The 54,693-nt window shown below is 59.1% G+C and carries 59 protein-coding genes, 1 tRNA gene, 2 pseudogenes and 1 riboswitch (2 of these 63 cut by a window edge); of the genes and pseudogenes, 37 read left to right on the top strand and 25 right to left on the bottom strand.

The features are described from left to right. Positions 1-460, bottom strand: the 5' end (the start) of a protein-coding gene (gene mgrA / locus AC5I5B_RS07675) for an L-glyceraldehyde 3-phosphate reductase (RefSeq protein ID WP_111834415.1). Its footprint begins 572 nt before the window's first position; 460 of the gene's 1,032 nt are visible here — the first part of the coding sequence; its start codon is at positions 458-460; its stop codon lies off the left edge, out of view. Between the two features lie 125 nt (positions 461-585). Continuing rightward, positions 586-3,051: a beta-mannosidase gene (locus tag AC5I5B_RS07670; RefSeq protein ID WP_111834414.1), complete on the bottom strand. Its 2,466-nt coding sequence runs from the start codon at positions 3,049-3,051 to the stop codon at positions 586-588. A gap of 488 nt (positions 3,052-3,539) precedes the next feature. On the opposite strand from AC5I5B_RS07670, the gene AC5I5B_RS07665 reads away from it, so the two are divergent. Beyond that, positions 3,540-4,592: a LacI family transcriptional regulator gene (locus AC5I5B_RS07665; RefSeq protein WP_087744034.1), complete on the top strand. Its 1,053-nt coding sequence runs from the start codon at positions 3,540-3,542 to the stop codon at positions 4,590-4,592. Between the two features lie 182 nt (positions 4,593-4,774). Here the strand turns inward: AC5I5B_RS07665 and znuA are convergent, their stop codons facing one another. Continuing rightward, complete coding sequence (znuA, locus tag AC5I5B_RS07660) at positions 4,775-5,767, bottom strand: zinc ABC transporter substrate-binding protein ZnuA (RefSeq protein WP_111794615.1); 993 nt, start codon at positions 5,765-5,767, stop codon at positions 4,775-4,777. Positions 5,768-5,871: 104 nt separating this feature from the next. Here znuA and znuC point away from each other — a divergent pair, with 104 nt between their 5' ends. From znuC to zur, 3 genes are read left to right on the top strand one after another with little or no spacing between them, the layout of a single operon-like run. Beyond that, positions 5,872-6,798: a zinc ABC transporter ATP-binding protein ZnuC gene (gene znuC / locus AC5I5B_RS07655; RefSeq protein ID WP_111834413.1), complete on the top strand. Its 927-nt coding sequence runs from the start codon at positions 5,872-5,874 to the stop codon at positions 6,796-6,798. Continuing rightward, complete coding sequence (gene znuB / locus AC5I5B_RS07650) at positions 6,791-7,609, top strand: zinc ABC transporter permease subunit ZnuB (protein ID WP_111834412.1); 819 nt, start codon at positions 6,791-6,793, stop codon at positions 7,607-7,609. The genes znuC and znuB overlap by 8 nt, the downstream gene beginning before the upstream one ends. Next, positions 7,606-8,019 carry a zinc uptake transcriptional repressor Zur gene (gene zur, locus AC5I5B_RS07645; RefSeq protein ID WP_003502775.1) on the top strand — a complete coding sequence of 138 codons (414 nt, stop codon included), beginning with the start codon at positions 7,606-7,608 and terminating at the stop codon, positions 8,017-8,019. Before znuB ends, zur begins: the two co-directional genes overlap by 4 nt. A gap of 36 nt (positions 8,020-8,055) precedes the next feature. On the opposite strand, the gene AC5I5B_RS07640 is transcribed toward zur, so the two are convergent. Both AC5I5B_RS07640 and AC5I5B_RS07635 read right to left on the bottom strand, forming a co-directional pair. Continuing rightward, positions 8,056-8,589 carry a gamma carbonic anhydrase family protein gene (locus tag AC5I5B_RS07640; protein WP_111834411.1) on the bottom strand — a complete coding sequence of 178 codons (534 nt, stop codon included), beginning with the start codon at positions 8,587-8,589 and terminating at the stop codon, positions 8,056-8,058. A 36-nt stretch (positions 8,590-8,625) separates the two neighbouring features. After that, positions 8,626-9,315, bottom strand: coding sequence for a fumarylacetoacetate hydrolase family protein (locus AC5I5B_RS07635; RefSeq protein ID WP_111834410.1), 690 nt, complete (start codon positions 9,313-9,315; stop codon positions 8,626-8,628). 137 nt (positions 9,316-9,452) lie between these two features. Between AC5I5B_RS07635 and dusA the strand changes: the two genes are divergently transcribed. Next, positions 9,453-10,463, top strand: coding sequence for a tRNA dihydrouridine(20/20a) synthase DusA (gene dusA / locus AC5I5B_RS07630; protein WP_112958565.1), 1,011 nt, complete (start codon positions 9,453-9,455; stop codon positions 10,461-10,463). A 6-nt stretch (positions 10,464-10,469) separates the two neighbouring features. On the opposite strand, the gene AC5I5B_RS07625 is transcribed toward dusA, so the two are convergent. Continuing rightward, positions 10,470-11,270: a DUF72 domain-containing protein gene (locus tag AC5I5B_RS07625; RefSeq protein ID WP_060726210.1), complete on the bottom strand. Its 801-nt coding sequence runs from the start codon at positions 11,268-11,270 to the stop codon at positions 10,470-10,472. A gap of 56 nt (positions 11,271-11,326) precedes the next feature. Further along, positions 11,327-14,248, bottom strand: a complete 2,922-nt coding sequence (gene uvrA / locus AC5I5B_RS07620; protein ID WP_111834361.1) for an excinuclease ABC subunit UvrA — start codon at positions 14,246-14,248, stop codon at positions 11,327-11,329. Positions 14,249-14,512: 264 nt separating this feature from the next. On the opposite strand from uvrA, the gene AC5I5B_RS07615 reads away from it, so the two are divergent. Together AC5I5B_RS07615 and AC5I5B_RS07610 are read left to right on the top strand one after the other, a co-directional pair. Then, the gene (locus AC5I5B_RS07615; RefSeq protein ID WP_161974070.1) at positions 14,513-15,097 is read left to right on the top strand and encodes a single-stranded DNA-binding protein; all 585 of its coding nucleotides are present in this window, start codon (positions 14,513-14,515) and stop codon (positions 15,095-15,097) included. Between the two features lie 33 nt (positions 15,098-15,130). After that, a complete protein-coding gene (locus AC5I5B_RS07610) occupies positions 15,131-15,394 on the top strand; it encodes a hypothetical protein (protein WP_223564850.1) in 264 nt (87 codons plus the stop codon). A 54-nt stretch (positions 15,395-15,448) separates the two neighbouring features. Here the strand turns inward: AC5I5B_RS07610 and AC5I5B_RS07605 are convergent, their stop codons facing one another. Together AC5I5B_RS07605 and AC5I5B_RS07600 are read right to left on the bottom strand one after the other, a co-directional pair. Then, a complete protein-coding gene (locus AC5I5B_RS07605) occupies positions 15,449-16,597 on the bottom strand; it encodes a CBS domain-containing protein (RefSeq protein ID WP_003502756.1) in 1,149 nt (382 codons plus the stop codon). Between the two features lie 126 nt (positions 16,598-16,723). Further along, a complete protein-coding gene (locus AC5I5B_RS07600; RefSeq protein ID WP_003502754.1) occupies positions 16,724-17,353 on the bottom strand; it encodes a MarC family protein in 630 nt (209 codons plus the stop codon). Positions 17,354-17,570: 217 nt separating this feature from the next. Between AC5I5B_RS07600 and gyrA the strand changes: the two genes are divergently transcribed. Continuing rightward, positions 17,571-20,363 carry a DNA gyrase subunit A gene (gene gyrA / locus AC5I5B_RS07595; RefSeq protein WP_060724999.1) on the top strand — a complete coding sequence of 931 codons (2,793 nt, stop codon included), beginning with the start codon at positions 17,571-17,573 and terminating at the stop codon, positions 20,361-20,363. A gap of 95 nt (positions 20,364-20,458) precedes the next feature. Here the strand turns inward: gyrA and AC5I5B_RS07590 are convergent, their stop codons facing one another. The 3 genes from AC5I5B_RS07590 to AC5I5B_RS07580 all read right to left on the bottom strand — a co-directional run bounded on the left by AC5I5B_RS07590 (position 20,459) and on the right by AC5I5B_RS07580 (position 23,142). Then, complete coding sequence (locus tag AC5I5B_RS07590) at positions 20,459-20,719, bottom strand: hypothetical protein (protein ID WP_003502750.1); 261 nt, start codon at positions 20,717-20,719, stop codon at positions 20,459-20,461. Positions 20,720-20,802: 83 nt separating this feature from the next. Next, positions 20,803-22,284: a D-alanyl-D-alanine carboxypeptidase family protein gene (locus AC5I5B_RS07585; RefSeq protein ID WP_080570138.1), complete on the bottom strand. Its 1,482-nt coding sequence runs from the start codon at positions 22,282-22,284 to the stop codon at positions 20,803-20,805. Between the two features lie 138 nt (positions 22,285-22,422). Next, a complete protein-coding gene (locus AC5I5B_RS07580; RefSeq protein ID WP_060725001.1) occupies positions 22,423-23,142 on the bottom strand; it encodes a hypothetical protein in 720 nt (239 codons plus the stop codon). A 137-nt stretch (positions 23,143-23,279) separates the two neighbouring features. Between AC5I5B_RS07580 and AC5I5B_RS07575 the strand changes: the two genes are divergently transcribed. The 4 genes from AC5I5B_RS07575 to AC5I5B_RS07560 all read left to right on the top strand — a co-directional run bounded on the left by AC5I5B_RS07575 (position 23,280) and on the right by AC5I5B_RS07560 (position 24,458). After that, positions 23,280-23,543, top strand: coding sequence for a hypothetical protein (locus tag AC5I5B_RS07575; RefSeq protein WP_003502742.1), 264 nt, complete (start codon positions 23,280-23,282; stop codon positions 23,541-23,543). Positions 23,544-23,558: 15 nt separating this feature from the next. After that, complete coding sequence (locus tag AC5I5B_RS07570) at positions 23,559-23,786, top strand: hypothetical protein (protein ID WP_111834360.1); 228 nt, start codon at positions 23,559-23,561, stop codon at positions 23,784-23,786. 341 nt (positions 23,787-24,127) lie between these two features. Then, positions 24,128-24,280 carry a hypothetical protein gene (locus tag AC5I5B_RS07565; protein ID WP_003502736.1) on the top strand — a complete coding sequence of 51 codons (153 nt, stop codon included), beginning with the start codon at positions 24,128-24,130 and terminating at the stop codon, positions 24,278-24,280. Between the two features lie 88 nt (positions 24,281-24,368). Then, positions 24,369-24,458, top strand: a tRNA-Ser gene (locus tag AC5I5B_RS07560). Between the two features lie 131 nt (positions 24,459-24,589). Here the strand turns inward: AC5I5B_RS07560 and AC5I5B_RS07555 are convergent. Beyond that, the gene (locus AC5I5B_RS07555) at positions 24,590-24,928 is read right to left on the bottom strand and encodes a hypothetical protein (RefSeq protein ID WP_003502734.1); all 339 of its coding nucleotides are present in this window, start codon (positions 24,926-24,928) and stop codon (positions 24,590-24,592) included. A 315-nt stretch (positions 24,929-25,243) separates the two neighbouring features. On the opposite strand from AC5I5B_RS07555, the gene AC5I5B_RS07550 reads away from it, so the two are divergent. The 16 genes and pseudogenes from AC5I5B_RS07550 (at position 25,244) to AC5I5B_RS07475 (ending at position 39,506) form a co-directional block, all read left to right on the top strand. Beyond that, positions 25,244-26,332 (top strand): septal ring lytic transglycosylase RlpA family protein, encoded by a 1,089-nt coding sequence (locus tag AC5I5B_RS07550; RefSeq protein WP_003502732.1) that lies wholly within the window; start codon positions 25,244-25,246, stop codon positions 26,330-26,332. A gap of 75 nt (positions 26,333-26,407) precedes the next feature. Beyond that, positions 26,408-27,580 (top strand): D-alanyl-D-alanine carboxypeptidase family protein, encoded by a 1,173-nt coding sequence (locus tag AC5I5B_RS07545; RefSeq protein ID WP_111834359.1) that lies wholly within the window; start codon positions 26,408-26,410, stop codon positions 27,578-27,580. Between the two features lie 135 nt (positions 27,581-27,715). Next, entirely contained in the window at positions 27,716-28,390 is a 675-nt protein-coding gene (tmk, locus tag AC5I5B_RS07540; RefSeq protein WP_495752342.1) for a dTMP kinase, read from the top strand. Then, entirely contained in the window at positions 28,383-29,408 is a 1,026-nt protein-coding gene (locus tag AC5I5B_RS07535; protein ID WP_495752608.1) for a DNA polymerase III subunit delta', read from the top strand. Before tmk ends, AC5I5B_RS07535 begins: the two co-directional genes overlap by 8 nt. 112 nt (positions 29,409-29,520) lie before the next feature. Beyond that, positions 29,521-31,071: a methionine--tRNA ligase gene (metG, locus tag AC5I5B_RS07530; protein ID WP_495752607.1), complete on the top strand. Its 1,551-nt coding sequence runs from the start codon at positions 29,521-29,523 to the stop codon at positions 31,069-31,071. Positions 31,072-31,082: 11 nt separating this feature from the next. Beyond that, positions 31,083-31,865, top strand: coding sequence for a TatD family hydrolase (locus tag AC5I5B_RS07525; protein ID WP_099086116.1), 783 nt, complete (start codon positions 31,083-31,085; stop codon positions 31,863-31,865). A gap of 2 nt (positions 31,866-31,867) precedes the next feature. Next, a complete protein-coding gene (locus AC5I5B_RS07520) occupies positions 31,868-32,692 on the top strand; it encodes an MBL fold metallo-hydrolase (RefSeq protein WP_060726205.1) in 825 nt (274 codons plus the stop codon). 21 nt (positions 32,693-32,713) lie between these two features. Further along, positions 32,714-34,495 (top strand): chloride channel protein, encoded by a 1,782-nt coding sequence (locus AC5I5B_RS07515; protein ID WP_111834357.1) that lies wholly within the window; start codon positions 32,714-32,716, stop codon positions 34,493-34,495. Between the two features lie 109 nt (positions 34,496-34,604). Then, a complete protein-coding gene (locus AC5I5B_RS07510) occupies positions 34,605-34,967 on the top strand; it encodes an ArsR/SmtB family transcription factor (RefSeq protein ID WP_035212424.1) in 363 nt (120 codons plus the stop codon). A 29-nt stretch (positions 34,968-34,996) separates the two neighbouring features. Next, positions 34,997-35,524 carry an arsenate reductase ArsC gene (locus tag AC5I5B_RS07505; protein WP_060726204.1) on the top strand — a complete coding sequence of 176 codons (528 nt, stop codon included), beginning with the start codon at positions 34,997-34,999 and terminating at the stop codon, positions 35,522-35,524. Further along, positions 35,524-36,582, top strand: a complete 1,059-nt coding sequence (gene arsB / locus AC5I5B_RS07500; protein WP_111834356.1) for an ACR3 family arsenite efflux transporter — start codon at positions 35,524-35,526, stop codon at positions 36,580-36,582. The genes AC5I5B_RS07505 and arsB overlap by 1 nt, the downstream gene beginning before the upstream one ends. Before the next feature lie 2 nt (positions 36,583-36,584). Further along, positions 36,585-37,007: an arsenate reductase (glutaredoxin) gene (arsC, locus tag AC5I5B_RS07495; protein ID WP_111817287.1), complete on the top strand. Its 423-nt coding sequence runs from the start codon at positions 36,585-36,587 to the stop codon at positions 37,005-37,007. Then, on the top strand, positions 36,985-37,710 hold the full coding sequence (gene arsH / locus AC5I5B_RS07490) for an arsenical resistance protein ArsH (protein ID WP_162690821.1): 726 nt from the start codon (positions 36,985-36,987) through the stop codon (positions 37,708-37,710). Before arsC ends, arsH begins: the two co-directional genes overlap by 23 nt. A 227-nt stretch (positions 37,711-37,937) precedes the next feature. Continuing rightward, positions 37,938-38,075: pseudogene (locus AC5I5B_RS07485) on the top strand (ISNCY family transposase); the annotation flags it as partial. Then, a pseudogene (locus tag AC5I5B_RS07480) lies at positions 38,076-38,471 on the top strand (cytochrome b); the annotation flags it as partial. Positions 38,472-38,885: 414 nt separating this feature from the next. Further along, entirely contained in the window at positions 38,886-39,506 is a 621-nt protein-coding gene (locus tag AC5I5B_RS07475; RefSeq protein WP_035212419.1) for a DUF1062 domain-containing protein, read from the top strand. A gap of 80 nt (positions 39,507-39,586) precedes the next feature. Here the strand turns inward: AC5I5B_RS07475 and AC5I5B_RS07470 are convergent, their stop codons facing one another. Together AC5I5B_RS07470 and AC5I5B_RS07465 are read right to left on the bottom strand one after the other, a co-directional pair. After that, on the bottom strand, positions 39,587-40,237 hold the full coding sequence (locus tag AC5I5B_RS07470; protein WP_060724176.1) for a glutathione S-transferase family protein: 651 nt from the start codon (positions 40,235-40,237) through the stop codon (positions 39,587-39,589). Beyond that, positions 40,234-40,422 (bottom strand): hypothetical protein, encoded by a 189-nt coding sequence (locus AC5I5B_RS07465; RefSeq protein ID WP_129565088.1) that lies wholly within the window; start codon positions 40,420-40,422, stop codon positions 40,234-40,236. The genes AC5I5B_RS07470 and AC5I5B_RS07465 overlap by 4 nt, the downstream gene beginning before the upstream one ends. A gap of 147 nt (positions 40,423-40,569) precedes the next feature. Between AC5I5B_RS07465 and AC5I5B_RS07460 the strand changes: the two genes are divergently transcribed. After that, on the top strand, positions 40,570-41,226 hold the full coding sequence (locus tag AC5I5B_RS07460) for a peroxiredoxin (protein WP_035217366.1): 657 nt from the start codon (positions 40,570-40,572) through the stop codon (positions 41,224-41,226). Between the two features lie 67 nt (positions 41,227-41,293). Here AC5I5B_RS07460 and AC5I5B_RS07455 read toward each other — a convergent pair whose 3' ends face one another. Together AC5I5B_RS07455 and AC5I5B_RS07450 are read right to left on the bottom strand one after the other, a co-directional pair. Then, a complete protein-coding gene (locus AC5I5B_RS07455) occupies positions 41,294-42,097 on the bottom strand; it encodes a hypothetical protein (RefSeq protein WP_111834354.1) in 804 nt (267 codons plus the stop codon). A gap of 31 nt (positions 42,098-42,128) precedes the next feature. Next, the gene (locus AC5I5B_RS07450) at positions 42,129-42,581 is read right to left on the bottom strand and encodes a DUF5680 domain-containing protein (RefSeq protein WP_035212514.1); all 453 of its coding nucleotides are present in this window, start codon (positions 42,579-42,581) and stop codon (positions 42,129-42,131) included. Between the two features lie 165 nt (positions 42,582-42,746). Between AC5I5B_RS07450 and AC5I5B_RS07445 the strand changes: the two genes are divergently transcribed. The 3 genes from AC5I5B_RS07445 to fghA are packed head-to-tail and all read left to right on the top strand — an operon-like array spanning position 42,747 to position 44,749. Next, a complete protein-coding gene (locus tag AC5I5B_RS07445) occupies positions 42,747-43,202 on the top strand; it encodes a YaiI/YqxD family protein (RefSeq protein ID WP_111834353.1) in 456 nt (151 codons plus the stop codon). Positions 43,203-43,227: 25 nt separating this feature from the next. Beyond that, the gene (locus tag AC5I5B_RS07440; RefSeq protein ID WP_060724173.1) at positions 43,228-43,887 is read left to right on the top strand and encodes a DUF1345 domain-containing protein; all 660 of its coding nucleotides are present in this window, start codon (positions 43,228-43,230) and stop codon (positions 43,885-43,887) included. 28 nt (positions 43,888-43,915) lie between these two features. Beyond that, positions 43,916-44,749, top strand: coding sequence for an S-formylglutathione hydrolase (gene fghA / locus AC5I5B_RS07435; RefSeq protein ID WP_099085427.1), 834 nt, complete (start codon positions 43,916-43,918; stop codon positions 44,747-44,749). Between the two features lie 60 nt (positions 44,750-44,809). Here fghA and AC5I5B_RS07430 read toward each other — a convergent pair whose 3' ends face one another. The 6 genes from AC5I5B_RS07430 to crcB all read right to left on the bottom strand — a co-directional run bounded on the left by AC5I5B_RS07430 (position 44,810) and on the right by crcB (position 48,878). Then, positions 44,810-45,199 (bottom strand): RidA family protein, encoded by a 390-nt coding sequence (locus AC5I5B_RS07430; RefSeq protein WP_003502695.1) that lies wholly within the window; start codon positions 45,197-45,199, stop codon positions 44,810-44,812. 202 nt (positions 45,200-45,401) lie between these two features. Next, positions 45,402-45,890 (bottom strand): hypothetical protein, encoded by a 489-nt coding sequence (locus tag AC5I5B_RS07425; RefSeq protein WP_003502694.1) that lies wholly within the window; start codon positions 45,888-45,890, stop codon positions 45,402-45,404. Positions 45,891-45,950: 60 nt separating this feature from the next. Then, entirely contained in the window at positions 45,951-46,745 is a 795-nt protein-coding gene (locus AC5I5B_RS07420) for an ATP12 family chaperone protein (RefSeq protein WP_111784479.1), read from the bottom strand. Between the two features lie 29 nt (positions 46,746-46,774). Then, entirely contained in the window at positions 46,775-47,440 is a 666-nt protein-coding gene (locus AC5I5B_RS07415) for an HAD family hydrolase (RefSeq protein WP_111820793.1), read from the bottom strand. A gap of 5 nt (positions 47,441-47,445) precedes the next feature. Next, entirely contained in the window at positions 47,446-48,435 is a 990-nt protein-coding gene (locus AC5I5B_RS07410) for an RluA family pseudouridine synthase (RefSeq protein ID WP_003502691.1), read from the bottom strand. A gap of 65 nt (positions 48,436-48,500) precedes the next feature. Then, on the bottom strand, positions 48,501-48,878 hold the full coding sequence (gene crcB / locus AC5I5B_RS07405; RefSeq protein ID WP_003502690.1) for a fluoride efflux transporter CrcB: 378 nt from the start codon (positions 48,876-48,878) through the stop codon (positions 48,501-48,503). Positions 48,879-49,079: 201 nt separating this feature from the next. On the opposite strand from crcB, the gene AC5I5B_RS07400 reads away from it, so the two are divergent. Next, positions 49,080-49,400, top strand: a complete 321-nt coding sequence (locus AC5I5B_RS07400; RefSeq protein ID WP_060724170.1) for a hypothetical protein — start codon at positions 49,080-49,082, stop codon at positions 49,398-49,400. 223 nt (positions 49,401-49,623) lie between these two features. Here the strand turns inward: AC5I5B_RS07400 and AC5I5B_RS07395 are convergent, their stop codons facing one another. Together AC5I5B_RS07395 and AC5I5B_RS07390 are read right to left on the bottom strand one after the other, a co-directional pair. Beyond that, the gene (locus AC5I5B_RS07395) at positions 49,624-50,598 is read right to left on the bottom strand and encodes a copper chaperone PCu(A)C domain-containing protein (protein WP_003502686.1); all 975 of its coding nucleotides are present in this window, start codon (positions 50,596-50,598) and stop codon (positions 49,624-49,626) included. An 87-nt stretch (positions 50,599-50,685) separates the two neighbouring features. Continuing rightward, positions 50,686-51,075 carry a hypothetical protein gene (locus AC5I5B_RS07390; protein WP_035212415.1) on the bottom strand — a complete coding sequence of 130 codons (390 nt, stop codon included), beginning with the start codon at positions 51,073-51,075 and terminating at the stop codon, positions 50,686-50,688. A gap of 165 nt (positions 51,076-51,240) precedes the next feature. Here AC5I5B_RS07390 and AC5I5B_RS07385 point away from each other — a divergent pair, with 165 nt between their 5' ends. The 4 genes from AC5I5B_RS07385 to gcvP form a co-directional block, all read left to right on the top strand. Continuing rightward, the gene (locus tag AC5I5B_RS07385) at positions 51,241-51,426 is read left to right on the top strand and encodes a DUF3008 family protein (protein ID WP_020012481.1); all 186 of its coding nucleotides are present in this window, start codon (positions 51,241-51,243) and stop codon (positions 51,424-51,426) included. A 217-nt stretch (positions 51,427-51,643) separates the two neighbouring features. Continuing rightward, positions 51,644-51,731: riboswitch (glycine riboswitch) on the top strand. Between the two features lie 149 nt (positions 51,732-51,880). Then, entirely contained in the window at positions 51,881-53,020 is a 1,140-nt protein-coding gene (gene gcvT, locus AC5I5B_RS07380; RefSeq protein ID WP_060726191.1) for a glycine cleavage system aminomethyltransferase GcvT, read from the top strand. Positions 53,021-53,048: 28 nt separating this feature from the next. Beyond that, a complete protein-coding gene (gene gcvH, locus AC5I5B_RS07375; RefSeq protein WP_111834351.1) occupies positions 53,049-53,411 on the top strand; it encodes a glycine cleavage system protein GcvH in 363 nt (120 codons plus the stop codon). Next, positions 53,411-54,693, top strand: partial view of an aminomethyl-transferring glycine dehydrogenase gene (gcvP, locus tag AC5I5B_RS07370; protein WP_111834350.1) — the 5' end (the start) only. The gene runs 1,582 nt beyond the window's last position; only the first 1,283 of its 2,865 coding nucleotides appear in the window; the start codon lies at positions 53,411-53,413; its stop codon lies beyond the right edge, outside the window. The genes gcvH and gcvP overlap by 1 nt, the downstream gene beginning before the upstream one ends.

Raw genomic sequence — 54,693 nt, 5'->3', positions numbered from 1 at the left:
CCAGCGCGCCACAGGTTTCCTCAAGCGGCGTGTTGGGGTCGAAACGGTGGGAATAGAAGATATCGACGTAATCCAGACCCATGCGCTTCAGGCTCTGGTCGCAGGAGGCGATTACGTATTTGCGGCTGCCCCATTCGCCATAGGGGCCGGGCCACATGTTGTAACCAGCCTTGGAGGAGATGATCATCTCGTCGCGATAACCTCTGAAATCCGTCTTCAGGATTTCACCGAAGGCGGTTTCGGCGCTGCCGGGCGGCGGGCCGTAATTATTGGCGAGATCGAAATGGGTGATGCCGAGATCGAAGGCGCGGCGGCAGATGGCCTGTTTGGTCTGGTGCGGCGTGTCGTTGCCGAAATTGTGCCAGAGGCCGAGCGAAATCGCCGGCAGTTTCAGGCCGGTCTTGCCGCAATGATTATATTTCATGGACGCGTATCGGTTTTCGGCCGGTTGCCAAACCATGGGTCTTCCTCCACTTGCTGATGACTGGCTGCCGGAGAACCCGGCAACTTTTTGAAGCGATGAAAACAGGCGCAGGTTCACCTGTCATTCCCGAGAGGGATGGTTATGCCTTTCTCCGCATGGTTTCAATGCGAGGATTGGCAGGTATGAAGATCGAAGATGCGGAAATGCGGCTGGGGGCCGCCCGCCTTCGGCGTGAAGATGATACGGCGCGTTTCGCCGGCGGCCAGATCGAAGAGATTGTCGGAATAACGGCCGGGCTGATCTGCCTCCAGCATGACGAAGAGCGCGAGACCTGCAGCGGCGACATCGATTTCGTACTGGCCGTTTTTCAACGGGCCGACGGAAAATTCGAGCCCTGCAGGCTGAAGCTCCAGCGCCTTGTAGGTGTCGCGCACATGGTGGCCTTCGCCGGTCATACCGTTGGAAGCGATGAAGCTCCAGGCGAGGATGGCGCCGTCGGGCAGGCTATCCATGTCTATCTCGGTCAGCGTTGCGGCCCTGTCCGTTGCGCAGGTGCCGTTGGCGGATTTCAGCGGCACGCGGTTGCCGTCCATGGTCAGCGCAACGATGTTCATGTCGATTTCGACGTCTTCCGCCGTGTCGTTGACCATGGAGAAGCTCACCCGGCGCCCATCCTCGGAGGGAATGGCCGAGACGGTCACCGCCTGGAAGAAGCGGCGGGCGGCATAATGCAGCGCTTTCCAGCCGCCGCCATAATCGAGGCTGGACCATGAGGCTACCGGCCAGGTGTCGTTGAGCTGCCAATAAAGCGTGCCCATGCAATGGGGCTTCAGCGAACGCCAGTAGTCCACAGCCGTGCGGATGGCGAGCGCCTGCTGGACCTGGCTCAGATAAACGAAATTCTCGAAATCCTTCGGGAAACGGAAATAGCGGAACATGGTGCCGGCGATCCGCTCATTGCCGCCGACATTCTTCTGGTGCAGCTCAATGACCGGGGAGGCGATGTTCATGTCCTTTTCTTCCGCATAGGTGCGGATGACGGGCATGGATGTGTAGGACTGGAAACCGAATTCGGAGCAGAAACGCGGCTTGACCGAGCGGTAATTGTCGAACGACTTGTTTTCGTGCCAGACGGACCAGTAGTGCATGTCACCGGAACCATCCGCGTGCCAGGCGTCACCATAATCGAGATAACCGGAGGCCGGGCTGGAGGGCCACCAGAGCGCTTCCGGTGCTGCTTTTTTCAGGGCTCTTTCGATCGTGCGGTTCAGGCGGTCGTAAGCCACGAGATAACGGTCGCGATTGTTGCGGGATTCATCGAACCAGGTCAGCGCACCCACCAGCTCGTTGTCGCCGCACCAGAGCGCGATGGACGGATGCGAGGAGAGGCGTTTCACCTGGTAGTCGACCTCATGTTCGACATTGTCGAGAAAGTCCTCGCTGCAGGGATAGAGATTGCAGGCAAACATGAAGTCCTGCCAGACCAGCAGGCCGAGCCGGTCGCAGAGATCGTAGAACCAGTCCTCCTCATAAAAACCGCCGCCCCAGACGCGGATCATGTTCATATTGGCCTCCACCGCAGAGCAGAGGAGATCTTCGGTCTTTTCCCGGCTGGCGAGCGAATAAAGTGCATCTGCGGGGATCCAGTTGGCGCCGCGGCAGAAGATCTCGCGGCCGTTGATGCGGAAGGCGAAGCGGCTTCCGGCTTCGTCCTTGTCCGTCAGAAGCTCGATCGTCCTCAAGCCGATCTGGCGGGTGACGGTCTCATCAGGCAGTTCCACCGTCAGCTTGTAGAGCGTCTGTTCGCCACTGCCGGCCGGCCACCAGAGCTCCGGATTCTCCACAAAGAAGACGTGGCGCACCACCGTTTCGCCGGTACCGACGCCGCAATCGAGTCTCAGCCTTTCATCGTTGAGGGACAGGTAGACCGGCAGGCTCGCCGGTCCCTCGGCAAACAGCGTGACAGCCACATGCAGCTCGACGCCGCCTTCGACATGGTGCTGTGAGGTGACGACATGTTCAATGCGGGCCGTATCGAGCCGCTTCAGCAGGATTTTGCCGTAGAGGCCGAGCGGCGCAATTGCGATGTTCCAGTCCCAACCGAAATGGCATTGCGGCTTGCGCAGCATGTTGCCGTTGGCAATGGGTGAATTGCCGGGGTGATAGGGGATGTAAAAAGGCTGCCGCGCCTGCCGTTCTGCGCCGGCCGCGATGTTAGAATGGAAATGGATGCGGATGGTGTTTTCACCCGGCCGCACCGCGCGTGAGATATCCGGGCGGTAGCGGCGGAAGCAATTGTCGGCGGTCAAGACCGGGACGTCGTTGACGAAGACGATGGCGACGGTGTCGAGGTAGTCGATATCGAGATACCAGCTGGAATCCGCCTCATCGAGAATGAATGTGCGCTCGATGAGCCAGTCGCGCTCAGCCACCCATTGCACCACCTTTTCATTGGCGCCGTGATAGGGATCGGGAATGATGCCCGCATTTTTGAGCGCGCTGTGAATATCGCCCGGTACGGAAAGCTGGGTGGTATGGTCTCCTTCCACCGAGGTCAGGCGCCAGGGCCCAGCCAGATCAATGACAGTTTCGGGCGAGGAAGAAGAAATCATAATCGGACCCTGCATAGTATGAATTCGAAGAAGACTGGCCGGCATTATGGTGCAGGCTTGTGTCAGAATCTGGGGGAATGGATGCCCGCAAAGCGGCTGCGACACGCTTATCCGGCTTTGCTATTTCCTCCCTCCGGCAACGTTACCGTAAAACAATCGTTCCGTCATTCCTTTGAGTGACAACGAGCGACATGAATAATGACGGGCACATCTGCGTCGGGATGACCAGGTCAAATCCCAAGAAAAATTATAAACTTTATATTTTTATATCAGTGATTTGCATCAAGATATTAATCTTGTCAGTTAAGATGTGTATCCGTGGATTTCTGGAAATTCTGTGCCGGAAGAAGGGGGAAGTACCGTGAAATATTTTCCGGACCTATATCGTTTTAGCTGAATTGGCGGATAGTCGGACAAGACCGGCCGTTGACCGCGGACCTTTGCCTTTGCAACAGAGAAAAAGCTATCTATGATTATCGTTCGGTAAAGCGTGGCGAAATGACATGAACGATACTGGCAAATCCGGCGGGGGCGAAACTCCTGCAACGACGGGCGAGCGTCCGACCTTGAAGACGATCGCCTATATGACGGGTCTTGGCATCACCACCGTCTCGCGCGCGCTGAAGGATGCGCCAGACATCGGCGCTGAAACCAAGGAGCGTGTGCGGCTGATCGCCCGGCAGATCGGCTACCAGCCAAACCGCGCCGGCGTGCGCCTTCGCACCGGCAAGACCAATGTGATTGCCCTTGTTCTGAGCGTCGATGAAGAGCTGATGGGTTTCACCAGCCAGATGGTATTTGGCATCACCGAGGTTCTTTCCACGACACAATATCATCTGGTCGTGACGCCCCATATCCACGCCAAGGATTCGATGGTGCCGATCCGCTATATTCTCGATACCGGTTCGGCGGATGGGGTCATTATTTCGAAGATCGAGCCCAACGATCAGCGCGTCCGTTTCATGACTGAGCGTAACATGCCCTTCGTCACCCATGGGCGTTCGGATATGGGTATCGAACACGCCTTTCATGATTTCGACAATGAGGCCTATGCCTATGAGGCGGTCGAGCGGCTGGCGCAATGCGGACGCAAAAGGATCGCGGTCATCGTGCCACCATCGCGGTTTTCGTTCCACGATCACGCCCGCAAGGGGTTCAACAGGGGGATCAGGGATTTTGGTCTTACCGAATTCCCGCTGGACACCATCACCATCGAAACGCCGCTTGAGAAAATCCGCGATTTCGGTCAGCGGCTGATGCAGTCGGATGACCGCCCCGACGGTATCGTTTCGATCAGCGGTAGCAGCACCATCGCGCTGGTGGCCGGTTTCGAGGCGGCGGGTGTGAGGATCGGTGAGGATATCGATATCGTTTCGAAACAGTCCGCGGAGTTCCTGAACTGGATCAAACCGCAGATCCACACCGTCAATGAGGATATCAAACTGGCGGGCAGGGAGCTTGCAAAGGCCCTTCTGGCGCGCATCAACGGCGCGCCGCCGGAAACCTTGCAGAGCATCAGCAGCCCGGTCTGGTCTTCGATGGCGCCGAAGCCGTAGATGGCTCGCTTCGCAATAGGTGCTGCAAGTCTTGACCCCGTTGCGTTCGCGGCTTTTTTAAAGTTTGACTTTAATATGTTGGCGTAAGATGTTGGTATAAATGATATTTTTATCGTGCGCTGACTGGCTTTCGGCTGAATGCCCGGAATGACAGCCGGGGCGTCAGCGCACGACAATACGCATCAGGACAGGCAATCCTTCAGAGAGCCCGCAATGCCGCGCATCAGCTTGAAATAGAGATCGGGACCGGGCTCCAGCGTCGCTGCCTCCGGGTCGAGCGTCGCCGATTTTGCTGCAGTACCCTCAGTGATGACCGAAATCAGCTTCGGCTCGAATTGCGGTTCAGCGAAGACGCAGGTTGCGCCGAGCTGACGGACCTTTTCCTGCATCTGTTTGACACGGTCAGCACCTGGAAGGGTTTCGGGGCTGACGGTGATCGATCCCGCCGTCTTCACACCGTAACGGTGCTCGAAATACTGATAGGCATCGTGGAAGACGATGAAGGGCTTGTCCTTCACCGGCTCGACCGTTTCCTTGAGTTCGGCATCGAGCGCATTGAGATCGTCGATCAGTTTTTTGGTGTTGGCCTGATAGGTCGCGGCATTGCCGGCATCGGTTGCAATCAGCGCGGTTTCTATCGTCTGCGCCATGGCCTTGGCATTGGCGGGATCGAGCCAGAGATGGGTGTCGTATGCGCCATGGTCATGGTCCTCGTGACCCTCCGCATGGTCGTGTCCATGATCGTGTGCGCCTTCCTCTTCGGCGTGACCGTCATGCGCATCATGGCCTTCGTCGCCATGGTCATGTGCTTCAAAGGGGCCGCCTTCGCGGAAGGGCAGCTTCTCCAGCCCCTTGGCGTCCTCCAGTTCCACCACGGTTGCCTTGCTGGCAAGCGCTTCCAGCGGCTTTTCCAGGAACGCTTCAAGGCCCGGCCCAACCCAGAAGACCACATCCGCCTTTTCCAGCTTGCGCGCATTGGACGGTCTGAGATTATAGGTGTGCGGAGAGGCCGCGCCGTCGACGATGAGCTGGGGTTCGCCGACGCCCCGCATGATTGCGGCGACGAGGGAATGGATGGGCTTGATCGAGACCACGACATCGGGCGCGGCGGTGGCGCCGGAAGCGGCGGCCGCTATTGCCACCGATGCCATGAGCGGGATCAGGAACGATTTCATGAAATGCACTCCACTTGAAGAAGTATAGTTATGTTATTACATTTATTGCGTTACTCTATAACGTATGCAATAGCGGTAAGCAACATCGCCGAACGGACAATCCCATGCTTCATTCCGCCCATCGGGGCAACGAGATACTGGTTTCCCTTGCCAATGCCGGCGTGCAGCGCAACGGCCGCTGGCTGGTGCGCGGCGTGGAGTTTTCCGTCAGCAAAGGCGAGATCGTCACGCTGATCGGGCCGAACGGTTCCGGCAAATCAACGAGCGCAAAAATGGCGATCGGTGTGGTGAAGCCGACCGAGGGCGAGGTCTCGCGCATTGTCGGTCTGAGGGTTGGTTATGTGCCGCAGAAGCTCTCCGTTGATTGGACCATGCCGCTTTCGGTGCGCCGGCTGATGACGCTGACCGGGCCGCTGCCAGCCCGTGAAATCGACGCGGCGCTGAATGCGACTGGCATTGCGCATCTCGCCAACGCCGAGGTCCAGCACCTTTCTGGCGGCGAGTTCCAGCGCGCGCTCCTGGCCCGCGCCATCGCCCGCAAGCCCGATCTGCTGGTTCTTGACGAGCCCGTGCAGGGCGTCGATTTCTCCGGCGAGATAGCTCTCTATGATCTGATAAAAAATATCAGAAATTCAAATAATTGCGGAATTCTGTTAATCTCGCATGATCTGCATGTGGTGATGGCGGAAACCGACACCGTCATATGCCTGAACGGCCATGTCTGCTGCCGGGGCACGCCACAGGCGGTGAGCCAGAGCCCGGAATATATGCGGCTGTTCGGCGGCTCGGCAGCCAAGGCGCTTGCCGTCTATAGCCACCATCACGATCATACCCATTTGCCCGATGGCCGGGTGCAGCATGCGGATGGTTCCGTAACCGATCATTGCCACCCCGAGGATGGCCACCACCATATGCATGACCATGGCCGCCATCATGACGACCATGGCGAATGCGGCTGCGGCCACCAGCATGAGCATGAGCATGAGGATCATATTTCCTCCAGCCAGCGGCAGGGAGAGCGCCATGTTTGACGATTTCTTCATTCGCGCCATGGTCGCCGGTATCGGCGTCGCGCTCACTGCCGGTCCTCTCGGCTGTTTCGTCGTCTGGCGGCGCATGGCCTACTTCGGTGATACGATGGCCCATTCGGCGCTGCTCGGCGTCGCGCTGTCGCTGCTGTTGCAACTCAACCTCATCGTCAGCGTTTTTCTGGTGGCATCGGCCGTTTCGATCCTTTTGATTTTCCTGCAACGCCGGCAGGCTCTCTCCTCCGATGCACTACTTGGCATATTGTCCCATTCGGCGCTGGCGATCGGTCTTGTCATCGTCGCTTTCATGAGCTGGGTGCGTATCGACCTCGTCTCCTTCCTGTTCGGCGATATTCTCGCCGTCACCCGCAGCGATATCGCCCTGATCTGGGGCGGTGGACTGGTGGTCATCGTTTCCATGGTCTTCCTGTGGCGGTCGCTGCTCGCCTCCACCGTCAATACAGAATTGGCTGAGGCCGAGGGGTTGAACCCGGAGCGCGCGAAGCTGATCTTTACGCTCTTGATGGCGCTGGTGATCGCCATTGCCATGAAGGTGGTCGGCATCATGCTCATTACCTCGCTGCTCATCATACCGGCGGCGACCGCCAGACGTTTTTCCGCGACGCCTGAGGTGATGGCGGTGGTGGCTTCGCTGATCGGTGCTGTTGCCGTTGTCGGCGGCCTGTTCGGCTCGCTCACCTACGATACGCCGTCCGGCCCTTCCATCGTGGTTGCCGCGGTGATCCTCTTCGTTATAAGCCTGTTGCCGGCGCCGGGTTTTTCCCGCGCCGCGGATGAAGGAGGCAAGTCATGAATGTGCAGACCCAGCAGAACCTCACCAAGAACCAGTCGCTGGTCATGAATGCTCTCTCAAACGCGCATCAGCCGCTCAGCGCCTATATGATTCTCGACAAGCTGCGCGACGATGGTTTTCGCGCGCCGCTGCAGGTTTACCGGGCGCTGGAAAAGCTGGTGGAATTTGGTCTCGTGCACCGGCTTGAGAGCCTCAACGCCTTTGTTGCCTGCACCCATACGCAGGCGGAGTGCTGCTCGCACCACCATGGGACTGTCGCTTTCGCCATCTGCGAATCCTGCGGGCAGGTGACGGAGTTTCACGATCATGAGATCGACCACCGCCTTGAGCGCTGGGTAAAGGACAGCAAGTTCAAGGCGGAAAAGACAACCATTGAAATTCGCGGTCTCTGCGCCGCCTGCTCGGCTTAGTCTCGAGGCGGGGCGGGCGTGGATGCCCGCCGTTTCCTATCCCTCGACGATCGCCAGATCCTTCGAAAAACGCTTCCAGTTTTCGATGTATTTTTCCGCCGAGCGGCGGAGCCCTGCGACGGCTTCATCGTCCAGCGTCCGGATGGCGCGCGCCGGCGAGCCGACAATCAGGGAATTGTCCGGGAATTCCTTGCCCTCCGTCACCAGCGCATTGGCGCCAACGAGGCAGTTGCGGCCGATCTTTGCGCCGTTCAGGATCGTCGCCCCCATGCCGATGAGCGAATTATCGCCGATGGTGCAGCCATGTACGATGGCGTGGTGGCCGATGGTGCACATTTCGCCGATGACAGCGGCAAAGCCGGGATCACTGTGCACCATCACGCCTTCCTGAATATTGGTGCCGCGCCCGACGCTGATCGGCTCGTTATCGCCGCGCAGCGTTGCGCCGAACCAGATGCCGACATCATCGCCGAGCGTGACCGAGCCGATGACATTGGCGTCGGGCGCTACCCAGTAGCTATCCGGGGCAGGGGTCTGCGGCACCCGGTCGGCAAGGCGGTAAAGCGGCATGGTGGTGTCCTCCCTTTTGGTTTTTTCTGACTGCGGTCAGGCAACCGTCACGGCAAGTGTGCCGACACCCTCGACGCCGCATTCGATCCGGTCGCCGCGCACGATGGGGCCGACGCCGGCCGGCGTGCCGGTCATGATGACGTCACCGGCGGCAAGCGTGAACAGCTTGGAAAGCTCGGCAATCACTTCCGGCACTTTCCAGATCATCTGGGCGAGGTCGCCCGTCTGCTTGCGTTCGCCATTGACGTCGAGCCAGATCGCACCGGTAGCGGGATAGCCGATCTTGTCTGCGGGGACGATGGCCGAAATCGGCGCGGAATATTCGAAAGCCTTCGCGCCTTCCCAGGAACGCCCCATCTTCTTAAGACCGTCCTGAAGATCCCGACGGGTCATGTCTATGCCGACGGCGTAACCCCAGACATGGTTCAGCGCCTCGTCCGCCGGAATATCAGCGCCGCCGCTTTTCAGCACCACGACGCATTCGACTTCGTAATGTACGTTGGATGACAGCGGCGGATAGGGGAAATCCCGTCCTGATGGCAGCAGATTGTCCGGGTTTTTCTGGAAATAAAAGGGCGGCTCGCGCGAAGGATCGTGGCCCATCTCTATGGCGTGATCGGCATAATTGCGGCCGACACAATAGACCCGCCGTACGGGGAACAGGGCGTCCGTGCCTTCAACGGGCAGGAGAACGGGTTTCGGAGCGGGGATGACGGTGGCGGCCATGTGGATTTCCTGTCGTCTTTTTGGGTGCAATTCTTGTCCCGCAATTCCGGGGCGATTTCCAGTTCAAAATGACCCTGCCTGCAAAACTGGCTTTTTACGGTCCTTTGCTGTAGAAGCCGCCGCAAAGAGGTTAATCCATGTACAGACAAGCGCTTGCAAGCGGCGAAAAAATCTTCGCCGTTGCCCCCATGATCGACTGGACCGACACGAGGTGCAGATTTCTGCACCGGCAATTGTCGAAGCGTGCGCTGCTTTATACCGAAATGATCGTCGCCGACGCCATTATCCATGGTCAGCGTGACAGGCTGCTCGGCTATCACCCTCAGGAACATCCCGTCGCGCTGCAGCTTGGTGGGTCTGATCCGGCCAAGCTTGCCGAGGCGGTGAGGATCGCCGGGGACTACGCCTATGATGAGATCAATCTCAATGTCGGCTGTCCCTCGGATCGGGTGCAATCTGGTACCTTTGGTGCATGCCTGATGCGCGAGCCTGATGTGGTGGCGCAATGTGTCTCGGCAATGAAGGCTGTCGCCCGCGTGCCGGTTACGGTGAAATGCCGGATCGGCGTGGATGATCAGCAGCCGGAAGCGGTTCTGCCGGATTTTCTGAAGCGGGTTGTTGCGGCAGGCGCGGACGCCGTCTGGGTTCATGCGCGAAAAGCCTGGCTGCAAGGGCTTTCGCCGAAGGAAAACCGCGAAGTGCCGCCGCTAGATTATGATCTCGTCTATCGCATGAAGCGGGAAAACCCTGACGTCTTTATCGGCATCAATGGCGGTATCGCCGATCTCGATCAGGCGAGCGGGCACCTCCAACATATGGATGGTGTGATGCTCGGCCGGGCGGCCTATCATAACACGTCCATCCTTGCCGATGTCGACCATCGCATCTATGGCGAAGAGGCCCGGCAGCCGGACTGGATGGCGCTGCGTGACGCCATGATGGCCTATGCCGCCGACTATATCGCCGCGGGTGGACGTCTCAACCACGTCACTCGCCATATGGTCGGACTGTTTCAGGGCATGCCCGGCGCGCGCCGTTTCCGGCAAATCCTCTCCAGCGATGCCACCCGGCCGGGGGCTGGCCCGGAGGTGATCGAGGCCGCTTTCGCGGCCATAGATTTCAGCCCGACGAAAGAAATGGCGGGCTGAAAGCGCTCAGACCGCCTTTTGCAGTTCCTGCGCACCATTGGGCGCATTGACCTTGCCGCCGGTGATGAAGAAGGCGAAGACGTCGCGCGGTGTCTTTTCGACTTTTCGCTCGGCGGCGATCAGCGGTAGATCGTCCGGCATGCCGCCCTTGGCATAGGTCTTTACCCGCTCGGCCCAGTGGTCGATTTCTTTTTTCGGATAACAGGTCTTGATGTCGTCCTCGCCCTTCTGCAGGCGGCAATAGACGAAATCGGCCGTCACGTCAGGCAGCATCGGATAGTCATGATGGTCGGCGCAGACGACGGCGACCTTGTGCTTGGCGAGAAGATCGATGAATTCCGGAACCTGAAATGTCGGGTTGCGCACCTCGACGACATGGCGAAGACGAATACCGTCCTGCTTCTCAGGTAACAGGGACAAAAATGCGCCGAAATCCTCCGCGTCGAATTTTTTCGTCGGTGCGAATTGCCAGAGGATGGGACCGAGATGGGATCCGAGTTCGGTCAGCCCCTGCGTCAGGAACTTCGTCATCGATTCACCGGCTTCGGCCAGAACCCTGCGGTTGGTGACAAAGCGGCTTGCCTTTAGCGAGAAGACGAAATCCTCGGGCACTTCGGAAGCCCATTTGGCGAAGGTCTCCGGTTTCTGGCTGCTGTAATAGGTGCCGTTCACCTCAATGGCCGTGAGCTGCCGGCTGGCGTGCTCCAATTGGCGCTTCTTCGGCAATTTTTCGGGGTAAAACGTGCCTTCCCAGGGCTCGAAGGTCCAGCCGCCGATACCGGTGCGGATCGTGCCTGATGTCGACATATGCTGTTCCTCCTCCGGCCTTCGGCCTTTCGAACCTTTGCGACGAAAGCTGCGGATTACTCCGCAGCCTCCCGTTTTCCGGCCGGCCGGCGCTCCAGAAGCTCCTTCAGGAAGTGACCGGTATAGGAACGCTCGACTTTCACGATGTCTTCCGGCGTACCGGTCGCCACCACTTCGCCGCCGCCCGTGCCGCCCTCAGGCCCGATATCGATGATCCAGTCCGCCGTCTTGATGACTTCGAGATTGTGCTCGATCACCACGACGGAATTACCCTGTTCCACCAGCGCATGCAGCATTTCGAGCAGCTTGTTGACATCGTGGAAATGCAGGCCGGTCGTCGGCTCGTCGAGAATGTAGAGCGTGCGACCGGTGGAGCGCTTGGACAGTTCCTTGGCGAGCTTGACGCGCTGCGCTTCGCCACCGGAGAGGGTATTGGCCTGCTGGCCGACCTTGATATAACCGAGGCCGACATCGAAGAGCGATTGCAGCTTGTCGCGCACAGCCGGCACGGCGGCGAAGAATTCCACACCTTCCTCCACCGTCATATCCAGCACATCGGCGATGGATTTGCCCTTGAAGGTAACGTCCAGCGTTTCGCGATTATAACGCTTGCCGTGGCAGACATCGCAGGTGACGTAAACGTCAGGCAGGAAGTGCATCTCGATCTTGATGACGCCGTCACCCTGGCAGGCCTCGCAGCGGCCGCCCTTGACGTTGAAGGAGAAACGGCCCGGCGCGTAACCGCGCGCCTTGGCTTCCGGCAGACCGGCGAACCAGTCGCGGATCGGCGTGAACGCACCGGTATAGGTGGCCGGGTTGGAACGCGGCGTGCGGCCAATCGGCGACTGGTCGATATCGATCACCTTGTCGATGAATTCGAAACCATCGATGCGGTCGTGCTCGGCCGGGATTTCGCGCGCACCCATCACCCGGCGCGCCGCCGATTTATAAAGCGTCTCGATCAGGAATGTGGATTTGCCGCCGCCCGAAACGCCGGTTACGGCAGTGAAAACACCGAGCGGCACAGCTGCCGTGACATTCTTCAGGTTGTTGCCGCGCGCGCCAAACACCTTGATTTCGCGGCCCTTCTTGGGCTTGCGACGCTCAGCCGGCACGGCGACGCCGAGTTCGCCCGAAAGATATTTGCCGGTCAGCGATTTCGGATTGGCCATCACCTCCTGCGGTGATCCTTCGGCAATCACCTGACCGCCATGAATGCCGGCGGCCGGGCCGATATCGACCACGTAATCCGCCGTCAGAATGGCGTCCTCATCATGTTCGACCACGATGACCGTATTGCCGATATCGCGCAGATGTTTCAGCGTATCGAGTAGACGGGCATTATCGCGCTGATGCAGGCCGATCGAGGGCTCGTCGAGAACATAGAGAACGCCCGTGAGGCCCGAGCCGATCTGCGAGGCCAGACGGATACGCTGGCTTTCACCGCCGGAAAGCGTGCCGGAATTGCGCGACAGGCTGAGATAATCCAGCCCGACATCGTTGAGGAAGCGCAGGCGCTCACGGATTTCCTTGAGGATTCGGACCGCGATTTCGTTCTGCTTGGCGTTGAGGCTTTCCGGCAGCACTTCAAACCAGTCGCGCGCCATGCGGATCGACATTTCGGTGACTTCACCAATATGCAGCTTGTTGATCTTGACGGCGAGCGCTTCCGGCTTCAGGCGATAACCGGCGCAGGCCGGGCAGGGGGCCGCCGACATGTAGCGTTCGATTTCCTCACGCGCCCAGGCGCTGTCGGTCTCTTTCCAGCGACGCTCGAGATTGGGCACGATGCCTTCGAAATTCTTCACCGTCTTGTAGGAGCGGGCGCCGTCCTGGTAGTTGAATTCGATCTTTTCCTCGGTGCCCTGCAGGATGGCGTTCTGTGCGTCCTTCGAAAGATCGGACCATTTGCTGGAGAGCTTGAAGCCGAAGGCCTTGCCGAGCGCTTCCAGCGTCTGGTTATAATAGGGCGAGGAGGATTTGGCCCAGGGCGCAATCGCGCCGTCGCGCAGCGTGCGGGCGGGCTCCGGCACGATGAGGTTTTCATCCACCTTCTGCTGCGAGCCGAGACCGTCACAGCTCGGGCAGGCGCCGAAGGGGTTGTTGAAGGAGAAAAGCCGCGGCTCGATTTCCGGAATGGTGAAGCCGGAAACGGGGCAGGCGAATTTTTCCGAAAACAGCACCCGCTCATGGGTCTCGTTGAGCGATTTGTTGGCGGAACCGCCGGCGGCGGTTTCTTCCGGCGGCAGGGGCTTGTCAGCAAATTCCGCAATCGCCAGCCCGTCGGCGAGCTTGAGGCAGGTCTCGAGACTATCGGCAAGGCGTGCTGCCATGTCCGGGCGCACGACGGCGCGATCGACCACCACGTCGATGTCGTGCTTGTATTTCTTGTCGAGAGCAGGAACGTCGGCGATTTCGTAGAACTGGCCATCCACCTTGACGCGCTGGAAGCCCTTCTTCATCAGATCGGCGAGTTCCTTCTTATATTCGCCTTTGCGGCCGCGGACTATCGGCGCAAGAATATAAAGACGCGTACCTTCCTCGAAAGCGAGAATGCGATCGACCATCTGGCTGACCGTCTGGCTTTCGATCGGCAGGCCGGTGGCTGGCGAATAGGGGACACCGACACGCGCGAAGAGAAGGCGCATATAATCGTAGATCTCGGTGACCGTGCCGACCGTGGAGCGCGGGTTGCGCGAGGTGGTCTTCTGCTCGATGGAGATTGCCGGCGACAGGCCGTCGATCTGGTCGACATCCGGCTTCTGCATCATCTCCAAGAACTGGCGCGCATAGGCCGAGAGGCTTTCGACATAACGGCGCTGGCCTTCGGCATAGATCGTATCGAAGGCAAGCGAAGACTTGCCCGAGCCGGAAAGGCCGGTCATGACGATCAGCTTGTTGCGCGGCAAATCCAGATCGATGCCCTTGAGGTTATGCTCGCGGGCGCCACGGATGGAAATCGTCTTCAGTTCACTCATGACAAGGCTCGGACAAAAATAACAGGCTTGATGGCAGCGCGTCCTTATGTAGTGACGCAGCCGGGTGTGTCGAGGTCTATTCCCTCTCGGTCGCAGCTTTTCGGAAAGCTTGACTCGAAATCTGCGATTTAATAGAACAAAAAAGGAACGAAATGCAAGCGCGAATGTCCGCTCCCGCAGCTTAAGATTATTCTTTGTGGATAGTTCCATGCTTGCGGTGCCCTTTGCGGGCGGCGGCAGCTATTGTGTGGCAAATTTTTTGAAATGCAATTGCCGGTCATGATGGCCGGCGGACAGGATGACGAGATGGCTGGTAGCGTAAACAAGGTAATTCTGATCGGGAACGTGGGCGCTGATCCCGAAATCCGCCGGACGCAGGATGGCCGCCCCATCGCCAACCTGCGCATCGCCACCTCGGAGACCTGGCGTGACCGCAACAGCGGCGAGCGCAAGGAAAAGACCGAATGGCACACCGTCGTGGTTTTCAACGAAGGCCTGTGCAAGGTCGTCGAGCAATATGTCAAGAAGGGCGCCAAGCTCTATATCGAAGGCCAGCTGCAGACCCGCAAATGGCAGGACCAGACCGGTAACGACCGTTACTCCACCGAAATCGTGCTGCAGGGCTTCAACTCCACGCTGACCATGCTTGACGGTCGCGGCGAGGGCGGCGGTGCTGCCCGCAGCGGCGGTGGCGATTTCGGCGGCGGCAACGATTATGGCAGCGGCGGCGGCTCCAGCTATGGCGGCGGTTACGACCAGCAGCCCTCGTCGCGCGGCGGCTCTGCCCGTGGCGGCAGCCAGCCCTCCGGCGGCTTCTCCAATGACATGGACGACGACATCCCGTTCTGATCGGACGGTGGATCCAGAAACGCGTGACAGGAGGTGAGCTTGACTGACGAAACCGTGCAGCCGAAACAGCCCGCCACCTGGCGCATCATTCTCGCTTTTTTCCTCGATTTCTGGACGGCGTTTTTCGCCGCCGGATTTCTGGTCGCGACGGTCGCGGGTGGGCGAACGCCTGAAGGTTTTGCCCTCAACGGCGCGCCCGCCTTTATCGCCTTCGCGCTGATCATCGCCTATTTTGTCGTGCTCGGTCGGTTCTTCGGCGGCACGCTGTGGCAGCGCCTGCTGAAGGCGAGACGCTGACTTCAGGCTTTGCCGGTTCCTCCTGAGAGGAGGATACTTCCACGTCGCGGCAAGCTATGCCGCGACTTTGTCCGCCAGCATCGCGACCATGACATCGGATTGCGACACGATGCCCACCATCTTGCCCCTGGCATCGATCACCGGCAGATAATGCAACCCTTCCTCCGCAAAGCGGATGATGGCTTCCTCGATGGAGGTTTCCGGTCGCACGGTTTTCACCGGTGATGTCATGATGTCCTTGACCGTATCATTGGGTGCGCTTGCGCCGGACAGGATGAGGCGCAGCCGCTGCAGGAAACCGATGGAGGGACGACCGTTTCTCCAGCTCGCCTTTTCCAGAAAGTCCGTCTGGGTGACGATGCCGACGATTTCGGCCCTGTCATTGGTGACGGGCAGCGCCTTGAAATGATGGCTGTGCATCAGCGCATGGGCGTGGCGCAGGCTGTCGTCAGGAGCAACGCCGACCACGTCCCGCGACATGACGCTTTCGCAATCGAGATGCAGCGCGCGACGCCGGTAGGAACGCAACTCGGTCCTGCGCAGGATGGTTTCCAGCGCATCGCGGTCGATATCGATGAACTCGTCATATTCCTTCAGCACTTCGTCGAGATCGGTGGAGGAAAAGCCGATTTTCTGGATGGGTGTCGGATCCGTGGTGCCGTGGGCGGCCTTGCCGAGCTTCAGGCCGTGCGGATAGGCGCGACCGGTGGCATTGTTATAGGCGAGGGCCAAAGCAAGAAGGATCAGCGAGTTTCCGGCGACCGGCCACAGCAGGAAACCATAGCCGAGGCTGTGCACGGCAGGGCCGCCGAGGACGGCAGTCAGTGCGACAGCACCGCTTGGCGGGTGCAGGCAGCGCAGCGCCATCATGGCGGCGATGGCGAGGCTGATGGCGAGCGCGCTGGCAAGAAACAAATCCGGAACCAACAGCGCCACGGTCACACCAACGAAAGCCGAAACGAGGTTGCCGCAGAGGATCGACCATGGCTGCGCCAGCGGGCTGGAGGGCACGGCAAACAAAAGCACGGCCGAAGCGCCCATCGGCGCGATCATGGCTGGCAGGGTGGGATCGAAACGGAGAGCGAGACTTCCCAAAAGGCCGGTCAGCAGGATGCCGACAAAGGCGCCGGTTGCGGAGCGCAGCCTTTCCCTGTTGCTGACGGGTGCGGCATCCGGGATGAGGCGACGCAGCGTGGAACGCATGGAGATAACTTTCGAATCCGAAAAAACATGCGTCTTTTAGCCGAAGCAGAGGGCGGATTTAAAGGGAGGATTTTCCGGCATTTCAGCGGTTGGCGGGAATTTATTGCGCTGGTGTCGCGAAACGCCTCAGAAAGCGAAGGCTGATTTTATGCCATCGACCACGAATTGCACGGAAAGCGCCGCAAGCAGAACGCCGAGTAGTCGGGTAAGGATCGCGCGGCCGGTATTGCCGAGAAAGCGGTCCATCCGCTCCGAAACGATGAGCGCGGCATAAACAAGGGCCATGGCGAAAGCGAGGATCAGGATGAGCACCACCATCTCGACGGTGGTCTTCATTGAGCCGGCAAGCAGCACGGTGGCGGAAATGGCGCCTGGTCCGGCGATCAGGGGCAACGCCAGCGGAAAGACCGCCAGATTGTGGAGGTGGTCCTTGGTGATGGCGATTTCGGAGGTCTTTTCCTTCCGTTCCTGGCGCTTCTCGAAAATCATCTCGAAGGAGATCCAGAACAGCAGAAGGCCGCCGGCGATGCGGAAGGCGCCGAGCGAAATGCCGAGCAGGTTGAGGATCGCAAGGCCGAAGAGCGCGAAGACGGCGAGAATGCCGAAGGCGATGATGGAACCGCGCAGCGCCACCTGGCTGCGCTGGTCGCGGTTCATGCCGGCGGTGAGCGCCAGGAAGACGGGGGCGAGACCCGGCGGATCGAGTGTGACCAGAAGTGTGGTAAGCGCGTTGATGAGCGTTTCGCTGCTGGCCATTTTTTCCCCGCTTATTGCCTTTTTGCGCGTGAGACTACGCAAGTCGCAATCGCTTTAAAAGGGAGTGGCGACGCTTTTGCTGACCTAAATGGCGAAAAGCGGTGTATGTCTTGCAAATGACGCAAAAGACTGTTCAAAACTCGCCGGGAAATTGGCTTAACGTGGCTGTTTCCGCTATAAAAATCCATCCGATTCTTAACAGAGAATGTGATCCGTTTTGACTGACCAGAGCCCCCCCGGCGGCGGAAAACTTCCGCCAGGCATTGAACCGATTTCCATCATGGAGGAAATGCAGCGGTCGTATCTCGATTACGCCATGAGCGTTATCGTTTCCCGCGCGCTTCCCGATGTGCGAGACGGCCTGAAGCCGGTTCATCGCCGTATTCTTTACGGCATGTCCGAACTCGGCATCGACTGGAACAAGAAATACGTCAAATGCGCCCGCGTTACCGGTGACGTGATGGGTAAATTCCATCCGCACGGCAATTCGGCGATTTATGACGCGCTGGCGCGTATGGCGCAGGACTGGTCGCTCCGCCTGCCACTGATTGACGGGCAGGGTAACTTCGGCTCCATCGACGGGGATCCGCCGGCGGCCGAACGTTATACCGAATGCCGTCTGGAAAAGGCCGCCCATTCGCTGCTCGACGATCTCGACAAGGAAACGGTCGATTTCCGCGACAACTATGACGGCACCTTGCAGGAACCGGTCGTCATTCCGGCCAAGTTCCCGAACCTCCTGGTCAACGGGGCAGGCGGCATCGCCGTCGGCATGGCTACCAATATTCCGCCGCACAATCTGTCCGAAGTCATCGACGGCTGTATCGCGCTGATCGAAAATCCGGCGATCGAGCTGCCCGAACTGATGCAGATCATTCCCGGCCCGGATTTCCCGACCGGTGCTCTGATCATGGGCCGCTCCGGCATCCGCTCGGCTTACGAGACGGGCCGCGGTTCGGTCATCATGCGCGGCCGCGCGACCATCGAACCGATGCGTGGCGACCGCGAGCAGATCATCATCACCGAAGTTCCCTATCAGGTGAACAAGTCGTCGATGATCGAGAAGATGGCTGAACTGGTCAAGGAAAAGCGCATCGAGGGCATTTCCGACCTGCGCGACGAATCCGACCGCCAGGGTTATCGCGTCGTCATCGAGCTGAAGCGCGACGCCAATGCCGATGTCATCCTGAACCAGCTTTATCGCTACACACCGCTGCAGACCTCCTTCGGCTGCAACATGGTGGCGCTGAACGGCGGCAAGCCGGAACAGATGACGCTGCTCGACATGCTGCGCGCTTTCGTCTCCTTCCGCGAGGATGTCGTCAGCCGCCGCACGAAGTACCTGCTGCGCAAGGCGCGCGAGCGTGCGCATGTGTTGGTCGGTCTGGCGATTTCCGTCGCCAATATCGATGAGGTCATCCGCGTTATCCGTCACGCTCCCGATCCGGCTTCGGCCCGCGAGGAGTTGATGACCCGGCGCTGGCCGGCGCAGGAAGTGGAAAGCCTGATCCGCCTGATCGACGATCCGCGTCACCGCATCAATGAAGACGGCACCTACAATCTCTCCGAAGAGCAGGCGCGCGCCATTCTCGAATTGCGCCTTGCCCGCCTCACCGCACTTGGTCGCGATGAAATCGGCGACGAGCTGAACAAGATCGGCGCGGAAATCAGCGAATATCTTGAGATCCTGTCGTCACGCCTGCGCATCATGCAGATCGTCACGGAAGAGCTCATCGCGATCCGCAACGAGTTCGGCACGCCGCGTCGTTCCGAGATTGTCGAGGGCGGCCCCGACATGGACGATGAAGACCTCATCGCCCGCGAAGACATGGTCGTCACCGTTTCGCATCTCGGCTACATCAAGCGTGTGCCGCTGACCACCTACCGGGCGCAGCGTCGCGGCGGCAAGGGCCGTTCTGGCATGGCGACGCGCGACGAGGATTTCGTCAATCGCCTCTTCGTTGCCAATACCCATACGCCGGTACTGTTCTTCTCCTCGCGTGGCATCGTCTACAAGGAAAAGGTCTGGCGTCTGCCGATCGGCACGCCGCAGTCCAAGGGCAAGGCCCTGATCAACATGTTGCCGCTGGAGCCCGGCGAGCGCATCACCACCATCATGCCGTTGCCCGAGGATGAGACCACCTGGGAAACGCTTGACGTGATGTTCTCGACGACACGCGGCACGGTTCGCCGCAACAAGCTCGGCGATTTCGTGCAGGTCAACCGCAATGGCAAGATCGCCATGAAGCTGGACGAGGAGGGCGATGAAATCCTCTCCGTCGAAACCTGTACGGACCGCGATGACGTGCTGCTGACGACCGCGCTCGGCCAGTGCATCCGCTTCCCCGTGGACGATGTGCGCGTCTTTGCCGGCCGCAACTCCGTCGGTGTGCGCGGCATCAACATGGCCGAAGGCGACCGCATCATCTCCATGACCATTGTCGGGCATGTGGAAGCGGAGCCGTGGGAGCGTGCAGCCTATCTGAAGCGCTCGGCTGCTGAGCGGCGTGCCGCAGGCGTCGATGAGGACGATATCGCACTCGTTGGCGAGGAAGTGACGGAAGAGGGTGAACTGAGCGAAGAGCGTTATCAGGAACTGAAGGCACGTGAAGAATTCGTGCTGACGGTTTCCGTGAAGGGCTTCGGCAAGCGCTCCTCCTCTTACGACTTCCGCACCTCGGGCCGCGGCGGCAAGGGTATCCGCGCCACTGACACCTCGAAGACCAACGAGATCGGCGAACTGGTTGCGGCCTTCCCCGTGGACGAAGGCGACCAGATCATGCTGGTGTCCGATGGCGGGCAGCTCATCCGCGTGCCGGTCAACGGCATCCGCATCGCCAGCCGCGCCACCAAGGGTGTGACGATCTTCTCTACCGCGAAGGATGAGAAGGTGGTTTCCGTGGAGCGCATCAACGAGCCGGAAGGCGACGACGAAGCAGAGAACGGTAATGGCGAAGATGCCGCCGACGATCTGCCGGATACGCCGGAGGCACCGGAGAACGAGGCGTAAGCCGCCTCGTCATCTTCGGGTACCAATCAAGAAAAACCCCGCGGTGCTCAGGCTCCGCGGGGTTTTTCTTTTGTCGTATCAGCTACGTTTGATTTTCAGCGAATCCGAATATGGACCGGAGCGCGACCCGAACGGCTCGCGACATGAAGGTGGATGTTTGCTTCCGGCTGATTGGAGCGCCAGGCGCGGGCGCCATGCGACAGAAGCAGCGCCACGAGATCGCGTGTTTTTGCCTTGGAACGGTTGAGACCGAGATCGGCGATACGCATTGCCGCCTCGTGAATGGGATGCAGAACCGACAGGCTGCCATGCCCATTGCCAGACGCAATGTCCGAATAATTCTCGTTGACTGCCATCTTGGAAAGCCTCGCTACTCATTACACAATTCGAGGAGACAGGCGATGTTTCGACAATGAAGCACCGCCTGCGGAAACATCAGTTACTGGAGTGACGCCCAGCAGCTGACGCCTTTCTTTTTCAGTACATTACATGCATTCACCGCAGCGTTCTGGCCATCAAAGCCGCCGAAACGGGCGCGGTAGATCTGGGAGCCGTCCTTGCTGAAGGCGACCGTGAAGGGTTTTGCGGAGCGCAATGCCGCGCCGCCTTTTTCCTGCGCGTTCTGCAACAGGCCGCGGGCGGAATTTTCGTCCGGTGATGCGCCGATCTGGATTACCCAGCCGCCTTGCGGAGCCTCGGATCGAGCCGAAACAGAAGGGGCGGAGGCGACAGACGCCGTGGTAATATTGTCCACCTTGGTTGAGTTGGTGATCAACTTGCGGTCCGGTGCAGCGGGTGCCTGAGCAATCGGATCCTTGCCCTTCTGCCAGGTGGCGGCTTCCATGGCCTTGACGGCTGCATTGGAAGAGGAGCCCGCAAAGGCGGTGACCGGCGCTTCCTCGTAACGGGTTTGCGGAACGGGACCTGCATGCGGAAGACCGGAATCGGTCGCTGCGACGGCCACGGAAGGCACAGCTGCAGCCACGGCAACGGGTTCTTCGACCGGAGCAGAACGCGTCTGCGCGATCAGGTTGCTGTTGCCGCCGCGCGATGCCTGCGGCAGGTAAGTAGCAACAAGCTTGCGCATGGTCGCGTCACGGGCAGCACTCGAACGGCCGCCGAGAACGACAGCGACGATCGAGCGACCGTCGATCTGCGCCGACGTGGCAAGGTTGCTGCCGGCTGCGCGGGTGTAGCCCGTCTTGATGCCATCCACGCCCTTCACGGTTCCGACGAGGCGGTTATGGTTGCCGATAACCTGCTTGCCGAAGTTGAAGGTGCGGGTGGAGAAATAGCCGTAATATTGCGGAAAATGCTGGCGAAGGGCGACGCCGAGGCGGGCCTGGTCGCGTGCCGTCGTCATCTGCGCCGTGTTGGGCAGGCCGTTGGCGTTGCGATAGGTCGTGCGGGTCATGCCGAGTGCACGGGCTTTGGCGGTCATCATTCTGGCAAAGCGGTCTTCCGAGCCGCCGATATATTCGCCGAGCGCGGTTGCCATGTCATTTGCAGAACGGGTGACGAGCGCAAGGATAGCCTGTTCCACGGTGATGCTGCCGCCGGCGCGCACGCCGAGCTTGGATGGCGGCTCCTTGGCGGCATTGGCGGAAACCGGCACCTTGGAATCAAGCGAGATGCGTCCGGTATTGAGTGCTTCGAACGTCAGGTAAAGCGTCATCATCTTCGTCAGCGAGGCTGGATAACGCAGGCCGTCAGGATCCTCACCATAGAGGACCTTGCCGGTCTTGGCGTCGATGACGATACCCGCATATTTCGGGTCGGCCTTTGCGGTCTGAACGGATGTTGCGGTTATGAACGCCGCAGCAAGGGTTAACGCAATAAACCTCACGAAAGACGTTGCACCCGCTTTGCGCGAATGTGCTCCAGATAGACTTTTCAACACTGCTGAACTCTTCAATCGCATATTTATGTTCCGCTCGGACACGCCCCGCCCGATGCTCCGAGACGAAACTTTATCGGGATGGCGTTACCAAGTGGTTTATGAAAGGTGTCTGCCTTCCATAAAATGCGACTTTTCGCACACAATCTGTGCCGTGCCGTGTCACGGATTTCCGTCTTTTACGAGGCGTCGCTCGATATAGTTTTTCACATCCGCATCCAGCTTTTGCCATTGTGGCAGCAGGGCGGAGGAGAAACGGTAGAACAGGCTGAGATCCTGTCCTGTGTGAATATCCCTCTGGCAATCGCTGCCAGTGGCCTCCTGCGGCGGTTGCGGCAGGAGGCAGCGCACCACATAGGCGTTGCCGCCATCACGCTCGCCCGTCAATATGACTTCCTTGCCGTAGCCGGAATCGGCGCGCAGACGGTGCAGCACGAGGCCGTGCTTCAGCGGCACCGTCTCTCCCTCTGTCAGGCGTGAATAGATCGGCGCGAAGCGACCGGACATATCCTCCGACATGGTGCTTTGCGAAAGCTGGATGAAAATCAACCCCGCAGCCTGCGTCGGATCATCGAAAACAGAGCGATTCGCATCCTCATAGCCCCTGAGGTCCGGCCAGCTTAGATAAAGATCGACGCGTTCGCGTTCTCCGCTGAGGCGCTCGGAAGGCGCTCGTAGGGTGTTTTTCGCAAGCTTCAGCCGGTCGTTGCCGATGACGATCTCCACGTCCTCGGTGGCCGTCGTATGGCCCGCCTGGAGAATCCGCTCGCCGTACCATTTGATGCCGACATTGAGCGCGCCGAGAAAGATGAGAAGAATTCCGGCGATGAGGGCGGTCCGGAGCATGACTGACGATGAAAGCAGGGGTTTCTGGTCTTTCATGGACTTCCATATTCGGTTGGCCGCCGGATGATTTTCCGGGACGGGAAATAGCCGTGCAAAGCTTTAACCTGAGGCGATCGGCATTGAAATGATGTTTTGCCGCTGCTACCTGATAACCACCAAGCAAAGGACGGCATATGGCAGCGCGCGACAGATATTCCCGGAAGCTCGAATGTTCCAAATGTGGTCATCAGGGTTTTGCCGAAGCGTCGGAATCGGATGACAAGAGCCGCCGGGACGTCGATTTTCGCATCGATGAAATGCCTAGGGGATTTCGCGCTGAGCGCGTCTCGGGCGATCCGACGGATTTCATGATCCGCTGCGCCCAGTGCGGCAATATATTCCGTTTCCTGCAGAAAACCGCCTATGCGCCGGGAGGCGAGCCGCGCGTGAAGGCCTGAACGGGAGGTGCCCGCATGACTTTACCGCAACAACCTGATGGAGCGCCGCAAAGGCGCAAACCGATCTGGCCGTGGATTCTGCTTCTGGTGCTCACACTCTGCGCCATCTATTCCTATAATCGCGCCAATGAAATCATCGCGGAATTGTCAGACACCTTGCCGCCCGCTCTGCTGAACCTGTTCGAGGATATTCTTCGCGGCGACGGCCGGCAGGGCAATGGCGGGCCGGGTATCGGCGTCTGAAGCGAGGACGTCTGGCGCGTAGCCGGCCCCTCGGGCGTGCTTCAGCTTCTGTGATCGCAAATAAAAAAAAGCCCCGCAAATAGGCGGGGCAGGTTGATCGCTCGGGGAAAGTTGGGCAATGCCCGGGAGCGATGGCTTGATATAAGTGACAAGAGTGCTGACGCGATAGGCCACTTCCGACCCAAACAGTACGCTCGCGCATAAATTTTGTTCAATCAGCAGATTTTCAAAAGATGAGCTCGGTAAATCTGTAAGACAACTTGACAGACTTTCCCCTTATTCTTTGCATTGCCTCGAATTGCACATATTCGCCTTTAACATAACGTGACATGAGCAGACGCATGGATAAATCCGGAATTTTCTTCGTGGCGCTTTTGCTAGTGCTGATCGCAATTGTTTTGAGCCTGACGCTGTTCGATTCGGCCCAGCAGGTGCCGTCGATACCTTCAGGCGACGGATCCCTGCTGCCGCCGGCAACGACCCCGGGGCAATGATCTGCCAACCATAAAGAGAAGGACGACGCCGCTCGCCCGGGCGGGATTGACGGCCTTTTTCAAACCGCTATAAAGCCTCACCACCGATGGATGGGTGTCCGAGTGGTTTAAGGAACCGGTCTTGAAAACCGGCGTGCGTGAGAGCGTACCGTGGGTTCGAATCCCACCCCATCTGCCATTCAGTCCGAAAATGATTCTAAAAGAGCAGCGACGAAGGATGCTTCGATCGCGTTGCTTTGCTTTGGAATGGCTGGAGATCGGCGTGAATGGGAAACCCGCCTTTCGGCGGGTTCCGAGCGGCTAATTTGATCAGATTTCCGGACAACCCCGTTCATTCGCGAAGGTGATGCGATCCGGTCCCCGGCGCGTGAAGCCTTCAACGACGACACGACCCGGCGTGACGCGTACGACCTCGGGATCGCGTAAACCTGCCTCACGGGCAGCGGCACGGGCTTCGCGTTCGCTGCAACCGCGCATGCGGGGCGGGCCACGGCGGTCCATATCCCGGTCACGATCTCGGATGACGGGGCGAACGCCGTCAGGGCCGATTCTGAGCTCCATGTCCTGTGCACCTGCAGGGATTGGTGCGGCGAAGGATACGAGGGCGATGCCAATCGCCAGACCTGTGGTTTTCATAAACTTGATCATGTTTCCTCCCTCAGCCGAAACCGGCGGAAGCTCGTTGTTTGCGGGGAGAAAACGCGGTCGTCGTCCGTTTGTTCCTTGAGGATGCGGTCGGGAAGGGAGGCCGAGGTGGGTAGATTGGGCCCGACAGGCGGGCTTAAAAGATAGAAATCATTAACCACGTTCGTTACAATTTTATCGAATTTGCAGAAGTCGTTCGCATTTTCGCCACGTTATGCACAAGATTAAGCGACTGTTAGGTGCTTCGATGGCAGGGGCAATTATCGAGGCAAGTGAGGGTGCGGTTCTCCGAGCCAATAGCAGCGTGGGGCAGACGATTTGAATTCTTCGGTCAAGAAACTCGGCATCAACGCCAGGTCGGGCGTGAAGTGGCTCGCAATTTCCGTGCTTTGCGCTGCGACTGCATCGTGTTCCACGACGTCCGAGACCAAGCCTAAACCCAAGCGCAGCAAGGAATATTTTTCCGAATCCGAATATGGCGTCAAAGCCAGCCCGCGTGTGGCCGATGGCAAAAGCATTCCCAAGGGCGGCGGGCGCGAGCTGGTCGGCAATGCCTATACCGTCAAGGGCCGCCGTTATTTCCCGAAGGAAGAGCCGGGTTACAACAAGACCGGTCTTGCTTCCTGGTACGGTTCCGCCTTTCATGGTCGCCTGACCGCCAATGGCGAAGTCTACGACAAAGAACATCTTTCTGCCGCACATCCGACATTTCCCCTGCCGAGCTACGCGCGCATCACCAACATGGAGAATGGCGCTTCGGTTCTCGTGCGCGTCAACGATCGCGGACCGTTCCATGAAGGCCGCCTGATCGACGTTTCCAGCAAGACGGCCGATCTTCTGGACATGAAGGCCACTGGAACGGCGAATGTGCGGGTGCAATATGCCGGCCGCGCACCGCTTGACGGTCACGACATGCCCTATCTGATGGCATCTTACATTCCGAAGGGATCGCGTTCGCCGGGTGTAGCACCGGAAGGGCAGATCGCAACGGGCGTGATGGTGGCTTCGGCCTCTCCGAATTTCGTTCCCGCGCCCACCTCCAACCCGAATTATGGCGGCTCTACCCAGACGGCGCTCGTCGGTTCCAAGAAGAATGCGGCGCTTCAGGCCATGCCGCTGGTCAATGGCCCGGCGCCGGTTTTCGAACAATTCTCGATCCTGCCGGAAATCGGCCCTATCCTGGCCGAGCGTCCGGAAGGCAATTTCATGCGTGAGCCGGCTGCCCCCGGCGGCAATTATCTGCGCGTGCCGACGCCGTCTTCCAAATTTGCCGCGGCCTATTCCGAAGAATCTGCTACGGTTTCCAGGACCGCGAGCGCCTTTGACAGCGTGCTCGTCGATCGTGGCGCGCTCAATGAGCAATCGATACTCGCCCATGTGAAGCGTCAGCAGGCGAAGTCGCGCTGACGGATTGAAGGATACGGCCGGCCTCTCGCCTTTATCGCGGGCAGCCGGTTGCGGCAGGCAGGACTGGGCGGTTTCATGCGCAAGGCCATTCATCGCTCCTATTGTTCGGTCGTCACGGCGGCTGCGCTTGCGTTTTTCAGTGCAGGCCCGGCGCAATCACAGACAGCCCCCTTCATCGCCAAGGCCGAACAGGCCTATATGATCGATGCCGAAACGGGAACGGTGCTTCTTTCGCAGAATGAGAATCAGCCTTTTCCACCTGCATCGCTCGCCAAGCTGATGACGGTGGAGGTGGTGCTGGATGCGCTGTCCAAGGGGCAGGTGACGCCTGAGACCGCTTATCCAGTGTCGGAATATGCCTGGCGCACGGGCGGTGCGCCGTCGCGCACCTCGACCATGTTCGCGGCGTTGAAATCCTCCGTCAGCATCAATGATCTCTTGACCGGCATCATCGTCCAGAACGCCAATGATGGCTGCATTGTCATCGCCGAAGGCATGACGGGCTCGGACGCCGCCTTTGCCAAGCGCATGACGGCGCGGGCGGGCGAACTTGGCATGAGCCGCAGCACCTTTACTAATTCCACGGGGCTTCCCGATCCCGACAACCAGACGACGGCCAGGGACATGGTGCGCCTTGCCCAGCATCTGCATGACACCTATCCCGACCGTTACGGGCTCTTCACCAAGCCGGATTTCGAATGGAACCGGATTTTCCAGCGCAATAAAAACACGCTGTTGATGCCGGGCAGCGGTATCGATGGTCTCGGGCTTGGTTTTGCCGAAGGCAGCGGTTTTGCCGCCGTCGTCTCGGCCGAGAGGGAAGGCCGCCGGGTCTATTTGGCGCTTTCAGGCATCGTGGACGACAAGACGCGGCAGGAAGAAGCCCGCCGGGTGGTGGACTGGGGCCTGACGGCCTTTGAGAAACGCCATCTTTTCAGCAAGGACGAGGCTGTCGGGTCGGTCAGCGTCTATGGCGGCGATGTCGCGCATATCGATCTTTCGCCGAAGGAAGATGTCAGCGTGCTGGTGCCGGTCAATAATCCGGAGCGTATTTCCGGACGAATCGTCTATCGCTGGCCGCTGAATGCACCTTTGGACGTTGGCGCAAATGCCGGAACGCTCAGGATTTTTTCGGGTGAGCGCCTGTTGCGGGAGGTTCCGCTTTATACGAAGGCGGCGGTCGGCAAGGGATCGCTTACCCAGAATGCAACGGGTGCGCTGAAGGAACTGCTGCTGTTCTGGCTCTGAAAGCCTGCTCCACGCACCGCCTTGTTCCTATGCTTTTGTTCAGGCACCGGTTTTTCTGAAAAGCGCTTCACACATTTCGGTTCGATGCTGTAAACAGGCATTTCGAATTCCAGAAAACCTGTGCAGGACGTGACATTGGCCGAAAAGACCGGATTGTTCATCAGCTTCGAAGGCGGCGAAGGCGCCGGCAAGTCGACGCAGATTCGCATGCTTGCAGAGGCGCTTCGCGGCCGTGGTTTCGAGGTGGTCGTGACGCGTGAGCCGGGTGGCTCGCCGGGTGCGGAGGCTGTCCGGCATGTGATCCTGTCGGGTGCGGCCGAATCCTTCGGCGTGCGCATGGAAGCAATCCTGTTTGCGGCTGCCCGCAACGACCATGTCGAAGAGGTCATTCGCCCGGCGCTCGCGCGCGGCGAGATCGTCCTCTGCGACCGGTTTCTCGATTCTTCTCGCGTTTATCAGGGCACGACCGGCAATCTGGAGCCGGACTTCATCGAAACCCTGCAACGCATCGCGATTGACGGCGTCGTGCCCGAACTGACACTGATTTTCGATATCGCCGCCGAAAAGGGGCTCGCCCGCGCCAGAAAGCGTGCGGATGAGGGCGCTGCGCCTGATCGGTTCGAGAAAGAGGAAATCGAAACCCACGAGAAGCGGCGGGAAGCCTATCTGGATATTGCGCTCGCCGAACCGCGTCGCTGCCGAATTGTCAATGCCGACCAGCCGGAAGGAAAGGTGGCGGAGGATGTCCTGTCCTTCGTCGAGCCTTTGCTTGAACAGCTGGGAACAGCAGCGGGCGCGGCGCATGAGTGAGGTTCAGGGCGTTCTCGACGGCGCGATTGCACCGCAGCAGAACACGAAGCTTTTTGGCCATGACGAGGCGGAAGCGTTTCTCACGCAATCCTATCGCTCCGGCAAGGGCCATCACGCCATTCTGATCGAGGGGCCGGAGGGGATCGGCAAGGCGACGCTTGCCTTCCGTTTTGCCAATCATGTGCTCAGCCATCCCGATCCGTTGCTGGCGCCGGATTTTCTTGCCGATCCCGATCCGCAATCGCTGGTCAGCCGGCAGATCACCGCAGGCGCCTCGCATAATCTCCTGCATCTCACCCGTCCGGTGGACGAAAAGACCGGCCGCGTGAAATCAGCCATCACCGTGGACGAGGTGCGGCGGGCAGGGCACTTCTTTTCGCAGACCTCGGGCACCGGCAACTGGCGCATCGTCATCATCGATCCCGCCGACGATCTCAACCGCAATGCCGCGAATGCGATCCTCAAAATACTGGAGGAGCCGCCAAAGCGGGCGATGTTCCTCGTCCTGTCGCACGCGCCGGGAAAATTGCTGCCGACCATCCGCTCGCGCTGCATGCCGCTCAGGCTCCTGCCGCTTTCCGACGCGGCCATGGTGCAATCGCTCGATCATCTCGGCATCAGCCCATCGGGTGAAAAACGCGACGCCCTGCTTGCCGCCTCCAAGGGCAGCGTCGCGCAGGCGCTCAAGCTGCTGAATTACGGCGGCTCGGACATCGTCGAGGCCTTTGCCGAGGTCATGGGAGCCGAAGGGCCGGGCGCGCGCAAGCAGATGCACAAGCTTGCCGAGATTCTCGCGCAGAAGGACGGCGACATCGTCCTCGGCTTCTTCATGGAGCATGTGACGGAAGAGCTGATGGAGCGCGCACGGGCAGCGGCGGTGGCAGGCGATATCGCGGCGGCGGAAAAGCATGCGCGGCTTTCCTCGGCGCTTTCGGAACGCATTACCGTGGCGCAGGCCTATAATCTCGACAAGAAGCAGATGGTGCTCTCCATTCTGGAAGATATCCGTTCGGTTTAGGTGCCGGGATCAGGAATCATACCCGAAATGGGGAAGTTGTTGTTTCGCTGCTGCGCACAATGGTTTAAGAGCGGTCTATCCAAAAAACAGCCTGTAAAGTCGATAGACCGTCATGACAGACAAGACACCATTCTACATCACCACCGCGATCTCCTATCCTAACGGCAAGCCGCATATCGGCCATGCCTATGAGTTGATTGCGACGGACGCCATGGCACGCTTTCAGCGCCTGGATGGAATGGATGTTTTCTTCCTGACCGGCACCGACGAACACGGCCAGAAGATGCAGCAGACAGCGCGGGCGGAAGGTATTTCGCCGGAAGAGCTGGCGCAGCGCAATTCCGATCAGTTCCGCGAGATGGGCAAGCTGCTCAACGCCTCGAACGATGATTTCATCCGTACCACGGAAGAGCGTCACCACGAGACCTCGCGCAATATCTGGAACCTGATGGCCGATAGCGGCGATATCTACAAGGACAGCTATGCCGGCTGGTATTCCGTGCGCGACGAGGCCTATTACGGCGAGGACGAGACGGAAGTGCGCGCGGACGGCGTTCGTTACGGGCCGCAGGGCACGCCGGTCGAGTGGGTGGAAGAGGAAAGCTACTTCTTCAAGCTCTCCGAATATCAGGACAAGCTGCTGAAGCTTTACGAGAAAAACCCTGAATTCATCGGTCCGTCGGAACGACGCAACGAAATCATCTCCTTCGTGAAATCCGGCCTCAAGGACCTGTCGATTTCCCGCACCACCTTCGACTGGGGCATCAAGGTTCCGAACGACCCGAAGCACGTCATGTATGTCTGGGTCGATGCGCTGACCAACTACATCACCGCCACCGGTTACATCGAAGACAAGAACGGTCCGCGCGCCAAATATTGGCCTGCCGACGTGCATATCATCGGCAAGGACATCATCCGCTTCCACGCGGTCTACTGGCCAGCCTTCCTGATGAGCGCCAAGTTGCCGCTGCCCAAGCGGGTCTATGCCCATGGCTTCCTGCTCAACAAGGGCGAGAAGATGTCGAAGTCGCTCGGCAATGTCGTCGATCCGGCCAATCTGGTGAACCATTTCGGTCTCGATCAGGTCCGTTATTTCTTCCTGCGCGAAGTCTCCTTCGGCCAGGACGGCAGCTATAGCGAAGAGGGTATCGCCACCCGCATCAATGCCGATCTCGCCAATGGCATCGGCAATCTCGCCAGCCGTTCGCTGTCGATGATCGTCAAGAATTGCGACGGCCAGATACCGACACCCGGTGAGTTCACCGATGAAGACAAAGCGATGCTCGCCTCCGCCGACGGGTTGCTGGCGATTTGCCGTGAGGAGATGGGCAAGCAGCTCATCCACCGCGCGCTTGCGGCCATTATCGCCGTCGTCTCGGAAACCGACCGTTATTTCGCGTCGCAAGAGCCTTGGGCGCTGAAGAAGACCGATCCCGAGCGCATGGGAACCGTGCTTTACGTGACGGCGGAAGTGGTGCGCCAGATCGGCATTCTCTTGCAGCCCTTCATGCCGGAATCCTGCGAAAAGCTGCTTGATCTCGTTGCGGCTCCCGCCGACAAGCGTGATTTCGCTGCATTGGGCGAAGCCGGCCGTCTGGTTCCGGGCACGCCGCTCGAAGCGCCGAAGCCGGTTTTCCCGCGTTACGTCGCGCCGGAAGCGTGAAGGCGACAACCATGCTGATCGATACCCATTGCCATCTGGATTTTCCCGATTTCGAGGCTGAGCGCGACGATATCATCGCCCGCGCCCATGCTTCGGGTGTCAGCCAGATGGTGACGATCTCGACCCGGGTGCGCCGGCTGCCCGAACTTTTGAAGATCACGGAAAAATATCCGTCGGTCTTCTGCTCGGTCGGCACGCATCCCAACAGCGCGGCCGAGGAACTGGATATCTCTGCTGATGATCTGGTGCGGCTGGCGGAGAGCCACGACAAGATTGTGGCGATCGGCGAGGCGGGTCTGGATTATTTCTACGACACGCAGAAGCCGGAAGACCAGAAGACCGGCCTCATCCGCCATATCGAGGCGGCAAGGAGAACGAAGCTGCCGCTCGTCATTCACAGCCGCAGTGCCGATGACGACATGGCCTCTATTTTGCGCGCCGAGAGCGAAAAGGGAGCATTCCCCTTCATTCTGCACTGCTTCTCCGCTGGTCCTGAGCTGGCGAAAACCGGTGTCGAACTCGGCGGTTATGTTTCCTTCTCCGGCATTCTGACCTTCCCGAAATCGCAGGATATCCGCGACATCGCCGCCACCGTGCCGCTGGACCGTCTGCTGGTGGAGACGGACGCGCCTTATCTTGCGCCGAAGCGCTGGCGCGGCAAACGCAACGAACCTTCCTACGTGGTCAACACCGCGGAGGTTCTGGCCGAGGTACATGGCGTTTCCTATGAGCGCATGGCCGAAATCACCACCGAAAACGCCTTCCGCTGCTTTTCGAAGATGACAAGGGTGTAGGCGTGGCAATCTACCGTCGCCGCTTCACGGTTCTCGGATGCGCGTCGTCGCCCGGCGTGCCGCGCATCAACGGCGACTGGGGTGCCTGCGACCCTGACAACCCCAGGAACAGGCGCACGCGCACCGCCTTCATGGTGGAGCAGATCGGCCCGGATGGCGGCAGGACAACTGTCGTCATCGATACCGGCCCGGATTTTCGTGAGCAGATGATCGCGGCGAAGGTGGAGGCGGTCGATGCGGTGCTTTACACCCACGCCCATGCCGACCATCTGCACGGCATCGACGATCTGCGCATCTATTTCGCCATTCAGCAAAACCGCATTCCGATCTATGCCGATCCCGTCACCATGGCGCGCATATGGGACGGTTTCGCCTATTGCCTGGAGACGCCGCCGGGCAGCAGCTATCCGCCCATCGTCGAACCCCGGATCATCGCGGATATCGACGCGCCTGTTATCATCGACGGGGCAGGCGGGCCGATACCTTTTGGCGTGCATATGCAGCAACATGGTGATGTGCATTCGCTGGGATTCCGCATTGGTGACGTTGCCTATTGTACCGATGTCAGCGATTTTCCGGCCGAGAGCCTGCCGAAGCTTGCGGGTCTCGATGTCCTCGTCATCGACGCGCTGCAGCACCGTTACCACCCCAGCCATCTTTCGCTGGAGCAGGCGCTCGGCTGGATCGAGAAATTCGCACCCAGACGGGCGATCTTGACCCACATGCATATTCCGCTCGATTATGACACGGTGATGCGTGAAACGCCTGATAATGTTGAACCGGCTTATGATCAGATGCGTTTCGAGATCGAGATCGAAGCAGCCTGACGCCGCCTGAAAAGGAACAGCATGTCGACCAAGCCTTTCCGTGCACCCAGTATGGCGAGCTTCTTCGACAATCTGCGCGCCAGCCGGTTGCGGGCCATGTTCCGCCGCGGCGAACTGGGGCTGGTGAGCCTCGCCGTTTTCATCGGCATCGCCGCGGGTCTCCTGGTGGCGCTGATCGGCGCTCTTAGCACGGCGCTGCATGTGCTGGTCTTCGGCGTCGAGCGGCTGAGTAGCAGCGATCTTTCCGGGCGGATCGTCCTCGCTGGCCCGATAATCGGCGGCATCGTGCTTGGCCTGATCATCTTCATTCTATCGAAGACCCGCAAGAAACCCATGGTCGACCCGATCGAGGCGAATGCGCTGCATGGCGGTCGCCTGTCGCTGACGGACAGTATCATTGTCTGCGTGCAGAATATCGTCTCCAACGGTTTCGGCGCCTCCGTCGGGCTCGAGGCCGGTTACACCCAGATCGCCAGCGGCGTTGCCTCGAAGATCGGCATCAAGCTGAAACTGAGGCGAGGGGACATGCGCATCCTCGTCGGCTGCGGCGCCGCAGGGGCGATTGCAGCAGCGTTCAATGCGCCTCTGACCGGGGCGTTCTACGCCATTGAACTCATCATAGGCACTTATACCGTCGTAACGCTTGCGCCGCTCATCGTTTCGGCGCTGGTGGCGACGACCGTTATCGGTGTTATCGGCGGCCATGGCCTCTCCATCGATATTGTCGATGCCAGCCGCGTGACGCCGGCGGATTATGTGCCTGCCATCTTTCTCGGCGTCGTGTGCGCGGCCATCGGCATCACGCTGATGCAGGCGGTGTCCTTCATCGAGGAGACGGCCCGCAAAAGCGCCATTCCCGGCTGGCTACGCCCTGCAATTGGCGGCGTGGCGGTGGGTGGGCTTGCGCTGATTTCACCGCAGGTGCTGTCGAGCGGCCACGGCGCGCTGCATCTCAATATCGACGCAGAACTGACGATATACGGGCTGGCCGGACTGTTCCTGCTGAAGGCGGCGGCCAGCGCCATTTCCATCGGTTCGAATTTCCGCGGCGGCCTGTTTTTCGCCTCGCTGTTCATGGGATCGCTGCTCGGCAAGATTTTCGCGCTTTGTGCCCCCTATATCGGTTATGGTTCGACAGCACCCATCGTTTATGCCGTGATCGGCATGAGCGCCTTTGCCGCCGCCATCATCGGTGGCCCGCTGACCATGACGTTTCTGGCGCTGGAACTGACCGGTGACTTCCAGATCACGGCTCTGGTGCTTGCCGCCGTCATCACCACCTCGCTCGTGGTACGCACCACGTTCGGTTACTCTTTCGCCACCTGGCGTTTTCACCTGCGTGGCGAGAGCATTCGCAGCGCCCACGATATCGGCTGGATCCGCGACCTGACGGTCGGCAAGATGATGCGCGCCGATATCCGCAAGGCCAATGTCAGCATGGGGCTTCCGGCCTTCAGGGAGAAGTTCCCGCTCGGTTCAACGCAACGGGTAATCATGACCCATGATGACGGGCGTTATGCTGGCGTCGTCCTTGTCCCGGAAATCTATGCCGACCCGATGGATCGCGACCCCAGCAAGATCAGCCTCGAAACCTATCTGCACTACAAGAACGACGTGCTGCTGCCGACCATGAATGCCCGTCAGGCGGCGGCGGCCTTCGATGCGGCGGAGAGCGAGGCGCTGGTGGTCGTCAATGACAAGATCGAAAATCGGCCGGTGGGCCTGCTCACGGAAAGCCATACATTGAGACGTTATAGCGAAGAGCTGGATCTTAGGCGTCGCGAGGCATCCGGTGAATTATAATATACATTAGGAAATTTATTTAAATTATTGATAATATTAATTTTTGCATTCATTTCTGCTGTCTCGTTTGTTTTCTTGACAATCCTTTTGTATCCGTTATTCTGGATATATGGATAATTTAACCGCAATAACAGCGCTTGGCGCTTTGGCTCAATCCACCCGTCTGGAGACATTCCGGATACTCGTGCGGCACGAGCCGGACGGCGTTCCCGCCGGTGAACTTGCGCGCCTTATCGATGTTCCCCAGAACACGATGTCGGCGCATCTCGCCACGCTTTCGCGGGCGGGTCTGGTCAAGAGCGAGCGGCAAAGCCGGTCTATCATCTATCGCGCCGATCTAGACGGGTTGCGCCTGTTGACCCTGTTTCTGCTGAAGGATTGCTGCGGTGGTTCGACCGAACTTTGTGCACCGCTGATTGCCGAACTGACACCCTGCTGCAGCCCGGAGGCGACACCATCGCCGGGCCTGTAAGACCACCGATCTAACCACGGACCGAAACCATGACCGACAAGATTTATAACGTGCTCTTTCTGTGCACGGGCAATTCCGCTCGTTCCATTCTTGCCGAATCCATTCTCGCGAGGGAAGGTGAGGGGAGGTTCAACGCCTATTCGGCCGGCAGCCAGCCGAAGGGGGAGGTGAACCCTCACGCCCTGAAGGAACTGGCGGTGCTGGGTTATCCTGCTGCTGGTTTCACCTCGAAAAGCTGGGATGTTTTTGCCGGGCCCGATGCTCCCCAGATGGATTTCATCTTCACGGTCTGCGACAGCGCCGCAGGTGAAGCCTGTCCCGTCTGGATCGGTCATCCGATGACGGCCCATTGGGGTATAGAGGACCCCGCCGCCGTGGTCGGCTCTGAGGCCGAGGTTCAACGCGCCTTTGCGCAGGCTGCCCGTTTCCTCAAGAACAGGATCGCGGCTTTCGTCAGCCTGCCCCTGCAATCGATCGATCGAATGGCGCTGGAAACCAGGCTCCGGCAGATCGGCGCTTTGGAAGGAACCACCAATCGTGAAGGAAAATCGGCCTGATGTCCGTCTTCGAACGTTATCTGACCGTCTGGGTGTTCCTGTGCATCGTTGTCGGTGTCGCGCTCGGCCATTGGATGCCCGGCGTCTTTCAGCTCATCGCTGCTGCCGAGATCGCCAGGGTGAATATCCCGGTTGCGGTCCTGATCTGGCTGATGATCATCCCGATGCTGCTCAGAATCGATTTCCGCTCCCTCTCGCAGGTCGGCACATTCTGGCGCGGCATTGGCGTGACGTTGTTCATCAACTGGGCCGTCAAGCCGTTCTCGATGGCGCTGCTCGGCTGGTTTTTCATCGGCTGGCTATTCCGTCCTTATCTTCCGGCTGGTGAGATCGACTCCTATATTGCCGGGCTGATCATCCTTGCCGCTGCTCCATGCACCGCCATGGTCTTCGTCTGGAGCAACCTGACACGGGGTGAACCGCTGTTTACATTGTCGCAGGTCGCGCTCAACGATGCGATCATGGTCGTGGCCTTTGCTCCCATTGTCGGGCTGCTGCTAGGCCTTTCGGCCATCACCGTGCCCTGGGATACGCTCGTTCTCTCTGTCGCGCTCTATATTGTCGTTCCCGTCATCCTCGCGCAGCTGATCAGGCGGTGGCTCATGACTGACGGAACGTCACGAATGCTGGATCGCGTTCTTGCAAGGCTGCAGCCGTTTTCGCTGGTGGCTTTGCTTACGACGCTGGTTCTTCTCTTCGCCTTCCAGGGCGAGCAAATCATCGCCCAGCCAGCCGTCATCGGTCTGCTTGCCATCCCGATCCTCATCCAGGTCTATCTGAATTCGGGGCTTGCCTACCTCCTGAACCGGATGACGGGTGAGCGCCATTGCGTCGCCGGGCCTTCGGCCCTCATCGGCGCCAGCAATTTCTTCGAGCTGGCCGTCGCGGCCGCCATCAGCCTGTTCGGCTTTCAATCAGGCGCGGCACTCGCAACCGTTGTCGGTGTTCTCATCGAAGTCCCGGTCATGCTTTCGGTCGTCTGGATCGTGAACCGCTCGAAGGATTGGTATGAGGCTGCCCCCGCCGTTTCCCGAACGATAATGACTGAAAGGCAATGACCATGGATGCCACGATTTTTCACAATCCGTCCTGCGGAACGTCTCGCAACACGCTGGCGCTGATCCGCGCGGCAGGGATCGAGCCGACCGTGGTCGAATATCTGCGGGAACCGCCGACGCGCGAACGGCTCGCAAAAATGATAGCGGATGCGGGCCTGACGGTGCGCGAAGCCATGCGCGAGAAGGGGACACCCTATACCGAACTCGGTCTCGACAATCCTGATCTGACCGACGATCAGCTGCTTGATGCGATGATAGAAACACCGATCCTCATCAATCGCCCTTTCGTGGTGACACCGCTCGGCACCAGGCTCGCCCGTCCGTCGGAAGTCGTGCTGGATATTCTGCCCAAGACTTTCAACGGACCGTTCTTCAAGGAGGATGGTGAGCAGGTCCTCGACAATGAAGGAAAGCGCATTGCCTGAGACATTTCCCGCGTTGCAGGCGCAACACCTGCACAGCATTGACCCGGATGCACTGCGTCCGGCGTTTTCGACCCACAAGCCGCGCATCCTGATCCTTTACGGCTCGCTGCGCGAGGTTTCGTATAGCCGTCTGCTTGCATTCGAAGCCGGGCGGCTGCTCGAACGGCTCGGTTGTGAGGTTCGGATATTCGATCCGAAAGGCCTGCCTTTGCCCGATGAAGCGCCGGCCAGCCACCCGAAGGTGAAGGAGTTGCGTGAACTCTCCCAATGGTCGGAGGGACAGGTCTGGGTAAGTCCCGAACGCCACGGCGCGATGACCGGCATCATGAAGTCGCAGATCGACTGGATTCCTCTCGCGGTCGGATCGGTCCGGCCAACACAGGGCAAGACGCTCGCCGTCATGGAGGTTTCCGGCGGAAGCCAGTCCTTCAACGCGGTGAACCAGATGCGAATTCTCGGCAGATGGATGCGGATGATCACCATCCCAAACCAGTCCTCGGTGGCAAGGGCCTATCAGGAATTCGATGCTGAAGGCCGGATGAAGCCATCATCCTATTATGACCGGGTCGTGGATGTCTGCGAGGAACTGGTGAAATTCACGCTACTGACACGTGACGCTTCCAGCTATCTGACAGATCGCTACAGTGAACGCAAAGAGCAGGCAGAGGAGCTTGAAAAACGAGTCTCGCTAAAATCGATCTGATCGGTTGGCGCTGGTGGTGTTTCGTGCTTTTCAGATATGATCACATCGATCGCGCAGTGGCATCTGTAGCGAGCAACAACCGCACAAATCCAAAGCCACACCACCAAATAAGTTCCATAATATATGTTATGCGATTATTGTGTGTAGCCGCAAAGTTAGAATGTCCTGTTTCTGCAAAGTTGGAATGTCACACTCCCCTGGTCTGATTGACGTCTGGGAGATTGCAGATGGGATTGATTACGATGACCGAGCGTGATCTGCAGCGGATCGAGACTTTGTCGAAGGTGATTGCCGGTCGGATGACTATGGTGTCGGCGTCGCATGTGCTTGATCTGAGCGAGCGCCAGGTCCGCCGTCTTCTGGAATGGTCGGCTTTCAGCCGGAAGCCGCAGCCTGTCGATGGCGAAGGCCCGGTTTCAAGGTTCGCGGCGCGGGCCGCTCATGTCGCATTGCTGTTCCTTACCCTTGCCGTTCCCCTCGCCGGCTGGGCCGTCGCTTTGACGGCTCCCCTGCAAATCCCAAGTTACGTCTTCGATCTCGTGGTCGTGCCGGGGTTGCCTCTGGCGATTTCCGATCAGGCGGAGGCGTTCTGGACAGAGGTTCATGCCACCCTCGCCTATCTCGCCGTAGCCATCGTATTTCTACATGTGACGGCAGCGCTATGGCACCATTTCATCCGCAAAGATTCAACCCTCCGGCGTATGCTTCCGTCTCCGGCAGCCGCGAATAACAGGCGCAAAACTGTGTCCTCCCGGAAATAGAGTCGCAGCCCATCTGGTGACATCGTTTTGACCGCGGAATGGGCAGGCTACCCGAAGTTGCGCAAAAGTCACATCGCAGTGGCTTTCGGCCGCTGAGCGCGCCGCATGCTTCCATTTCTGACCGATCATTTGTTATCGTTACCGCCGAAGAGCATTGGCGCATCGAGGTAGACTTTGCCTAAGTAAATACCGGTCTCAATCCAGTTTCACCCGTACTGCGGATGGCCACAGGCTGTCGGCGTATGATCACGTTCATCGGGTGGTGGCAAGAGACCGGTCTGGCATTGTTAAAATGTGCCCTGCGCAGCTTTGCTGTCTCAGCTCTTCACCCACCCGAAACATCGCCACGCCGTTCCCGTCAGGGTTTTCTCCTGCACCATCTTGGTGGACTTCCAAATGGAAGACCAAGACAATATGTGCAATGTACTTCGGGTCCAATGGACCATTACACCACGAACGGCGCCCCAGCCCTGGCTTGCATGCAGCGGATGTGGCGACCTGAGGGCGTTTCAAGCCAGCGGCAAGATCCGGCTTAATGCCAACGGCCGCAAACTGGATGCCTGGCTCATCTATAAATGCCTGATCTGCGACAAAAGCTGGAACCGGCCGATTTTCGAGCGGCAGAACGTCCGCGACATCAGCCCTTCCGTTATGGAAGCGCTGCAGTCGAACGATCCGCAATGGATAAGAGCGGAAACATTCAACCTCGAAGCCCTGAGACGCAAATCGCAACGCATCGACGAGTTTCCCGAGTTCGATATCGAGAAAAAGATCAAGGACGAACCTCCCGACTGGACCAAGGCCGAGATTGATCTCACGGTTCCGCTCCAGACCGGCATACGCCTTGATCGTCTGCTGGCGTCCGAACTGGGGCTTTCACGGTCGATGCTGCAGAAGCTTCACGATGGCGGCACCATACGGGCACCATCCGACCTTCTGCGGCGACGTCTCAAGAACGGCACCCGCATTGTGATCGAGTGCTGCGATGGTTTCGATCGGGAGCTATTCTTGAAACCCGTGACGGTGGGTTTCTAAAGGTGTCGCGAGGGTCTGTTAGGTCAGACCCTCGCGCTGAGACTGGGTTAGACCGCAGCGGCAGTCTTTCCGACCGTCGCTCAGCCGTTCGACGCAGCCTTGAAAATCGCCAATTGGTCGGCAAATGCGCGTTTATAGGCGGGGCGCGCTTCGCCCCGGGCGACGTAGGCCGAGAGGTTCTCATATTCGTCGAGGATGCCTGAGCTTTTTATCCTTTGCAGCACGGACACCATCAGCAGATCGCCGGCGCTGAATCCGCCGTCGAGCCAGTCGGCGTCACCGAGGCGGTGGGACAGTTCGCCAAGCCGCTTGCGAATACGGTCATGGACGATCTGCAGGCGCTCGCTGTGCCAGCTCTTGTCCCTTTCGAGAAAGCCGGCGACAAAATGCTCGACGATGGGCGGCTCCATCGTGCTGAGTGCGGCGAACATCCACATGATCGCACGCGCCCGCGCATCCGCATCCTCTGGCAACAGGCCGGCATGACGTTCGGCTATATGCAGCACGATCGCCCCGGATTCAAACAGGACGAGTTCACCCTCCTCATAGGTCGGGATCTGCCCGAAGGGTTGAAGCGCAAGGTGCGCCGGCTCCCGCATCGCCTTGAAGGAAAGAAGGCGGACATCATAGGGCTGGCCCACTTCTTCGAACGCCCAGCGGACGCGCATATCGCGGGCGAGACCCTTGCCGCCATCGGGCGAGTGTTCAAAGGCGGTAATGGTGATTGTCATTGCTGTTCTCCATCACTCCCTGTGCGGAAACGCCCCGGAATGCCGTCGCCTGACGTGGCGTCACAATATGCGCTGGGATGAGCGAAAACAACGCCGGGATCGCCTTTCGAGTAATCCTGTCCTCCTGAAACAATCAACCGGGTGGAAATCACGCAACTGCGACAAACGATGGAAATCAGGGTCATCAAATCTCTGTGGGGCTGAAGCAAACGCCACTGAGGCCAGATGAAAAGGCTGGCCATTTCATGCAAAAACTCTAAGCTCCAGCGCCGGACACGAATTGTCGAAAACCATCAGATTTTCACTTCAAATCATCAGGGAGAAAGCATCAGATGAGCCTGCGTATCAACGATATAGCACCAGACTTCACCGCCGAGACCACCCATGGTCCGGTGAGCTTTCACGACTGGATCGGCGACGGTTGGGCGGTCCTGTTTTCGCATCCGAAAAATTTCACGCCCGTCTGCACGACGGAACTTGGCGCGATGGGCGGCCTGCAGCCGGAATTCGAAAAACGCGGCGTGAAGATCATCGGCATTTCGGTCGATCCGGTTGAAAGCCATGAAAAATGGAAGAACGACATTCGCACCGCGACCGGTTTCAACGTCGATTATCCGCTGATCGGCGACAAGGACCTGAAGGTCGCGAAGCTCTACGACATGCTGCCGGCCGGCGCCGGCGACAGTTCCGAAGGCCGCACGCCTGCCGATAACGCCACCGTGCGCTCCGTCTTTGTCATCGGTCCCGACAAGAAGATCAAGCTGGTCCTCACCTACCCGATGACCACAGGCCGCAATTTCGAGGAAATTCTCCGCGCCATCGATTCCATTCAGCTCACCTCCAAACACCAGGTGGCGACACCTGCCAACTGGAAGCAGGGCGAGGATGTCATCATCACCGCAGCCGTTTCCAACGAAGATGCGATTGCTCGTTTCGGCTCCTACGACACGGTTCTTCCCTATCTGCGCAAGACAAAGCAGCCCGGCTGATTTTGAAACCTGTGATGGGGCGGTGAAAACGCATCGCCCCATCCGTTCCTGGGTATGACGGCGCGCCCTAGCCGGCTTCCTGCTTCGCGACGAGCAGCATTGGCCGGTCATCGAGTTCGGCGGGGGTGAAACGCGCAAGAAGATCGAACGATGTTATGGCTTCACCGGCGGCGAAGCGTCGTCCGTTGACGACGAGATGCCCGAGGCCGAATATCGTAAGAAGCGCTTCCGTCGCATCTCCCGACGAGCTGTCGAAAAGCAGATTTGTCTGGCCTAAATGCTCCAGACCCGTTGTCCAGGCCCTGATCTTTTCCCCCTCCTCCGTCACAAAGGCTCCGAAGGCCAGCATCGTCGCCATTTGCTGCGGCTGATCCAGATGGCTGTTTGCATAGTTCAGATAGTCATCGAGATTGGCGCGGCCGACGATCATGTCCAGATAATGCAACGCAACCGCCCGCATGGGGGCGAGCTGGTGGATGCCGAGCAGGGTCGAGGCGATCTCGTTATGTGCGATTTCTGGATCATCCTCATCCGCCAGGATGAGAAATCTGAACTCGCATTGGTGTGTCGCACGGGTGAAATCGTCATATGCCGCTTTTGCATCGATACAAAAGGTCTTTGACCAGTCGACCCTCGCCCTCGCAACTGCCGGATATTGGGCCGGCGCAACCGGCGTCGCCACGACCGGCTCGGGAGTACCGACAAAAACCCTGGTTGCACCGCGCAGTCCGTCAAAAACGCCTTTTTCGCCCACCCGCTCGCATTCATATCCCTCCTCGCCCCACGCTTCTATCAGGGTCATATCCGAGATCGCGGGTTTGCTGTCGAAATAGAGTGTCGCCTTGAAAAATTGAGCGTCGCCATTTGCCATTGTAGTTCCTGTCCATGGCATTTCTTGCGCTCTATGGCTTTATGATCCCGCCATGATAGTCAAGCCGGTATGTCTCGACATGTCCGCGGTAAATGCGCTCGACGCCGGTGAAGGACCGGAATTCACCCGCATTCGTATCGACATAGACCAGATTTTCCACCGGGTGGGTGAAGCCGCCGAGAAAGCGGCCCTCCCGATAGAGGGTGGAAAGCGACTGCTGAATGACCATGCCGGCTGTCGCGCCGTCGATCATATCGGGCCGGAGGATACGGCCGTAATAACTCATCGCCCAGAGGGCCGTCCCCTGATGCCAGACGACCTCCTGACCGATGAAATCGGTTCCCCCGAAATAGCTGTCGATATAGTGCCAGTCGCCGTTCTGATAGCCGAGATCGTGCGATCCCTTGCGCGTGGGCGTCGCGGATTTGTTACCGCCGCCAACATACGTGGCAGACTTGGCCTGCACGATGAACTCTTCCAGCATGGTATCCCTCGAAAACAAGAACATAAAGGGAACATATGCCGTTTTTACGATCGTCGCAAGTACCACCTGCGCCCACCATCCATCCCGTATTTCAGCTGTCGTGGGCTTGGTAATCGCGGCATTTGCGCTTAGAAGCGTGGCAGGAAATATCCGAAAAGAGTGTCCATGCCGCAAAACCCGCAAATCTATGTCGATGCCGATGCATGCCCCGTGAAGCCGGAGATTCTCAAGGTGGCGGAACGGCATGGGCTGGAAGTGACCTTTGTCGCCAATTCCGGTCTGCGCCCGTCGCGAGATCCCATGGTGAAAAACGTCATTGTTTCCACCGGTTTCGACGCTGCGGACGACTGGATCGCCGATCATGCCGGCGAAAACGATATCGTCATCACCGCCGATGTGCCGCTCGCTGGACGCTGTGTCGCCAAGGGTGCGTTGGTCACCGGGCCGACGGGTCGCGTTTTTGACCAGTCGAATATCGGGATGGCGACGGCAATGCGCGACCTTGGTGCACATCTGCGTGAAACCGGTGAAAGCAAGGGATATAACGCGGCTTTTTCACCGCGCGACCGCTCCGCCTTTCTGGAGACGCTTGACCGTTTCTGCCGCCGTGTCAAAAAGTGACGGTGCCAACAGAAAGATGCCGCCCATGACCACGGCCAATATGAAAAGCAGCAGCTATCGCCGCCATCAACCTTTCGTCATTGCTTTTCTCGTCGGCGCCATAGGCCTTGGGCTGGCTCTGGTTCTGGCGCCACCGCTGGCGATCGAGATCGCGGCCGTTCTGTTCTTCCTGACCTATCTCACTTTGATTGGCTTTCGCCTGTCGGGCCTGACGGCGCAGCATCTGAAGGCCCATGCCGATAGTGACGATCTGCCTGCAGTCGCCATCATCGCCGTCACGCTGCTAGCCGTCGCTGTCGCTGTGGTATCACTGTTCCAGGCGCTCAACCACACAGGCGAGACGGTCTGGACGCTGCTCATCGCCTTTGCCTCGGTGATCTTGGGCTGGCTGACCATCCACACCATGACAGCCCTGCACTACGCTCATCTTTACTGGCGGCCTGCCACGGTGGACGGCAAGCGGCAGCATCGCGGCGGCATGGATTTTCCGGCGACCAAGGAACCCTGCGGTTACGACTTTCTCTACTTCGCCGTGGTGATCGGCATGACGGCGCAGACATCGGATGTGGGAATAACCACGACCGCCATGCGGAAGGTCACGCTGCTGCATTCCATCGTTTCTTTCTTCTTCAACACGGTTCTGGTGGCGGCGGCGGTCAATGCCGCGGTCTCGCTTGCGGGCTGAGCCGGATTTTTTCACAAGGAATGTCTTCATGAACATCATTTCGCAAAATACGGCCTTTGGCGGCATGCAGGGCGTATTTTCGCACGTATCGGAAACCCTGAAATGTGAGATGACCTTTGCGGTTTACGTGCCGCCGAAGGCGATCCATGAGCCCTGCCCCGTTCTGTGGTATCTTTCCGGCCTCACCTGCACCCATGCCAACGTCATGGAAAAAGGCGAATATCGCCGCATGGCCGCCGAACTCGGGCTCATCATCGTCTGCCCGGACACCAGCCCGCGCGGCAATGACGTGCCGGACGAACTGACCAACTGGCAGATGGGCAAGGGCGCCGGATTTTATCTCGATGCCACGCAGGAACCCTGGTCCGAGCATTACCAGATGTACAGCTATGTCACGGAAGAACTACCCGCCCTCATCGGCCAGCATTTCCGTGCGGATATGAGCCGCCAGAGTATTTTCGGCCATTCGATGGGCGGCCATGGCGCGATGACCATGGCGCTCAAGAATCCCAGCCGTTTCAAAAGCTGCTCTGCCTTTGCACCGATCGTGGCTCCCTCGTCAGCCGACTGGTCAGAACCGGCGCTGGAAAAATATCTCGGTGCGGACAAGGCCGCATGGCGTCAATACGACGCCTGTGCGCTGGTCGAGGATGGCGCGCGTTTTCCCGAGTTCCTGATCGACCAGGGCAAGGCTGATAGTTTCCTTGAAAAAGGCCTGCGTCCCTGGCTCTTCGAAGAGGCGATCAAGGGCACGGATATCAGCCTGACGTTGCGCATGCATGACCGCTACGACCACTCCTACTACTTCATTTCCACCTTCATGGATGACCATCTGAAATGGCATGCCGAGCGGCTTGGATAAGGGTGGAGAAGCAAGCCGGCGGCGCCCTGTGAGCGCCGCCGTTTCAGGTTTGACCCGCTATTAAGGGATACGGGCAATGACCTTGATCTCGAAATCGAAGCCCGCGAGCCAGTTGACGCCGACAGCGGTCCAGTTCGGGTAAGGCTTTTGGCTGAAAATCTCCTGCTTGACGGTCATGATCGTTCCAAACTGGTTTTCCGGATCCGTGTGGAACGTCGTGATATCCACAATGTCGTCGAAAGTGCAGCCCGCCGCCTCGAGCGTTGCCTTGAGATTTTCGAAGGCCAGCCGGACCTGCCGTTCAAAATCAGGTTCAGGCGTTCCATCGGCACGGCTGCCGACCTGGCCGGAAACGAATAGCAGATCACCGGATTTGATGGCAGCAGAGTAGCCATGCTCTTCGTAAAGCGCGTGCCTGTGGGCGGGAAAAATTGCTTCGCGTTTACTCATTTCCATCTCTCTTTCAGCTGAGTGACGATGCCGCGCTCTATAGCGTCAGCGTCCAGTTTACATACGTTGCGTATGCGAGATAGGAACATACACTGCGTATGTCAAATAAATATACGCAATGTATGTGAGTGCGACGCGGAACCAATGGTGGCGCGACATTGAGAAACGACGCATCGTGATTGTGCCACCGCTTCCGCGGACGTTACGGGAAGAGCGCCGTCGCAAGCGTCGTCGGGCCGGATCGGCTGAGCCTGAATTCGCGGATCACCCGTTCTGCAACGCCATAGGCGAGTTCCTGCTCGATAGACTGATTGTCGAAGCTGACGACAGTGGCGGTGAATTTGGCTTCGGCGATCACTTCTCCCGTCGCCACGGCGGCGGCGCGGACGATGACCTTGGCCGACGCCCTTTCTCCGAACAGGAAGGGGCCGCGCGTAACGGATGCGAGACGGATGGTCAGCACCACGCGCGGGCGGGTCTCTCCACGCGCCGTGGTCTTGATCGCATTCTGCACCTGCGCATGAATGGACTGCATCAGCGCCGGAGCGACATCCGGGCGGGCGGCGACGAATGCGCCGCGCACATCGTAAAGCAGCCGGTCGGTATTGGTCGCTTGCGGTTCCAGCCTGAAAGACATGAGCGTGAAACACGCCAGCACAAGAATGCCAAGGCGTTTCAGCGTGGTGATCATGATCAGCGGCTCCCCTTACGTGAGGTAACCGCATATTCGGCCATCAGGGTTAGAAAAGCGTTAAGAAGCGCTCTTCAGGGACTCCAGAACATTGAGTGCCGCGCGCATGTCGACAAGCCTCACGGCGCGGCGCTCCAGCGCCTCCTCGTCCTCCCCCCATTGCTCGGCGGTCCAGTCCTCATCGAGATGGGCAAGCGCCCATGCTTCCTCCTGCGTCAGCTGCCCTTCCGCCAGCGCAAGCGCCAGAATGGCGGAGCCGGTCAGCGACGTCATGGTGTGAAGAGCGGCAAGTGCGATCGGTGTGTCATATTTCTTCAGCGTTACCGCGAAAGCCGCGATGGCTTCGCGTGGCTGGTCTTGATGCATTACGCCTTCAACGAGAATGAAGCGCGCGCCGAGCACATTGGCCGCCCAGTCCAGCACGGGATCCCAATGGTCCGTCTGTCGCGCAACCAGCGCTTCCGGGTCACCGGCGCGGTAACAAAGAAGATCGGAAGAAGAAAACCGGAGGATATCCTCGAAAACCGCCTGGGTGTCGTTGGCGACGCCATCGATGGCGGTATTCACATGGCGCGATACCGGCATGACCACCGGGTTCACCACCTCCTTCTGGGCATCCCACTCATCGCGAAGCAGTTCAGCCAGCGCGTGCGACGGGACGGTCAGCGGCTTCTTGGCGGGCGTGCGCAGCGGCTTGCCATCGAGAAGGATGGCAAAGCCACCCTCCTCCACCTCTCCGACGGTGACATCCTTGTAGAACCGCTTCGGCAAAGGTTTCTGCATCTGGATTTGCGCGCGCAGGATCGGGTCGGGGTGGCTCAGGCCCTCCGAAAGGTCGTTCAGGAGATCACGCATGGCACGTCCTCATCAGTCGGATAGAAAGGTTAGAGATTATCGGCAGGAACATAGGCCGGAATTTCACGCGGATGGCTGACTACCGCATCTGCGCCCGCCGTCCAGAGTTCATCGACGGAAGCATAACCCCAGGCGACGCCGATCGCTTTTGCGCCCGCAGCCTTGGCCATCTGCATGTCATAGACCGCATCGCCGATCACGATAGTATCGGCCGGAACCATGCCGGTTTCGTGGCAACACTCCATGACCATGGCCGGATGCGGCTTTGACGGGCAATCATCCGCCGTGCGCGAAACGATGAAGTGCTCGGCAAAGCCGTGGGTTTCGAGAATATGGGTGAGCCCGCGCCTTCCCTTGCCGGTCACCGCGCCGATCAGCACGTCGTCCCGTTTCGACAGTGTGTCGATCAGCGGCGCGATACCGTCGAAGAGCGGCGTCGTCATTTCGGGACGCTCGCGCAGGGGATGATAAACTTCCCTGTAACGCTGCGTCATCGCCTGCGCCTCCTCATCCACATGCGCCTTGCCGAGCATGCGGGCGATGGCGATATCCAGCGTCAGCCCGATGATTGCCTTGGTCTGTGAGATATCAGGCCGCGGCTTGCCAAAATCGGCAAAGGTTTCGACCATGACCGCATGGATCAGGCCGGCGCTGTCCACCAATGTGCCGTCGCAATCGAAAAGAACGAGCTTCATAGCTTTCAGTCTTCCCTGTCGCCATCGGCCACGTCGAGGCCGAGCAGGTTCCAGGTCTGCACCATATGCGGCGGCAAAGGTGCGCTGACCCGAAGCCGGCCCCCATTCGGATGCGGAATGTCGATATGGCGCGCATGCAGATGCAGGCGCTTCTGGATGCCGCCTGGGAAATCCCAGTTCGGATCGTCGATATAATATTTGGGATCACCGATGATCGGGTGGCCCATATGCAGCGCGTGAACGCGGAGCTGATGGGTGCGGCCGGTATAGGGTTCCATCTCCAGCCAGGCGAGGTTCTGCGCGGCGGTATCGATGACACGGTAATAGGAAACGGCGTGATCGGCCCCCTCCTCGCCATGCTTGGCGATACGCATGCGGTCGCCATCCATGGTCTGTTCCTTGACCAGCCAGGTAGAAATCTTGTCCTGGTGCTTGCGCGGAACGCCTTTGACCAGCGCCCAATAGGTCTTCTTGGTGTCGCGCTCGCGGAAGGCGGCCGTCAGCTTCTGCGCAGCACCGCGGGTGCGGGCAACCACCAGCACGCCGGAGGTATCGCGGTCGAGGCGGTGCACCAGACGCGGCTTTTCGCCCTTAGGGCTGGTCCAGGCTTCCAGAAGCCCGTCGATATGGCGGTTGACGCCGGAACCGCCCTGAACGGCAATGCCGGCCGGCTTGTTGAAAACGAAAACCTTGTCGTCTTCATGCAAGAGCATGCGCGCCAGAAGTTCCGCGTCTTCCGAATGTTTGAGATCCCTTGATCCGATCGGTCCGCTTTTGACCTTGAGATCGGAATCGACCGGCGGCACGCGCACCATCTGTCCCGGCTGCACCCGCGCATCCGTCTTCACCCGGCCGCCATCCACGCGCACCTGTCCGGATCGCAACAGCTTCTGCAATTGCCCGAAACCAAGTCCCGGATAGTGAATCTTGAACCAGCGATCGAGGCGCATACCGGCCTCGTCGGCCCCTACCTTGATATGCTCGATACCTGCCATGAAATTTCCAGTCTCTCTGTCTTGATCGCGCGCCCGTTGTTCGGCGCGCCGTTTGGATCAAGCCTTTAGAACAAGTTGCGGCCCAAGGCCAGCCCGGCGAAAACCGCAGCAATGGAAACCACAAGACTTGCAAGGACGTAAACGGCCGAAAGGCCGAGCGCACCGCGTTCGAAAAGCGCCACCGCATCGAGCGAGAAGGACGAAAATGTCGTGAACCCGCCGAGCACGCCGGTGACGAGAAACAGGCGCATTTCCATCGAGGCGTTCAGCCGCCGCGCCACAAGCTCGACCAGCAGACCGATGAGGAAAGACCCGACCACATTAACCGCAAGCGTTCCCCAGGGGAAATTGGGCCCGGCCAGCCGCACGCTCCAGACGCCGACCAGATAACGAAACACGGAACCGATGGCGCCGCCTGTCGCGACAAGAGCGATATTGATCATGGGAATGGTATCTCCGGAAATTGCCGGACCTGTGAAGTCCGACGCATTTCTAGACCAAGGGCACAGCGGACGAAAGCCCTTTGGCAGGCGTCTTCGTCCACTAAAATACGATTAAATTGCAGCGTCGCGATTTAGCCTTCCAACAAGATGCGGCTGCTAATCTCGTTTTTTTAAGGGTCGGCGACAATTGCCGGGGGTTGGATGACACAGGTTCTTTCTGTTTCCGCGAATACGGCAGCCTATGCGCTGGAAGCCGTGAAGCCATCGCAGCGCGTTCCGCGCAAAAGCGAAGTGGAAGAGGCCATTCACGAATTGGCGCGCAAGGCCGAAGGTGGGGATGACTTCCAGCTGCGCGGCATGATGACGGTGATCAAGCCACCCGCCCTGACGCTCTATTTCCTGACCGTTGCCAGCCAGCGCCACGAGCCGCAGGCGACACTGGAGCAGGCCGTTGAGGCCTATGAGGAAAACAGCACCACACAAAAACCAAGAAATGACGTGTTAGATCATACCGATATATAGGTATCTTAATTTGGTTTCTCGGTCTCTTGACCACGTCGAACGGACATTCGCGTTCAGCTTGGTGTCAGCTTGATTTTCTAGATATTTTCGACCGAATTCGGAAAATCGCGATGGCAGATGCCCTCTCCCTTTTTTCATCATGGCGCTGAAGAACAAATACAATATATGAAAAATCTTGCGGCTACCGGACCTGTCACGCGTTCCGGTAGCCGCTTTTCATTGGTCAATTATGCTTGTGGTCGCTGCCGCCCTTGGCTGCGCCAGTGGAGAGCACGATCTCGACCTTGCCGGCCTTTTCGAAGATCAGCGTCACCGGCACCTTGTCGCCTTCGGCAAAGGGCTTCTTTACGTCAAAGAACATCATGTGCAGGCCGCCGGGCTTCAGCTCCACTGTCTGCCCTGCGGGAATGACGATGCCGTCATCCAGCTTGCGCATTTTCATGACGTCGTTGACCATGGCCATCTCATGGATTTCGGCACGACCGGCAGCCGAGGATTCAACGCCGACCAGCTTGTCGTCGCTATCGCCGGTATTCTTGATCGACACATAGCCGCCGCCCACGGGCTGGCCCGGCAACATGGCCTTGGTCGTGCCGCCAGACACTTCGAGACTGCCGCCCTTCACGACATCCATATCCATGCTCATGCCGGCATGATCGTGGCCGCCCGCATGCGCCTTGGCCGCAACCTTGATGGTCGGCGCCGGGCTTTTCAGGGAATGGGGATCGACGCCGGCCGCCGCTACCTCATCCCAGGATACCTTGCCCTTGTCACCGCAAAGCTGTGTTACCTTGAAAGGCAGGTCCTGCCCCGCTTCGATACCGGAAATCTTACCCTGTACCGCGAAGGTATCGTAAAACTCGTCCGGCAGGTTGCCGCCCTTCCAGCGGATTTCGATCGGGCCGCTTTTGATCTCCTTGCCGTGGTTCTTATAGGCCTTCTGGTAGTCGCCCTTGATGATCTCCAGCTCCCAACCGGCCTTGGGCTGCGGCTTGGCGGAAATGAAGCCTTCCGGCAGCTTGATCTGTACTTCGGTGGTGGCGAGCCCGCCGTCACAGCCATGCGGCACCTGAAGGGCGGCAATGACGGTGCTGTCCTGTTCGGCCGAACCCTCAACGAATGTGGCATGGGCAAAAGCCTGTGCAGTCGAAACCGAGGCGACGAAAAGGCCGCAGGTGATGATCTTGGTGGTTTTCATTTGCTTGTCCCTGCGACTGCTACCCTCTGGGTCTGCGCAGCCGCTCCGTGCCGCCAAAGACGGCGATTATCCCGTTAAAACGAAAAATCAGGCGGACTGGGGTGGCGGGCCGCGCGCGGCGGGTTGCTGGATCGTCAGGACGGAGCGGAAGCTCCATTCCGCAGAGAGACGATTGTCGAGCCAGGCAAATTGGGTCTTCAGCCAACCTTCCGTATCGGGCATGGGCAGAAGAATGGACGATGCCAGCAGGCACGCCTCGCAGAAGAGGATGGCGTCACCCGAATGGGTCGGGCTGTCCTTGGTGTGGGAGGCATTCAAACCGCCGGCGTGGCCGAGGCAGATTTCGGCAAAGGTGCCATCCGGAAGCCGGTAGCTCTCGTCGAGGACAACCTCCGGGGCGACGGCAAGTGCGGGCTTGTGGGCAAAACCGAGCGACAACATCAGGGTCGCGCAGAAAATGCGAAGCACCTTCTCCATCCCTGTCAGCCATCGTTTTTGATTTGCATCCATAATCCCATGCGATATCCCGCTTTCCTGCCGATTTCAAAGGGGAATTTTGCCGCAGGCTTAACAGTTGCAAGGGAACAATCGCCGCAAGGCGGCATTTCCCCGTCGGAACCACCGTTTCAAGGGAGATCCGACATGCCAGCCAAATCGAAAGCCCAGCAGAAAGCCGCCGGCGCCGCACTCGCCGCCAAACGGGGTGAGACGAAGAAATCCAGTTTACAAGGTGCTTCAAAAAGCATGGAGAAGTCCATGACAGAAAAGGAACTTGAGGATTTCGCCTCGACGAAACGCAAAGGCCTGCCGGAGAAAAAATCCGATTAGCGCCGCCCCTTCCAGCCAGCCTGAAGCCGTACGCTGAAAAAGCCTCGTCGCGCCCATGCGAGCCGCATCGACCGGACTACTCCGACGAGTACGAAACGCGGTCTTAAAACCGTTATACCGGACAGGATAGATGTTGATGGCGCAGATGGAGCAAGAATCTGTTCAGATGCGTCATTTGGTCCTTGCCAATAGCGGGCCTTCGAAGATAATGAGCGTCGCATCATCGTTGGGAGAAACCGCTTCAATGCGGTGCCGAAGGAGCAACCGCCCCGGAAACTCTCAGGCAAAAGGACCAGCGGTGAAGACGAAACTCTGGAGAGAAGCCACCTTTAAACAGGACGGCTCGCCGAAGGGATAACAATCTCAGGCGACAAGGACAGAGGGGGCTCTTGAACCGGCGCTTCGCGCCATGACCTGAGCCCGCGCGATCATTCGCGCAACCCTGGAGGCGTCCTTGGACGATAACGCCGAGCTTCAAATCACGCCGCTCAATTCCCTGCATATTTCGCTTGGCGCCCGCATGGTGCCTTTTGCCGGTTACGATATGCCGGTGCAATATCCGGCCGGCGTTCTGAAGGAACATCTTCAGACCCGCACCTCAGCCGGCCTGTTCGACGTATCCCACATGGGCCAGGTGATCGTGAAGGCGAAGTCCGGCAACAATGCCGACGCAGCGCTTGCACTGGAAAAGCTGGTGCCGGTCGATATTCTCGGTCTCAAGGAAGGCCGCCAGCGCTACGGTTTCTTCACCGATGAAAACGGCTGCATCCTAGATGACCTGATGATCACCAATCGCGGCGATCATCTTTTCGTCGTCGTCAACGCGGCCTGCAAGGACGCCGATGTCGCTCATATGAAGGCGCATCTTTCCGGCGACTGCGAAATTACCCTTCTCGATGATCGGGCGCTGATCGCGCTGCAGGGACCACGCGCGGAAGCGGTTCTGGCCGAACTTTGGGCCGGCGTGTCTGAAATGAAGTTCATGGACGTGCTGGAAGTTCCGCTGCACGACGTCCCCTGCATCGTTTCCCGCTCCGGTTATTCCGGTGAGGACGGTTTTGAAATTTCCGTGCCCGCCGCAAAGGCGGAAGAGATTGCCAGGGCCCTGCTCGAACATCCCGATTGCGAGCCGATAGGTCTTGGCGCGCGCGACAGCCTGCGTCTGGAAGCCGGCCTTTGTCTTTATGGCAATGATATCGACACCACGACCTCCCCCATCGAAGCTTCGCTCGAATGGGCGATCCAGAAGGCGCGCCGCGCCGGTGGCGATCGCGAGGGCGGCTTTCCGGGTGCGGAGCGCATTCTCGGCGAACTGAAAGACGGCACATCACGCCGCCGTGTCGGCCTGAAGCCCGAGGGCAAGGCGCCGGTGCGCGGCCATTCCAAGCTTTTCGCGGATGCCGAGGGCAAGACGGAAATCGGCGAAGTGACTTCCGGCGGCTTCGGCCCGTCGGTCGAAGGTCCCGTCGCCATGGGTTACGTGCCAACGGCCTATACGGCTCCCGGTATGGCGATCTTTGCGGAAGTGCGCGGCAAATATCTGCCCGTCACCGTCGCTGCCCTGCCCTTCATCAAGCCCACCTACAAACGATAATCTTCATCCCATCTCCGGAGAAAATACGATGCTGAAATTTACCGCAGAACACGAATGGCTGAAGTTCGAAGGCGATATCGCCACCGTTGGCATTACCAGCCACGCCGCTGAACAGCTTGGCGATCTCGTCTTCGTCGAATTGCCGGAAGTGGGCGCCACCTTCTCCAAGGATGGCGACGCGGCGACCGTTGAATCCGTCAAGGCGGCTTCCGATGTCTATTGTCCGCTGGATGGCGAAGTGGTGGAAATCAACCAGGCCATCGTCGACGATCCCTCGCTGGTCAATTCGGACCCGCAGGGCGCCGGCTGGTTCTTCAAGCTGAAGCTTTCCAACGTCGCGGATGCCGATACGCTGCTCGACGAAGCAGCCTACAGGGAGCTGATCGCGTAATGACGACGCCCACAGAATTCCATTTCACCGACTATCAGCCCTATGATTTCGCCAATCGACGTCACATCGGGCCGTCGCCGTCGGAAATGGCTGACATGCTGAAGGTCGTTGGCTACAAGAGCCTCGACGCCCTGATCGACGCCACCGTTCCCTCCTCCATCCGCCAGAAGGTGCCGCTGACCTGGGGTGCAGCGCTGACCGAACGCGAGGCGCTCGACCGCCTGCGCGAAACGGCCAACAAGAACCAGGTGCTGACCTCGCTGATCGGCCAGGGCTATTACGGTACAATCACCCCGCCGGTGATCCAGCGCAACATTCTGGAAAACCCGGCCTGGTACACCGCCTATACGCCTTACCAGCCAGAAATCAGCCAGGGCCGTCTTGAGGCGCTGCTGAACTACCAGACCATGGTCTGCGATCTGACCGGCCTCGATGTCGCCAATGCATCGCTGCTCGATGAAGCGACCGCCGCTGCCGAAGCAATGGCCATGTGCCAGCGCGTTGCCAAGTCCAAGGCGACCGCCTTCTTCGTGGACGCCAATTGCCACCCGCAGACTATCGCGCTGATTGAGACCCGTGCAGCCCCGCTCGGCTGGAAGGTGATCGTTGGCAACCCGTTCACCGATCTCGATCCGGTCGACGTGTTCGGCGCTATCTTCCAGTATCCCGGCACCCACGGCCATGTCAGCGACTTCTCGGGCCTGATTTCCCGCCTGCACCAGACCGGTGCCATCGCCGCCGTCGCCGCCGATCTTCTGGCGCTGACGCTGTTGAAGTCACCCGGTGAAATGGGCGCGGATATCGCCATCGGCACCTCGCAGCGTTTCGGCGTTCCGGTCGGTTACGGCGGTCCGCATGCGGCTTACATGGCCGTCAAGGATGCGCATAAGCGCTCCATGCCTGGCCGTCTGGTCGGGGTCTCGGTCGATGCGCGCGGCAATCGCGCCTATCGCCTGTCGCTACAGACCCGCGAGCAGCATATCCGCCGCGAAAAGGCCACCTCCAACATCTGCACCGCACAGGTGCTCTTGGCCGTCATGGCGTCGATGTACGGCGTCTTCCACGGCCCGCAGGGCATCAAGGCCATAGCCCAGCAGACCCACCAGAAGGCCGTTCTGATGGCCAAGGGGCTGGAAAAGCTCGGCTACGTCATCGAGCCGGAGACCTTCTTCGACACCATCACCGTCGAAGTCGGTCATATGCAGGGCGTCATCCTGCGCTCTGCTGTTGCGGAAGGCGTGAACCTGCGCAAGGTCGGCGCGACCAAGATCGGCATGAGCCT

This window comes from Agrobacterium sp. (genome assembly GCF_059499945.1).
The sequence above is the reverse complement of the archived record's forward strand: the minus strand, read 5'-3'. Positions and strand labels throughout refer to the sequence as shown.

Bases quoted from the DNA above. Each gene is read 5' to 3' on its own strand.
- AC5I5B_RS07410 (WP_003502691.1), bottom strand. From the start codon at position 48,435: ATGGCAGGTATCGAGCATATCAAGGTAGGGGCCGACGAGGCCGGTATG.
- znuC (WP_111834413.1), top strand. From the start codon at position 5,872: ATGCTTCATTCCGCCCATCGGGGCAACGAGATACTGGTTTCCCTTGCC.
- AC5I5B_RS07505 (WP_060726204.1), top strand. From the start codon at position 34,997: ATGACCGACAAGATTTATAACGTGCTCTTTCTGTGCACGGGCAATTCC.
- AC5I5B_RS07590 (WP_003502750.1), bottom strand. From the start codon at position 20,719: ATGGCAGTCAACGAGAATTATTCGGACATTGCGTCTGGCAATGGGCAT.
- gcvH (WP_111834351.1), top strand. From the start codon at position 53,049: ATGCTGAAATTTACCGCAGAACACGAATGGCTGAAGTTCGAAGGCGAT.
- AC5I5B_RS07395 (WP_003502686.1), bottom strand. From the start codon at position 50,598: ATGAAAACCACCAAGATCATCACCTGCGGCCTTTTCGTCGCCTCGGTT.
- AC5I5B_RS07545 (WP_111834359.1), top strand. From the start codon at position 26,408: ATGCGCAAGGCCATTCATCGCTCCTATTGTTCGGTCGTCACGGCGGCT.
- AC5I5B_RS07615 (WP_161974070.1), top strand. From the start codon at position 14,513: ATGCAATTGCCGGTCATGATGGCCGGCGGACAGGATGACGAGATGGCT.
- AC5I5B_RS07390 (WP_035212415.1), bottom strand. From the start codon at position 51,075: ATGGAGAAGGTGCTTCGCATTTTCTGCGCGACCCTGATGTTGTCGCTC.
- dusA (WP_112958565.1), top strand. From the start codon at position 9,453: ATGTACAGACAAGCGCTTGCAAGCGGCGAAAAAATCTTCGCCGTTGCC.
- zur (WP_003502775.1), top strand. From the start codon at position 7,606: ATGAATGTGCAGACCCAGCAGAACCTCACCAAGAACCAGTCGCTGGTC.
- znuB (WP_111834412.1), top strand. From the start codon at position 6,791: ATGTTTGACGATTTCTTCATTCGCGCCATGGTCGCCGGTATCGGCGTC.
- AC5I5B_RS07425 (WP_003502694.1), bottom strand. From the start codon at position 45,890: ATGATCACCACGCTGAAACGCCTTGGCATTCTTGTGCTGGCGTGTTTC.
- AC5I5B_RS07555 (WP_003502734.1), bottom strand. From the start codon at position 24,928: ATGATCAAGTTTATGAAAACCACAGGTCTGGCGATTGGCATCGCCCTC.
- AC5I5B_RS07470 (WP_060724176.1), bottom strand. From the start codon at position 40,237: ATGACAATCACCATTACCGCCTTTGAACACTCGCCCGATGGCGGCAAG.
- AC5I5B_RS07625 (WP_060726210.1), bottom strand. From the start codon at position 11,270: ATGTCGACATCAGGCACGATCCGCACCGGTATCGGCGGCTGGACCTTC.
- AC5I5B_RS07510 (WP_035212424.1), top strand. From the start codon at position 34,605: ATGGATAATTTAACCGCAATAACAGCGCTTGGCGCTTTGGCTCAATCC.
- arsC (WP_111817287.1), top strand. From the start codon at position 36,585: ATGGATGCCACGATTTTTCACAATCCGTCCTGCGGAACGTCTCGCAAC.
- AC5I5B_RS07415 (WP_111820793.1), bottom strand. From the start codon at position 47,440: ATGAAGCTCGTTCTTTTCGATTGCGACGGCACATTGGTGGACAGCGCC.
- AC5I5B_RS07565 (WP_003502736.1), top strand. From the start codon at position 24,128: ATGGATAAATCCGGAATTTTCTTCGTGGCGCTTTTGCTAGTGCTGATC.
- AC5I5B_RS07585 (WP_080570138.1), bottom strand. From the start codon at position 22,284: ATGCGATTGAAGAGTTCAGCAGTGTTGAAAAGTCTATCTGGAGCACAT.
- AC5I5B_RS07670 (WP_111834414.1), bottom strand. From the start codon at position 3,051: ATGCAGGGTCCGATTATGATTTCTTCTTCCTCGCCCGAAACTGTCATT.
- arsH (WP_162690821.1), top strand. From the start codon at position 36,985: ATGAAGGAAAGCGCATTGCCTGAGACATTTCCCGCGTTGCAGGCGCAA.
- AC5I5B_RS07600 (WP_003502754.1), bottom strand. From the start codon at position 17,353: ATGGCCAGCAGCGAAACGCTCATCAACGCGCTTACCACACTTCTGGTC.
- AC5I5B_RS07450 (WP_035212514.1), bottom strand. From the start codon at position 42,581: ATGCTGGAAGAGTTCATCGTGCAGGCCAAGTCTGCCACGTATGTTGGC.
- metG (WP_495752607.1), top strand. From the start codon at position 29,521: ATGACAGACAAGACACCATTCTACATCACCACCGCGATCTCCTATCCT.
- AC5I5B_RS07570 (WP_111834360.1), top strand. From the start codon at position 23,559: ATGACTTTACCGCAACAACCTGATGGAGCGCCGCAAAGGCGCAAACCG.
- AC5I5B_RS07430 (WP_003502695.1), bottom strand. From the start codon at position 45,199: ATGAGTAAACGCGAAGCAATTTTTCCCGCCCACAGGCACGCGCTTTAC.
- AC5I5B_RS07475 (WP_035212419.1), top strand. From the start codon at position 38,886: ATGTGCAATGTACTTCGGGTCCAATGGACCATTACACCACGAACGGCG.
- AC5I5B_RS07465 (WP_129565088.1), bottom strand. From the start codon at position 40,422: ATGACCCTGATTTCCATCGTTTGTCGCAGTTGCGTGATTTCCACCCGG.
- AC5I5B_RS07440 (WP_060724173.1), top strand. From the start codon at position 43,228: ATGACCACGGCCAATATGAAAAGCAGCAGCTATCGCCGCCATCAACCT.
- AC5I5B_RS07445 (WP_111834353.1), top strand. From the start codon at position 42,747: ATGCCGCAAAACCCGCAAATCTATGTCGATGCCGATGCATGCCCCGTG.
- fghA (WP_099085427.1), top strand. From the start codon at position 43,916: ATGAACATCATTTCGCAAAATACGGCCTTTGGCGGCATGCAGGGCGTA.
- AC5I5B_RS07525 (WP_099086116.1), top strand. From the start codon at position 31,083: ATGCTGATCGATACCCATTGCCATCTGGATTTTCCCGATTTCGAGGCT.
- AC5I5B_RS07535 (WP_495752608.1), top strand. From the start codon at position 28,383: ATGAGTGAGGTTCAGGGCGTTCTCGACGGCGCGATTGCACCGCAGCAG.
- AC5I5B_RS07385 (WP_020012481.1), top strand. From the start codon at position 51,241: ATGCCAGCCAAATCGAAAGCCCAGCAGAAAGCCGCCGGCGCCGCACTC.
- uvrA (WP_111834361.1), bottom strand. From the start codon at position 14,248: ATGAGTGAACTGAAGACGATTTCCATCCGTGGCGCCCGCGAGCATAAC.
- AC5I5B_RS07635 (WP_111834410.1), bottom strand. From the start codon at position 9,315: ATGGCCGCCACCGTCATCCCCGCTCCGAAACCCGTTCTCCTGCCCGTT.
- AC5I5B_RS07665 (WP_087744034.1), top strand. From the start codon at position 3,540: ATGAACGATACTGGCAAATCCGGCGGGGGCGAAACTCCTGCAACGACG.
- crcB (WP_003502690.1), bottom strand. From the start codon at position 48,878: ATGATCAATATCGCTCTTGTCGCGACAGGCGGCGCCATCGGTTCCGTG.
- AC5I5B_RS07460 (WP_035217366.1), top strand. From the start codon at position 40,570: ATGAGCCTGCGTATCAACGATATAGCACCAGACTTCACCGCCGAGACC.
- AC5I5B_RS07605 (WP_003502756.1), bottom strand. From the start codon at position 16,597: ATGCGTTCCACGCTGCGTCGCCTCATCCCGGATGCCGCACCCGTCAGC.
- AC5I5B_RS07515 (WP_111834357.1), top strand. From the start codon at position 32,714: ATGTCGACCAAGCCTTTCCGTGCACCCAGTATGGCGAGCTTCTTCGAC.
- AC5I5B_RS07420 (WP_111784479.1), bottom strand. From the start codon at position 46,745: ATGCGTGATCTCCTGAACGACCTTTCGGAGGGCCTGAGCCACCCCGAC.
- znuA (WP_111794615.1), bottom strand. From the start codon at position 5,767: ATGAAATCGTTCCTGATCCCGCTCATGGCATCGGTGGCAATAGCGGCC.
- AC5I5B_RS07580 (WP_060725001.1), bottom strand. From the start codon at position 23,142: ATGAAAGACCAGAAACCCCTGCTTTCATCGTCAGTCATGCTCCGGACC.
- AC5I5B_RS07455 (WP_111834354.1), bottom strand. From the start codon at position 42,097: ATGGCAAATGGCGACGCTCAATTTTTCAAGGCGACACTCTATTTCGAC.
- AC5I5B_RS07575 (WP_003502742.1), top strand. From the start codon at position 23,280: ATGGCAGCGCGCGACAGATATTCCCGGAAGCTCGAATGTTCCAAATGT.
- arsB (WP_111834356.1), top strand. From the start codon at position 35,524: ATGTCCGTCTTCGAACGTTATCTGACCGTCTGGGTGTTCCTGTGCATC.
- AC5I5B_RS07400 (WP_060724170.1), top strand. From the start codon at position 49,080: ATGACACAGGTTCTTTCTGTTTCCGCGAATACGGCAGCCTATGCGCTG.
- AC5I5B_RS07640 (WP_111834411.1), bottom strand. From the start codon at position 8,589: ATGCCGCTTTACCGCCTTGCCGACCGGGTGCCGCAGACCCCTGCCCCG.